The organism is Paraburkholderia sp. AV2 (assembly GCF_054968425.1).
Window position 1 is genome coordinate 1 of sequence record NZ_JBANLK010000052.1, and the last position, 41,116, is coordinate 41,116.

A 41,116-nucleotide genomic window follows, 5' to 3' on the forward strand; every position below is an offset into this window, starting at 1 on the left:
CGCTGGCCGCCTGATCATGCCGTCCCGCCCGTACACCACTATTGACGATTGCTCCACAATTGCTGGACGATCGCGGAATCTATGCGGCGATGAGTCGAGGCGATAACCCATATGGCAATGGGGACGCGTGCGATCGAATTGCGCACGTGCTGAATGGTTGGTTGGGTGCTGCGGTTCGAGCGGCATGACGACATCAGGAAATAAGGCTAGATCATCATGAACTTTGAAACCATTTCGGTTGTTGGTTTGGGTTATATAGGATTGCCGACGGCAGCGGCTTTTGCCGCACGTCGAAAGAAAGTGATTGGCGTTGATGTCAATCAGTACGCGGTCGATACCATAAATCGTGGCGCAATTCATATTGTCGAGCCGGAACTCGACATGTTGGTGCACGCCGCTGTTTCGCAGGGTTATTTGCGGGCGACAACCAACCCGGAACCTGCCGATGCATTTCTTATCGCCGTACCCACGCCGTTTACAGACGGGCATAAGCCGGATCTCTCGTATATCGAAGCAGCAAGCCGCGCGGTTGCGCCGGTTTTGAAGAAAGGTGATCTTGTCGTACTCGAATCGACCTCGCCCGTCGGCGCGACCGCCCAAATGGCCGAGTGGATGGCGGAAATGCGGCCAGACCTCACATTTCCGCAGCAGGTGGGCGACATGTCGGACGTGCGTGTCGCGCATTGTCCGGAACGCGTGTTGCCAGGACATGTGATCCGCGAACTGGTCGAAAACGACAGGGTAATCGGCGGCATGACACGACGCTGCAGTGAAGCGGCACGCGAACTATACCAGGTCTTCGTACGTGGCGAATGCATCGTCACAGACGCACGAACTGCGGAAATGTGCAAGCTCACCGAAAATTCATTCCGCGATGTGAATATCGCTTTCGCCAACGAGCTTTCGCTGATCTGCGACCGGTTGGATATCAACGTGTGGGAATTGATCAAACTGGCAAACCGGCATCCTCGTGTCGACATCCTGCAGCCGGGGCCGGGCGTGGGTGGCCATTGTATTGCTGTCGATCCGTGGTTCATTGTCGATTCGGCGCCGGAGCAGGCGCGACTCATTCGCGCGGCACGCACGGTGAATGACGATAAGCCCCATTGGGTGGTTGAGCGCGTAGAGAGGGCGGCAAAGCGGTTTCGGGAACCGCAGATTGCATGTCTTGGCCTTGCGTTCAAAGCGAATATCGACGACCTGCGCGAGAGCCCCGCAGTGGAGATAGCCAAAGAGCTGGCGAACAGGTTCCCAGGACAAGTCGTCGCTGTCGAGCCAAACATTCGTAACCTGCCCGATGCACTCGAGGGTCGTCTCAGGCTTGGTGATTTGCGCACGGTGATGGCCGAAGCAGACGTCATTGTCATTCTGGTCGACCACGCGCAGTTCAAGCAGGTCGATCCGATTCGCCTGCAGGCCAAGGTCGTGATTGATACGCGTGGGGTGTTGGCTCGCTCCTGATCCTTGGGTCAATGGAGGGTGCTCCGCGCGAGCACCTCGCCCAGGAAATGGTGGATTACGTTACTACAGGTAGGGGGCGTTTGTTGTGCGGAGCCGGTCTGAGAACAGCGGGCGTGTCGGGCGAAATGTGTTTTTGATGGTCATGTCCTTGGCCGGCAACTACATCGCGTCGTTTGCCACGTTTCCCTACTTGACCCGTGTGCTGGGCCCAGAACACTTCGGGCTCCTTGCGTACGCGATGTCAATCGCCGCGTATGGTGCATTGCTCTCCGAGTGGGGATTCAGTCTAAGTGGACCGCGAGCTGTTGTTGCATGTCGTTCTAATCGAGAAGCGACAAATCACCTGATCTGGTCCGTGATTGGTGGGAAAGCTCTGATTTGTGCTATATGCACGGCTTTTTTATTGGGTTATATAGCTCTGGGCACCGGAACCAGGGACTCGCAGATTGTGCTTTTGGTGTCATGGAGTGGTGTTGCGGCAAATGTTTGCACTGTGTACTGGTTATTTCAAGGGCTGGAGAAATTCAATTTAATTTCTGCTTTGGTGTTTTCCAATCGCTTGGTCACAGTGCCTTTGACATTTTTCCTGGTCAAAAAACCGGATGATATCTGCATCGCGGCTGCAATTCAGGCAACGGGACCAATCGTCGCCGCATTTATTTCGCTTCTGATCGCTTACAAAGAGGGTTATATAGGGAGGCCCGTTCTAAAAATTTCCTCGATCATGAAGCAACTGCGGGATGGAACGGATATGTTTGTTGCGACAGCTTCTGTGACATTGTTCGGATCCGCTAATTCAGTTATTTTGATGCATTTTTCCGGCGCTTATGCTGCTGGGATATATGCAGGTGCGGACAAAATCCGGGTTGTGGCGAATCTTGTTCCTGCACAAATAAGTGCGGTTGTGTACCCACGGATTGAGCGTTTGCTCCGATCCGATCGAAGAGTAGCAGCGAAACTTATCGTCTATGGGGTATCTGCAACAGCGATTATATCTGCCGCGACTGTGTCTGTTATCGCAATCAATTCAGACCTCATTGTTCGAATCGTTCTTGGAGCCGCATTTCAAGGTGCTGGGAACGTTCTTTTCGTGCTCTGCTTTTCCGCTATCTTCGGAAATCTTGCCTATTTTATAGGTTTGCAGATATTGGTGCCCTCAGGTGCGAGCAGAAAGAGATCGGTGTCAATATTCGTTGCTGGGCTGATAAATATAACACTCTCGCTGGCTATGGTACCCAAGCTCGGAGCGAAGGGCGCCGCCGAAGCATTTGTCATTTCTGAAGCGATCATATTTATGATCTACGTGGCGTTGATTTTTTGGAATGAAAGATCAAGAAGAATTCTTTCTCTTTTTTCATTTAAATGATTCTGATGTAAAGGTCAGCTTTGGTGTCCGGGTTCAGCGAAATTATATTGGATAGCGTGAAAATGAAGAGTTCCAGGTCCACAAAGACGATTCAGGTCCTTCACGTTGGCCCCGGAAGAGGACAGCGAGGTGGAATTGCGTCGGTTATGGACGAGTTGGCACGGGAGCAGGAAAATTTTCGTGTCCGGGGAATCGAGATATCATCATTTGAAACTGGCGGATTCGGGAATAAGAGGGGGCAATTGAAATTCCTGTTTTTTGATATCCCCCAGTTCGTATGGAAAATGATGCGCTTTCCCGATATTGTTCATTTCCATGTTTCGGTAAAGGGCTCGTTCGTTCGGAAATTTATTTTTTTCATTTTGGCGAAATTGCTCAAAAGGAAAACGATATTTCATTTGCATGCCGGGAATTTTACCGATTTCTGGGCCCAAAGCAGTAAGTGTATCAAGTTTGCTATCGAATACTTTGTCGCTAAAGCTTGCGCAACGGTAGCTGTTTCCAATGCAGTAGGTTTCGAGCTCGTAAACATTGGGGCCGACGCTGGGCGATTACACATCATTGGCAATTCTGCCCGGTTTATAGAGGAAGCTGCCGGTCGAAATGACGGGCAGACAGACCAACAGGGTGCGACCAATTACGTGGCCTTTGCCGGCCGTCTTACCGAAGAAAAAGGCGTCAGGGACTTATTGGCGGCTGTGAGCCTCTTGAAGTATGAGGGCGTGCGCGTTGATGTTCGGTTGGCTGGAACCGGGGACACGAAGAAGTGGGCGCGGTATGCCGAATCTTCTGGGATTGACGATCAGGTGTTTTTTTGGGGCTGGTTAGACGGGGACGAGAAGATAAATTTCCTTCGTAACGCCAGGCTGTTCTGCATGCCGAGCCATTACGAAGCATTCGGCATTGCAACGCTGGAAGCCATGTTTTGTAGTCTGCCCGTTGTTGGCGTAAATATCGGTGGATTCCCCGATCTTGTCGAAAATCAGGTGTCTGGATTTCTCGTCGAAAAATCGAACAAGGGCGCATTAGCACGGTGTATCCGGATGCTTATCGAGGACCGCTTCCTGGCGGAAAGAATGGGTAAAGCCGGAGCCCGACGCGCGATCGATCTATATTCGACGGCTCGTGTAATTGAGAAATACACAGAATGTTACGAAGATATGATGGCGAGGGCTTGATGAAAGAAAAGCGAACCGGCCCGGTTGCGACTCTGCCGGGATTTTTCTTTGTTCGCTGTCTGATGGTTTTCTTCCTTACGACGGGGTGCGTCTTCGCGAGCGCGGCTATCGCGAATAGCAACGGCAGGCCTCAGCCTACGTTGCTATTTAGCGCTGATTGGGCCAAAGGGATTTCGAAAGCATTTGGTGTCCAGGCAAACGCAGGCGATCTCGAAGTGATTCCCGATCCAACTGGAAAATTCGAAAGAGTACTCCGGGTGACACTAAACCGGAGCGAAGATTTCGCACACGTTGAAAACGGTGTTCCACGTGGAGAGCTTTTGTTTCCAGCACCTGTTCGCTTTGAGCAGGGTAAAGAATATATAGTGAAATGGTCAACTTTGCTTCCGTCGGATTTTGAATTCGATGCTAAACAGCTGGTAATCATTACTCAGATTAATCAGGGTCACTGGCTGGGTGGCCCGACTGTAGCGCTCGCCCTTGAGGGAGCGAAGTACGCCATTTCCCAGCATGGTGGCGTACATCACGAGCAAGTCTCGGCTGGAGAGTGGCTTTGCTGTGCGGACAAAGACAAGGGGCGATGGGTGAACTGGAAGTTGGACTACGTTTCCGACGAAACGGGGAACGTCGCAAGTACCAGGCTGTTCAAGGACGATCTGCTCGTCTTTGATTCCGAGGGACACCCTAACGCGTACCCGGGAGTCGAGGATTCTTATTTTAAGATTGGGCTCTATAAGCCGGATTGGAATAAAAAACCTACCGACATTAACAGAATTTCTATTTTTTATGGCCCGGTCTCGATATACGTAGTAGCAAGGTGACAGACAAATGCCAAGCAGAAGTCAATGGAATCACATCAATTTATTCGGTTGTACTATGGATGCAGTAACCATGGACGACTCAGTTAGCTGGATAACCGAAAGAATCGAGGCTGGACGGTTCACTCAGCACGTTGTCGTAAACGTCGCAAAAATTGTGAACATGCAGTCCGATGAAAATCTCGCCAATTCAGTTCGCGCATGCGATATCGTCAATATTGACGGTATGGGTGTGGTCTGGGGGGCACGGTTTCTTGGTCTTCGCGTTCCGGAGCGTGTCGCGGGAGTCGATCTCTTTGAGCGCCTTCTTCAGATGGCGGAGACGCATGAATTCCCCGTCTTCTTTCTAGGGGCAACTTCCGAAGTCGTCGAGGAGGCCGCAAGACAATGTTGCCATCGCTACCGGAATTTAAAGCTGGCAGGATTGCACCACGGATATTTCGGAAACGATGAGGCGCAGGTTGTCGAGAAGATAAGAAAATCAGGGGCTCGGCTGTTATTCGTTGCCATTAGCTCACCGAAGAAGGAAGTGTTTATTAATCGATGGAAAGATAAACTGGGAGTCGACTTCGTGATGGGAGTCGGTGGTACGTTTGACGTCGTAGCTGGAAGGGTTAGTCGCGCACCGATTTGGATGCAAAAAGCAGGCCTTGAATGGCTGTATCGCGTTTTCCAGGAGCCAGGTCGGATGTGGCGTCGATATCTCGTTACAAATAGCCGTTTCGCGATAATGCTTGCACATGCGTACATAAGAAGATATTGGGCCTAGGCGATTATTATGAAGACTAGTGATCTGGATGATGCAAGGCGAGCCCCCAAAGGGGAAGCCAATATATTCCGTCGAGCCAATCCATTTGCGATCTTTGTAGCTGCCTATGCGGGTTATAACGTTCTTGGTTTAGTGGATGCTCCGTGGATCATCAAGGGGACATACGATAAAACACTGTGCTGGGAATTATTTGCGATTGGCATGGCGGGGCTTTTCATAGGGTATTTTTCGGCGCCGCGCTTGAAAATCCGGCAACCGGTAGCTCTAAAAAAATTCAGAAAATCGAAGCAACTGACAATCCTGTTTTTCCTGATTTTTGCTTTCTGTATTTCTGCGGCTATTGTACTTAATCATGGCCTTCCGTTGCTGCAAGGGGAGGCGAGATTCCAGAATTCGGCGTTGCTTTCAAATCTGGCTCCGCTGTATGGTTTCTGGATATTGACAAGGATGATATCGGATTTAGAGAGAAAAAAACGCCCCGGGATATTTCAGCCAATTGTTTACATAGTTGGGATTTTGATTCTGGGCTATAGATCGCCCGTGCTCGCTTTTGTCCTGACATATTATTGCTATTGGGTGGTTTTTAGGCTTTCGGGTTCGCGTGCTATTTGGTTAAGCGTATTTGTTGGCGGCGCACTTGGCCTGTTTGCGGCTTGCCTTTCACTCTTCAGAATTTCACAGAACTACGACGTTGCGCGCTTTTTTGAAAATGTCGATTTCAATTTTGTGCTGGCCCATAAATATATTTTGCCGTTGGTGCCCGCATTGTCGATGTTCGATTTCAGCCAAAGCACGATCGCAAAAATAGGCATCGCGCTGAAGGAGCCTATGTATGGCGGCCTGATGATGAGCAACTTTGAGACTCTTCTTCCGGGCAAGCATTGGGGGGCGAGAAACGTTATAGGTGATTTGACTGGGGCGCGTTGGGTTGCAGGGCGCCCGATGAGCATTACACCGACGCTGCAAGGGGCTTTATATACGGATTTTGGGTATGTTGGGGTATTTGTCGGCTTGTTTTTGATTGCCTGGTTTATTCGCTGGTATCGGAATTACGCATTTTCGCATGGCGTGGATTCCAGATTTTGCTTTTGCTATTTCTTTTCATTAAGCTTGATGTCGATTCACGCTGGATATTGGGACGTGAATTTTATATTTGTTGGATTCTTTGTAGTTTTGATAAAGATATTCGACGCAATGAAAAATAATTTGGGCGGACAAGGGTGAATTTTTTTGGAGGGATTGATCTTGATTTATATATATAGGGTATCGAGATTTTTTTTCAATTGCGGCGTGCCATTTATCCCGTGGATTCTGAAAATTATCAACAGGATAGTGTTTAGTGTATCCCTTCCACCCTCGGTGGTAGTGGGTAAGAATGTAGTATTTGGCTACCAAGGTTTGGGAATCGTTGTGCATCGACATGCCAGGTTGGGAAATAATATAATTATTTCTCCCAACGTGGTTATTGGTGGACGCGGAAAACCAGGGGCACCGGTTATACTGGACGATGTCTTGATTGGCGCTGGAGCCTGCATTCTCGGGCCGGTTGTGGTCGGTAAGGGCGCTAAAATAGGCGCTAATTCCGTAGTGTTGCAGGATGTTCCTGCGTATTCGACGGTAGTTGGGGTGCCTGCAAAGATCGTTCTGGACAAAATTGCGGATAGGCAACTCTAACTCACATCCCCGGCACCATCTCCGGCGGATGTTGCTTGAGTGCCTTCCTCGCTTCCCGAAACTCCGGAAAAATCGACTCCACGGTCCGCCAGAACCTCGGGCTATGATTCATCTCCCTGAGGTGCGCGAGTTCATGCGCCACGACGTAGTCCACAACGGACAGCGGAAAATGAATCAACCGCCAGTTGAGCCGGATCCGCCCTTCGCTCGAGCAACTACCCCAGCGAGTGGCCGCAGAGGAAAGCGCATAAGACCGGAACGCAACCCCAAGCTTCGCGGCATAGACCCCAAGCCGTTCGCCAAAAACCCGTGTCGCTTCGCCTTGCAGCCATCCAGTCACGCGATCCTTGATCTGCTGCGAATCGGCATGTGGCGGCAATGGCAAAGCGAGCACGCGCGTTGCCTCATCGAAGTCGAGAACGGAAGCCCCAAGCCGCAGCCGTATCGGCTTGCCGAGATAGGGCAGCTCCGCCCCATTCTCCCATTCCACGCGCGGCAGCGCGCGCTGCTCCACACGCGTTTGCCATTCGGCCAGTTTCGCGAAAATCCACCGCTGTTTTTCGGCAATAGCCGTTTCGATGTCGGCAAGTGTGACCCACCGCGGTGCCGTGATGGAAAGCCCGGTACCGTCGATGACAAAGCCGATCGATTTACGCGACGATCGTTTGAGCCGGTAATGCAGTGTGCGGGCACCCAGGGCGAGACTGCGCAGCCGCGTGCCGTCCGGAGCGAGCGGCGCTTTGCCCGGGTGCTGTGAGGGTGTCGGTGTAGGCGAGGGCGAACCCGGCAGCACGTCCGGCGCCGCTTCCCTAAAAAGCGGCAAGTCGAGCTGCCGGTTATCGAGCGCCGCAGCAGGCCGCGGCGTGTTGGACTTCTGCATCGTCAGGTCGGGTGCGATTGAGCGTGTGCTGCGTGCGCGATGCTCGCGTCGCTCAGTTGCGGCCCGCGCACATCAGATGCGTGCCGTATTGGCCGACGCGCCATCGGTCTCGCGATACGCCGCCGGATCGATGCGTCGCATTTCGGCTTCGATCCACTTTTCCACGCGCGTATTCACGGCGTCGGGCGAGAGTCCGGTCGTCTCGATCGGCTTGCCGATCGACACCGTGACTATACCCGGATATTTGATGAACGAGTTGCGGGGCCAGACGCGGCCCGCACTGTGCGCGATCGGCACGACCGGTGCGCCGGTTTCGATGGCGAAGCGTGCTCCACCGGTCTTGTACTTGCCCTGTTTGCCCGTGGGCGTGCGCGTGCCTTCCGGGAACATGATGACCCACGCGCCTTCCGCCATGCGCTGTTTGCCCTGGCGCGTCACCGAACCGAAAGCATGCTTGCCTTCCTTGCGGTTGATATGGACCATCTTCAGCATGCCGAGCGCCCAGCCGAAGAACGGCACGTAGAGCAGTTCGCGCTTGAACACATAGCACAGCGGACGCGGCATCAGCGCGGGAAAGGCAAGCGTCTCCCAGGCCGACTGGTGCTTCGAGAGGATCACCGCCGGCCCGTCGGGCAGATTCTCCATGCCTTCTATCCGGTAGCGAATGCCGTTGAGCCAGCGCGTGACGAACAGCGTCGTGCGGCACCAGCCCACCGCCATCCAGTAGCGCCGGTCGGCGTTCATGAACGGGAACGCGATGAAGCACGCCGTCGCGTACGGCATCGTGAACACGATGAAGTAGATGAACAGCAGCAGGGAGCGGAGAAAGCGCATCGGTCGGGCCGGGAGGATTGAGCGGGTGGCGCCGTTGTGCGCGCCTCACCCGGTCGGGTTAGCGTCGCATGAGTTCAGGCGGACTCGTTGGCGAGGAAGTCGAGTGCGAACGCGCGCAGGTCGTCATGGATCTGCGTGCCTTCGGGCAGGCCGCCCGCAGCGAGGGTCTTTTCGCCTTTGCCGGTGCGCACGAGATGCGTGGGAAAGCCGAGCGCGGCGCCCGCCTGCAGGTCGCGCAGCGAATCACCGACCACCGCGGTTTCCTCCGGCGCCACTTCGAAGCGTTCCGAGATCATCTTCAGCATGCCGGGCTTCGGCTTGCGGCAGTCGCAGTGGTCCTGCGCCGTGTGCGGGCAGAAGAACACCGCGTCGATGCGTCCGCCCACGGCGGCCGCGAGGCGGTGCATCTTGATGTGCATGGCGTTGAGTGCGGCCGTGTCGAACAGTCCGCGGCCGATGCCCGACTGGTTCGTCGCCACCGCGACGCGGTAGCCCGCCTGGTTCAGGCGGGCGATCGCTTCGAGGCTGCCGGGGATCGCGATCCATTCGTCGGGCGACTTGATGTACGCGTCGGAGTCGACGTTGATCACGCCGTCGCGGTCGAGGATCACGAGTTTTCTGCTGGAGCTGGTCGGCATGGCGTCGCGCTCAATAGTGGGCCAGTGGCATCACGCGGCCAGCCGCGAGATGTCGGCGACGCTGTTCATCTGCCGGTGCAGCGCCTTGAGCAGTGCGAGGCGGTTGGCTCGCAGCGCCGGGTCTTCGGCGTTCACCATGACGTCGTTGAAGAACGTGTCGACCGTTTCGCGCAGCGCCGCGAGCGCCGTGAGCGCGCCCGTGTACTCGCGCGAAGCGAGCTGCGATTCCACGCGCGGCGCGACCTGTTCGAGCTGCGCATGCAGCGCCTTTTCCGCGGCTTCGACGAAGAGCGCGATCTGCACGCCGGCATCGTCGGCCATCTCGGACTTCTTGAGGATGTTCGAGATGCGCTTGTTCGCGGCGGCAAGCGAAGCCGCTTCGGCGAGCGCTGCAAACTCGCGCACGGCGTCGAGGCGCGCGACGATGTCGTCGAGCCGCGTCGGGTTCAGTGCGAGCACTGCGTCGATTTCGGCGGCGGCGTAGCCGCGCTCGCGCAGCACGCCACGCAGGCGGTCCATGCAGAATTCGTAGATCGCGGCCGTCGAGTCGGTCACGGCGGGCACGTTGGCGAACTGCGCCTGTGCGGCGCGCAGCAGAACGACCAGGTCGAGCGGCAGTTGCTTCTCGACGAGAATGCGCAGCACGCCCAGTGCATGACGGCGCAGCGCGAACGGATCCTTTTCGCCGGTGGGCGCGAGGCCGATGCCCCAGATGCCCACGAGCGTTTCCAGCTTGTCCGCGAGTGCGACGACCGTGCCCGTGGTCGTGGTCGGCAGCGCGTCGCCGGAAAAGCGCGGCTGGTAGTGTTCCGAGCACGCGATGGCCACTTCCTCGGCCTCGCCGTCGTGGCGCGCGTAGTACGTTCCCATCGTGCCTTGCAGCTCGGGGAATTCGCCCACCATGTCGGTCAGCAGGTCGGCCTTCGCGAGGCGCGCACCGCGCTTCGCGAGCTCGACGTTTGCGCCGCACTGCTGCGCGATCTCGCCCGCGAGCGCTTCGAGGCGCTCCACGCGCTGCAACTGCGAGCCGAGCTTGTTGTGATACACGACGTTCGCGAGCAGCGGCACGCGGTCGGCCAGCGGCTTCTTCTTGTCCTGCTCGAAGAAGAACTTGGCGTCGGCCAGACGCGGCCTTACGACGCGCTCGTTGCCTTCGACGATCTCGTCCGGCGTATCGGTCGCGATGTTCGAGACGATCAGAAAGCGCGAGCGCAGGCGGCCCTGGTCGTCCGTGAGCGCGAAGTACTTCTGGTTCGTCTGCATGGTGAGGATCAGGCACTCCTGCGGCACCTGCAGGAATTCGTCCTCGAACTTGCATGCGTACACGACCGGCCATTCGACGAGCGAGTTCACTTCGTCGAGCAGCGTTTCGGGCATCACGACCTTGTCGTCGCCGGCCGCGGCGATCAGTTGCGAACGGATCGATTCGCGGCGGTCTGCGTAGTTCGCGATCACGTAGCCCTTGTGCTGGAGCGTGTGCGCGTAGTCGTCGGCGCGCGTGATGGCGATCGGGCCTTCGGAGAGGAAGCGGTGGCCGCGCGTGGTATCGCCGGCGTCCACGCCGAATGCGCTCACCGGCACGATCTGGTCGCCGTGCAGGGCGGTCAGGCGATGCACGGGACGCACGAACTGCACGTTGCTGCCGTCCGGGCGCTGGTAGGTCATGACCTTCGGGATCGGCAGCTTCGTGAGCGCTTCGTCGAGCACGGCCTGCAGGCCGTCGGCGAGCGTCGCGCCGGGCGCCGCGTAGCGCAGGAAGAACGCTTCGTTCTTGCCGTCCGAGGCGCGTTCGAGGTCGCTCACGGGGAAGTCGGGGAAGCCCAGCGCCGCGAGTTTCTTCGCGAGCGGTGCGGTGGGCTGGCCGTTGGCGTCGAGCGCGACCGAAACGGGCAGCACCTTTTCGCGCACCTGCTTTTCGGGTGCGACGCTGCGCACGTTCTTGATCGTCACCGCGAGGCGGCGCGGCGTGGCGTAGCGTTCGAACGAGAGATCGCCTTCGATCAGGTCGCGCGCGGCGAGGCGCTGCGCGATGCCTTCGGCGAAGGCGTCGCCAAGGCGCGCGAGGGCCTTCGGCGGCAGTTCCTCGGTGAGCAGTTCGACGAGGAGAGTGGCGTGATGGGCTTGGGTCATTGTTCTGGTGATCCGGTCATTCCTCGTCGAACTTGCGTTCGACCTTCAGCGGCGGCGCCCACGCGGGCATCGCGGCTTCCTGTTCGTCGGTCGTGAGGCCGGGCACGCCGTGCACCGGATTGCCGAGCATCGGGAAGCCGAGCTTTTCGCGCGACTCGTAGTACGACTGCGCCACGCTGCGCGAGAGCGCGCGAATGCGGCCGATGTAGGCGGCGCGCTCGGTCACGGAGATCGCGCCGCGCGCGTCGAGCAGGTTGAACGTGTGCGCGGCCTTGAGCACGAGCTCGTAGGCGGGCAGCGCGAGCTGCTGCTCCATCATGCGCTTCGCTTCGCCCTCGTACGCGTTGAAGAACGTGAACAGCAAGTCGACGTTCGCGTGCTCGAAGTTGTACGTGGATTGCTCGACTTCGTTCTGGTGGTACACGTCGCCATAGGTGAGGCGGCGCAGCTCGGGGCCGTTCGGACCTTGCTCTTCCCACTCGGTCCAGACGAGGTCGTACACGTTCTCGACCTTCTGCAGATACATCGCGAGACGTTCGAGACCGTAGGTGATTTCGCCGAGCACCGGCTTGCAGTCGAGGCCGCCCACCTGCTGGAAGTAGGTGAACTGCGTGACTTCCATGCCGTTCAGCCACACTTCCCAGCCGAGCCCCCAGGCGCCGAGCGTGGGGTTCTCCCAGTCGTCCTCGACGAAGCGCACGTCGTTCTGCTTGAGGTCGAAGCCGAGGGCTTCGAGCGAGCCGAGGTACAGGTCGAGGATGTTTTCCGGCGCGGGCTTGAGCACCACCTGGTACTGGTAGTAATGCTGCAGACGGTTCGGGTTTTCGCCGTAGCGGCCGTCCTTCGGGCGGCGCGACGGCTGCACGTACGCGGCGCGCCACGGCTCGGGGCCGATCGCGCGCAGGAAGGTGTGGACGTGCGAGGTGCCGGCGCCGACTTCCATGTCGATCGGCTGGAGCAGCGCGCAGCCCTGCTTGTCCCAGTAGGACTGGAGCGTCAGGATGATTTGCTGAAACGTGAGCATGAAATGCCTGCAGTTTGCTTTTTTGGGGCAGGAAACCACGGCCCCGGCGGCGCGCACGGGCGAGGTGCCCGGCAGCCCTGGCCGGGCGACGGCCTGGTGCTAAAACGTTGAATTTTACCGGATTGGCGCGGTATTGAGACCTGGGCGGCGATTGTGAGGTTAGTGCGGGGTCTTGCCGCGCCCCGGCCGTCCCGGCCCGAAGGCGAAGCCGAACGCCAGCATCAGGAGCGAAATCGCGACCACGGTATTGTTGCCGCTCGTCACGTAAGGCGTGAATCCCGCTGTGCTTTCGATGCGCACGTCGAGCGAACCCGCCGTGAAGGTGGGCAGGCGCGCGATCACGCGGCCGTGGGCGTCGATGGCGGCGGTGGTGCCGGTATTGGTGGCGCGCAGCATGGGCCGGCCGGTTTCGAGCGAACGCATGCGCGCGATCTGCAGATGCTGGTCGAGCGCGATCGTGTCGCCGAACCAGGCGAGATTCGTCGAGTTGATGAGGATGCCGGGCGAGGCCGGATTTTCGCGCACGGTGCGGGCGATCTCTTCGCCGAAGATGTCTTCGTAGCAGATATCGACGGCCACCGGCTGGCCGTGCACGAGGAACGGCGCTTGCACGGGCAGGCCTCGGGCCATGTCGCCGAGCGGGATATTCAGCATGGCCACGAACCAGTGGAAGCCCAGGGGCACGAATTCGCCGAAAGGCACGAGGTGGTGCTTGTCGTAGCGATAGAGCCCGGGCTTGCCCGGCGTGATGCCGAAGAGGCTGTTCGTGAAGTCGACGATACGGCCGTCCGGCGTGATCGTGCCGCCGATCGCGCCGAACAGGATGGCCGTGCCGGTGGAGTCGGCGAAACGCCGGACCGCGAGGGCGAAGGGCTGGGGCATGTCTTGCAGCAGCACGGGGATCGCGGTTTCGGGCGTGACGACGAGGTCGGCAGGTTTTTCGGTGATGAGCTGCTGGAATTCGCCGAGCGCGGCCATCGTGCCGGCATCGGAGAACTTCATTTCCTGCTTGATGTTGCCTTGCAGAAGGCGCACGTCGAGCGGTGCGCCGGTAGGCTCGGTCCACGGCACGAGCGGCAGCAGCAGTCCGGCGACGATCGCGGCCACCGCGACCCCCGCCGGCATCGCGACGGCGGCGCGCGGCGCACTGCGGCGTTGGGCCGGCGCCGCGGGCTCGTCGCCGGAGGGACGGCCTTTCAGCGCCCACGCGCGGACCAGCGCCTGCGCGACCAGCGCCGCGACGAGGGCAAGCACCCAGCCCACGCCATACACGCCGGCGATCGGGGCGTAGCCGGCGAGCGGGCCGTCCACCTGTGCGTAGCCGCTCGCGAGCCACGGGAAGCCGGTAAAGACATAACCGCGCGCCCATTCGCCGAGCGCCCATGCGCTCGCGAAGGCAAACGCGCCGTGCCAGGTGGGCGAGAACGGAATGTCGTCCGCAAGGCCGTTGCGGGCATGTCCCGCGCAGAACGACCAGACCGCCGCTGCCAGCGCGGGATAGAGCCCCAGATAGAGCGAGAACAGGACGAGCGCGGTGCCCGCGAGCGGCGCGGGCATGCCGCCGTAGTCGTGCATGCTCACGTACAGCCACCAGACGCCGCTCACGAAGTTGCCGAAGCCGAAGGCCCAGCCCGTGAAGAGCGCGCTCTTCCAGCCGGTCGTGCGCGTGAGCCAGAAGTAGAAGCCCGCGAAGATGGCGATTTCGAGCCAGCCGCCGTGCGGCGTGGGCGCGAAGGAAAGGGTGTTGAGCGCGCCCAGCGCGGCGGTGGCGAGATAGTGCCAGACGGGCAGCGCCCGGCGCGCGGCGCCGGTGGCGTCCTGCGGTGCCTCGGTCGGCGCTTCGATGGGTGCGCCGGTGCGCGTGCGGGAGTCGATCGGTTCGGACATGGAATCGGGTTGCGCTGGGCTTGCGCGGTTGTGTGGCCTGAGTTGCGGCGGTGCGCGAGGTGAGACGGACGCGCAGGCGGGCAGCGAGCGCAACGATAGCATTTTCGCGAGTCGGTTTTCGATCCCGGCCGACGCATGGGGAGGCCGGGCGAAGCGGCCTTTCGAAAAGCAAACGCCGGCCCGCAGGCCGGCGCTGTGTCGCCGCGCGGCAGAAGCGCCGCCGGCGGGCGGTTCAGGTTCCCGGCGGCTGCAGCTCGCTTTCGCGCAGGCCGGCCATCGGGTCGCGGCGCACGAGCAGCATGTGGACCTGGCGGGCGTCGGCGCGCAGCACCTCGAAGATCAGGTCGCCGATGCGCACTTTCTCGCCGCGGTGCGGCACGTGGCCGAAGTGGTGCGTGACGAAGCCGCCGATCGTGTCGACTTCCTCGTCGGGGTAATGGGTGCCGAACGCCTCGTTGAATTGTTCGAGCTCGGTGAGCGCCCGCACGCGGTGGCGCCCGTCCGGCGCCGCGATGATGTTGCCGCTTTCCTCGTCGAAGTCGTACTCGTCCTCGATGTCGCCGACGATCTGCTCCAGCACGTCCTCGATCGTGATGAGGCCCGCGACGCCGCCGTATTCGTCGACGACGATCGCAATGTGGTTCCGGTTCACGCGGAAGTCGTGCAGCAGCACGTTCAGCCGCTTCGATTCGGGGATGAACACGGCCGGGCGCAGCATGCCGCGCACGTCGAATTCTTCTTCGGCGTAGTAGCGCAGCAGATCCTTCGCGAGCAGCACGCCGATGACGTTGTCGCGGTTGCCCTCGTACACGGGATAACGGGAGTGCGCCTTTTCCAGCACGAAGGGGATGAAATCGTCCGGACGGTCGGCGATGTTGATCGCGTCCATCTGGGCGCGCGGGATCATGATGTCGCGCGCGCACAGTTCGGAGACCTGGAACACGCCTTCGATCATCGACAGCGAGTCGGCGTCGATGAGATTGCGGGCGTGCGCGTCCTGGAGGATTTCGAGAAGCTCGCTACGCGAGTCGGGCTCGGGCGAGATGAAGTCGGTCAGTCGCTCGAGCAGCGAGCGCTTTTCCTGCGGTTTGTCGGTATGTCGTCGACTGGGATAGGAGTCGTTCATGGTGGTGCGCCTTGATAGCCTGTTGATGGCCGGGCGCGCTGTTGCGGAGCGTTAAGGATACATCATGCCCGTGGCGCGCCTGTGTAACCCAGGTGCGCCGGCCACCCAATCCTAACGCAGATGCTGCGCGGGCGCGTGGTCAATCAATATGGGTTGGGCAAGGCGGGGCGCACGACGGGCGCCGGGGATTGCCGCGCGCGTCAGGCGCAGCGCGCGAGCAGCCGCTCCAGGGCGCGGTCCGGCATGCCGGTCTCGCGCAGCGCGTCCGCGGTGCGCCGCACGTAGTCGAGCGTCGTGCCGTAGCGCCCGCACGCGCAGCCAAGCACCGTGCGCAGGGTGTCGTCGGTGAGCTTGCCGGTGTAGGTGGGCACGTCGCGGCGCATGACGAAGGCGAGGGCTGAAACGCGTCGCCCGTCTTCGAGCGCGCAGGGCAGCCATGCGGGCCGGTAAGAGCCCATCGGCATTTCGCGGTGCCAGAGCGCTTCGAGGTGGGGCATCACGCCCTCGGCGGCGAGGCGGAACGCCACGCCTGCGCACGAGCCCCCGCGATCGAGCGCGAGCACGAGCCCAGGCTGCTCGGGCGTGCCGCGGTTCACGCGGGACCACAAGTAAAGCCCGCGGTGAAACCCGTGCACGCGCGAGCGCACGTTTTCGACGGTGGGAAGTCCCGGGTTCCAGATCAGCGAGCCATAGCCGAAGAGCCACAGGTCGCTCGTGCGGTCCCAGTCCGCAAGCGTGCCGTCGAGCGAGGCGCGCAGTTCGGCTTCGGTGAGCAGGCGCGGTTCGCCCAGCGCCGGCGGGTAGCCGGGGCACGGTGCGGGCGCGGTGCCGCCCGAGGGCGGTTCGGGAATCGGATCGGGGGTCTTCGCGCTCATCTCGTGCAGGCCGGGCAGGGACGCCGGGGCTTATTGGTACGGATCGGGAAAGCCCAGCGAGGTCAGAATTTCGGTCTCGATGCCTTCCATTTCCTCGGCCTCGGCCTCTTCCTCGTGATCGTATCCCTGCGCGTGGAGCGTGCCGTGCACGAGCAGGTGCGCATAGTGCGCGGCCAGCGGCTTGCCCTGCTCGGCGGCTTCCTTTTCGACCACGGGGCAGCAGAGGATCAGGTCGCCGGTGACGGGATCGTCCTCGCTCTCCGCATAGGCGAAGGTCAGCACGTTGGTCGAGTAGTCCTTGCCGCGATAGGTGCGGTTGAGCGTGCGGCCTTCCTCGGCATCGACAAAGCGCACCGTCAGCTCGGCGTCCGCGAAGAGCGCGGACTTCACCCACGCCGCCACGGTCGCGCGCGGCAGCGCCGCCTTGTGCTGCGGGAACGCCTTCGCGGCGGGGAACTGCACGGTCAGTTTGAGTTTCGGTGTGCGGGCCATAAAAGCTCGGGCAGCGCTTGCGGTCACGCGGGCATTCAGCGAGCGTCGCCGTTGCCTTCGTCCTTTTTCGAGTGAGCGTCGTACGCCTCGACAATACGCGCGACGAGCGGATGGCGCACGACGTCGGCACTCGTGAAGCGCGTGAGCGCGATGCCGCGCACGTTCGCGAGCACCTGCTGCGCCTCGATGAGGCCGCTCTTGTGGCCGCGCGGCAGGTCCACCTGGGTGGTGTCGCCGGTCACGACGGCCTTCGAGCCGAAGCCGATACGTGTGAGGAACATCTTCATCTGCTCGGGCGTGGTGTTCTGCGCCTCGTCGAGGATGATGAACGCGTGATTGAGCGTGCGGCCGCGCATGTAGGCGAGCGGCGCGATCTCGATCATCTGCCGTTCGAACATCTTCGCGGTCTTGTCGAAGCCGAGCAGGTCGTAGAGCGCGTCGTACAACGGACGCAGATACGGATCGACCTTCTGCGCGAGGTCGCCCGGCAGGAAGCCGAGACGCTCGCCCGCTTCCACGGCCGGGCGCGTCAGCACGATGCGCTTGACCTGGTCGCGTTCGAGCGCGTCCACGGCGCAGGCCACGGCGAGATAGGTCTTGCCGGTGCCGGCCGGCCCGATGCCGAACGTCACGTCGTGCGAGATGATCTGCTTCAGATACTCGCGCTGCGCGGGCGTGCGGCCGCGCAGGTCGGCGCGGCGCGTGTAGAGCTTCGGGCCGAGTTCTTCGGCGTCCAGGCCATCGCCCGCCGGTTCGTCGAACGGATGATCGGGGTCGCCGCGAAAGCGCGGGTCGATCTCGCCAGCGCCGCCATTGCTGCCATTGCCGCCGTTAGCGCTATTGCGCGCGTCGTTCGCCGGGTTGCCGCGGTGGCGCGTTTCCACCAGCGCGAGCTGGATATCGTCGACGGAAAGCGGGTTGCGCGCCTGGTTGTAGAAGTTCTCGAGAGCGGCGAGCGCGAGCTTCGCGCCGCGGCCGCGAATCGCGATCCGGTGGCCGCGGCGCGAGAGCGTGACGTCGAGCGCCTGTTCGATCTGCCGCAGATTTTCGTCGAGCGGGCCGCAGAGGTTGGCGAGCCGCGCGTTGTCGTCGCGCGGCGCGTTGAATTCGAGTTGCTGTTGCTGATTCTTCAAGGTAGCAGTGAACTCCGGTTCAGGGCTCGCGCCGTTCAGTGCGCAAGCGCCGACGTGTCTTCGTGCGCGAGCACCAGCTCGCCGCGCAGCGAATGCGGATACGCGTGATTGATCTTCACGTCGATCATCTGGCCGATCAGGCGTGCGTGCGAGGCAAGCGGCGCCGGGAAGTTGACGACGCGGTTGTTCTCCGTGCGGCCCGAAAGCTCGCTGGGATCCTTGCGTGACGGACCTTCCACGAGGATGCGCTCGACGCGGCCCACCATCGACTGGCTGATGCGCTGCACGTTCTCTTCGATCGTGGCCTGCAGGTGCTGCAGGCGCTTGAGCTTGACTTCGCGCGGCGTGTCGTCGTGCAGGTTCGCGGCCGGCGTGCCGGGACGCGGGCTGTAGATGAACGAGAAGCTCGTGTCGTAGCTCATCTCTTCGACGAGCGCCATGGTCTTCTGGAAGTCCTCTTCGGTCTCGCCCGGGAAGCCGATGATGATGTCGGTCGAAAGCGAGAGGTCGGGGCGGATTGCGCGCAGCTTGCGGATCACCGACTTGTACTCGAGCACCGTGTAGCCACGCTTCATCGCCATCAGCACGCGGTCGGAGCCGTGCTGCACGGGCAGGTGCAGGTGGCTCACGAGCTTGGGCACCTTGGCGTAGGTGTCGATGAGGCGCTGCGTGAATTCCTTCGGGTGCGAGGTCGTGTAGCGGATGCGCTCGATGCCGGGAATGTCGGCGACGTATTCGATCAGCGCGGCGAAATCGGCGATGTCGGTCGAGCCGACGGTGAGCGCACCCCGGTAAGCGTTCACGTTCTGGCCGAGCAGCGTGACTTCGCGCACGCCCTGGTCGGCGAGGCCGGCGATTTCGGTGAGCACGTCGTCGAGCGGCCGCGACACTTCCTCGCCGCGCGTGTACGGCACGACGCAATAGCTGCAGTACTTGCTGCAGCCTTCCATGATCGAGACGAACGCACTCGGGCCTTCCACGCGCGCGGGCGGCAGATGGTCGAACTTCTCGATCTCGGGGAACGTGATGTCGACCTGCGCGCGGCCGCTCGCGCGGCGCGCGTCGATCATCTGCGGCAGGCGGTGCAGCGTCTGCGGGCCGAACACGAGGTCGACGTACGGCGCGCGCGCAACGATCGCCGCGCCTTCCTGGCTCGCTACGCAGCCGCCCACGCCGATCAGCAGGTTCGGGTTCGCTTCCTTGAGTTCGCGCACGCGGCCGAGGTCGGAGAACACTTTTTCCTGGGCCTTCTCGCGTACCGAGCAGGTGTTGAACAGGATCACGTCCGCGTCTTCGGGCGTGTCGGTTTTCACTAAACCTTCGGCAGCGCCGAGCACGTCGACCATCTTGTCGGAGTCGTACTCGTTCATCTGGCAGCCAAAGGTCTTTACATAAACTTTCTTGGTCATCGGGATTCGCCGTTCGCAGTGGTTGACCTGGGGGCGTCGTCCGGGTGCTGCGGGTCTGGACTACGGTGAAAAAGGGGGCTGAATCGCGCGGCTTGTTTCGGGTTTGCTTCGGCTTCGTGGCGCTTTTGTTTACACGTTCTTTTGGTACGCGTTTTTCGAAGCCGAACCGCGATTCGGTAATCCAACATTATAGCCTTTTGCGCCGTCCGCCCTCGGGCGCCGAAACGGGAGCGCACGGCACGAGCGCATCCAGTTCGTCGGCTACCTGCGCGAAGCGCGCGGTGAGGAAATCGAGTACGACACGCACGCGTGGCGCGACGAAGCGGTTGCGGTGGTAGAGCGCGTGCAGCGGCGCGTCCGGATAGCGCCAGTCGGGCATGAGGATCTTGAGGCGCCCGGCGCGCAGGTCGTCGGCGACGTCCCAAATCGATTTCACCGCGAGGCCATAGCCGCGTAGCGCCCACTGGCGCGCGACGGCGCCGTCGTTGGTCTCGAGCGCCGTTTCCAGCGACACCGTGTGCTGCTGGATGACGTCGCCGCGCGCGAAGCGCCATTCGTTCACGGGACCCGCCGCCGAGCCGATCACGATGCAGTCGTGCTCCACCAGATCGCGCGGCTCGCGCGGTTCGCCGCGCCGCGCGAGGTAGGCGGGCGAGGCGCACAGCACGCGTCGGTTCGGCGCGAGCGGCCGCGCGACCAGCGAGCTGTCCTGCGGCGTGCCGAACCGGATCGCGAGGTCGATGTCCTCCTGCACGAGATTCGCGAGCGAGTCGGTGAGCATCAGCGCGAAACGCACTTCGGGGTATTGCTGGCGGAATTCGTCGAGCCACTGCATCAGCAGATTGCGGCCGAAGTCGGAAGTCGCCGAAATCCTCACCTTCCCGCGCACGACGTTCTGGCCCTCCTGAAGCGCGGCCTTGGCGTCGTCGAGCGAGCGCAGCGCCTGCTCGCTGCAGTTCAGGTAAAGACGGCCTTCGTCGGTGAGGCGCAACTGGCGCGTGGTGCGGTCGAAGAGGCGCGCGTGCAGGCCGGCTTCGAGGCGCGCAAGTCGCGCGCTCGCCGCCGCGGGCGTGAGGCCCAGCTTGCGCCCCGCCGCCGAAAGGCTGCCGAGCCGCGCCGCTTCGACGAAAAGCCGGATGTCGCCCAGATTGTCCATCGCCGCGATTTTCAGATTACGTTTGAAAATGATTCAAATGCTACGCCAATTATCAAATTGATGCGGCGCAGCGACAATGCCTGAACGTTTCTGGAGTCTGCGATGCCCATTCCCCTGCTTGCGCTGGCGATCAGCGCTTTTGCCATCGGCACCACCGAGTTTCTGATCATGGGCCTGTTGCCCGAGGTCGCGCACGACCTTGCGGTGTCGATTCCCGCTGCCGGTCTCCTCGTGACCGGTTATGCGCTCGGCGTCGCCGCGGGCGCGCCGCTGCTCGCCGTGCTGACGAGCCGTATGCCGCGCAAGCTCGCCCTGCAACTGCTGATGGGCATCTTCATTGTCGGCAACGTGCTGTGCGCGGTGGCCACGAACTATCCGCTGCTGATGGTCGCGCGCGTCGTCACCTCGTTTGCGCACGGGTCGTTCTTCGGCATCGGCGCCGTGGTGGCCGCCTCGCTCGTGAGCGCCGAAAAGCGCGCAAGCGCGATCGCGCTGATGTTCACGGGCCTCACGCTGGCGACCGTGCTGGGCGTGCCGTTCGGCACGGCCATCGGCCAGCAGTTCGGCTGGCGCGTGGCTTTCTGGATCGTCAGTGCGCTCGGCGTGATTTCGCTCGCGGGCGTGAGCGCGCTCGTGCCGAACCATCACGACAGCGCACCGGCCGGGCTCGGCCATGAAGTGCGCGTGCTGCGCGATCCGCAGGTCTGGATGGCGCTCGGCATGACGGTGCTCGGCTTCGGCGGCGTGTTCGTGGTGTTCACCTATATCGCGCCGATCCTCGAGCAGGTGAGCGGCTTCTCGCCGCGCGGCGTCACGCTGATGCTCGTGCTGTTCGGCCTCGGACTCACGCTCGGCAATACGCTGGGAGGCAAACTTGCCGACCGCGCGCTGATGCCCTCGCTGATGGGCATCCTCGTGCTGCTGGTCCTCGTCATGGCCGTGTTCACGAAGACGAGCCACGCGAGCCTGCCCGCCGCCATCACCGTGTTCGTCTGGGGTGTTGCCGCGTTCGCGACCGTGCCGCCGCTGCAGATGCGCGTGGTGGCGAAGGCCGCGGCGGCGCCGAATCTCGCCTCGACGCTCAACATCGGCGCCTTCAACGTCGGCAATGCGATGGGCGCGTGGCTTGGCGGGCTGGCGATCGCGCACGGCGTCGCGCTCGATTCGCTGCCGTGGGTGGCCGCCGCGGTGTCGGTGGCTGCGTTGCTGCTGACGGGATGCGCGGCGCGGCTCGACGGCCGCGCCGCGGCGGTGCGCAACGCGCGTGTCGCGGTGGGGCAGGATGCCTGCTGAGCGGCGGTGCACCGGTGCGGCCGGACTGCGCCGGTACCGCCGCTCGCGCGGCTAGGACTGCACGTCGCCGAATTCCCCGCGCACGCCTGCTTCGACGAGCGCGGGCAGCTCTTCCATCCGTTCGATGATCCGGTTGATGCCCATTTCCCGCAGCACGTCCGCATAGCCCGCGGGAATGTGGCTCGCGCCGACGAACGCGATCGTTTTCATGCCGGCGGCTCGCGCTGCGTTCAGGCCTGAGATGCTGTCCTCGACGACGACGCAGCGCGCCGGCTCGACGCCGAGCGCCTGGGCGGCATGCAGATAGACGTCCGGATAAGGCTTGGGCCGCGCGACCTGTTCGGCGCTGAACACGCGTTCGCCGAAGATCGCATCGAGCGCCGCGCGGTGCACCGACGCCCTCACGCGCGCGAGGCGGCTGTTCGACACCACGGCGGCCGGCAGCGCGATCTGGCGCAGGGCATCGCGCACGCCGTTGATCGGGCACAGCGATTCGGCGAGCGCGATCTCGATGTTGTGGTCGATGGTATCGAGGAAGTCGCCGGGCATCGTGAGCTGAAAGCGCGCCGCGACATCGTCGAGAAAGCGCGACGTCTGCTGGCCGAAAGCCGACTTCACGACGGGGTGGAAATCGACGCCGGGAAAGGTGCGGCTCAGCGTTTCGAACAGCACGCGATCGGCAATGACTTCGCTGTCGACGAGCACGCCGTCGCAGTCGCAAATAAGGTGGTCGATCATGCGTCAGAGAGCGGGCAAAACGGCGGACTGCCGGCAACGCGGCGGGTCCGGGTGGGCGGAGGGCTGAAAGCATCATGATACGTGTTTTTATGTCCATCGCCCGAACGGCCAGGAGGCCGGGCAGCGCGCGCGATGCGACAATAGGCCAATCGAGCGTGACAGACGAGTCGTTCAACCGAAGAGAGGAGAAGACATGCGTGGACTGGCGATGATCGGCGCGGCGGCATTGCTGGCGGGATGTGCAAGCACGCCGGCGCCCCAGGGCGGCGGATTTGGCGGACCGTCCTTCGCCGCCTTGCAGCAGATGTGCGGCGGCCAGCCGGTCGACTTCGGCGCCGACACTCAGGCGGTCTACGCCGCGACCTTCGACGCCTATGTCGCCAACCGCCGCGGCAAGCTTTCACAGGAGCAGTACTGCGGCTTCCAGGCGGCGCTCGCGCAGCATTACAACGCGCTTGGCACGAGCCACGATCCCGATGCGCGCAATCAGTGGGTGGCGTATCTCAACCAGCAGCGGGCCGCGGCCATTAGCTGGCGCGCAGCGGTGGACCCCACCTTGCGCGCGGGCTGAAGGCCGGGCAACGTGTCGGGCAGAGCTATCGGGGGTACTACCGCGGAACGCCCCGGGCAACGCGGCTGGAAAAAGTGGTCACGCGGGCATGAAGCGCGCGGGTCCGCGTGACCATGCACTGCAGGCGCGTTCGTCTGAAGCCGTGCGCCTGCATCGGGGATGGATTCGACGAAGCGGTTCTGCGGATGCTTCCCGCGCTCCGCCCCAGCCGAAAACTTTGACAGGTCAGTGGGAGAGCGCCTTGTACGCGGCGCCCGCTCGCCTAGGAACACCGTTTGATGGCTCGCAGCGCGGTGTCGCCGCTTTCGGTGAGTCGCCATTGCTGGCGGCCCGAGGCCAGTCGTTCCAGTTGAACCAGTTGTCGCTCGAGCAAGGCGTCCAGCTCTTCTCGTTCCATGTCGATCTGATTAGGCGCGTCCTTCACTAGAAGCAGGGTGGCGAATTCATGCGGACTCAGCATCGTTCTCTCCGTGTTACCGCATTAGAGGTCGCCGCGGTGAGCCACTAGGGCGGTCTGGCGACAGAATGCGGTGGGTGTGAGCGAAAGCCTGCAACCGCGCGGATCGTTTGCTGGACACATCAGCCAGCGTCTGTGGCCAAAACGGCGCCCAGAGCGGTAGCCAAACGGCATCCAGCCCGGGATCGGCGGCGGGGAACTGGAGTGTAGTCAAAGGGGCTGCGTTGTACAAACCACGCCCCGAAAATTTTCCGTTTGACATTCACCCCGTCGAGCAGCGGGTTGTGCGAGCGGGCAAATCCTTGATTTCACTTCAAGTTTACGTCGCGGTGCCACAATGCGCGGCGGATCGAGCGTTTGCGCGAACCCTGGGCCGATGCCCGGAATTTCCCGGCGTCGGGCCGGATCCGTGCGCCGGGTTCGCTTAATGCGTCCCGCAGGGCAAAGTGCCTGCCCGTCACTGCCGACCGGCGGCTCCGGTGGGGACCGTTCAAGGCGTCTTTTTCCGGAACTGGACCTGCCGGGAGCGGTCTGTGCTCTTTGACTGCAACCTGGCGAAACAACAGCTAAGATGGATCACAGATGGCTGGTACCTTCCACCGCGCAGGAAGGCCGGTGCAGGTCGCACGCTGCGCCGCGCGCTGCGCGGATACGGATACCGCTTTGGGAGTACAAGACAATGCATAACGACATTGAGCTTCGCCACGTGATGCCCTGGCGCATCGAAGACATTGACCTTACACGCATTGATCGTCAGCGCGCTGCGGTCAACGAAGACCTGATGTTGCTGCTGTGTGCCTCGTCGTTCATCGAGAGCGGCTCGGACCTGTACACCAGCAATCTGAGCGTGTTCTTCAATGGCGACCCAGAGGTCTCGGAATGGCTCAACACCGAGTGGGAGCCCGAGGAGCTTCAGCACGGCCGCGCGCTGAAGACCTACATCCAGTACGTGTGGCCCGAGTTCGACTGGGATACCGCGTTTCACAACTTCTTTACGGAATATTCGAAGACCTGCTCGTTCGAGGAGTTCGAGAAGACGCGCGGGCTCGAAATGGTGGCGCGCTGCGTGGTCGAAACGGGGACGGCCACGCTATACCGTGCGATCGGCGAATGCTCGGACGAGCCGGTGCTCAAGGAGATCACCGACAACATTCGTTCCGACGAAGTGCGCCACTACAAGCACTTCTTCCGCTACTTCAAGAAGTACAACCAGATTGAAGGCCAGGGCCGGCTGGCGGTGCTCGGCGCGTTGCTGCGCCGGGTGATGGAGATCAAGAACGAGGATTCGGAGATCGCGCTGCGTCACGTGTTCGCAATACGTTATCCGGATCGCGTGAACGACCCCGCTTACAACCGCGAACTGACTGCGCGCGTGAACCGGCTGGTGCGGCACAATCTTTCTGCAGACATGTGCGTGAAGATGTTGCTCAAGCCGCTCGATATTCCTGCGCGGATTCAGCCCAGCGTGCACTATCCGCTCGCCAAGATCACGCAGCACGTGTTCTTCCGCTAGGCAGGCGCGCTGCGCGTCGCAGGCAAAAGGCCCGCCGGATGTTCGGCGGGCCTTTCTGTTATGCGAAGACTTTCTCGCGCAGTCTGTAAAACGAAGTCGACGACGGTCGGCCGGGGCCTGGCCAACCGTCGCGTAACGCGTAACGGATCAACGGTCGTGGGTGCCGCGGCCGTTGCGGCGCGCGTCGCCGCCGGGCCGGCCGCTCAGCAGCGCGCCGGGATTCGACTGCGCCTTGCGTTGCGGGCGAGCTGCGGCGCCTTCATGTGATGCACCGCGCGTGCGGTCGTGGTCACGTGCGCCTTCGCGGCGCGTGTGTTCCGCACGCGACGCACCCGCGCCTTGCCCCTTTACAGGCCGTGCGCCACCCGCGGGCTTCGATGCACGCTGCTGTGCACCGTTGCCGTTGCCGTCGGCGTTCCGGTTGCCGCCAGGCTGACCGTTGCGATTACCGCCGCGATTGCCCGAGCCATTGCCGCCGTTGCGAGACTCGCCCCGCCCATCGTCGCGCGCCTGGGCGGGCTTGGCCTTGCTGCCGCCCGCGTTGCCGCGTGCCTGACCCTGACCCGAACCTTGCGCCTGGCGCGGCGCGCGTGCGCCGCCGCCCTGGCTGCGCCGCTGGATCGGCTCGGGCCGGGCGTTCGGGTCCGGCTCGAAGCCGGGAATCACTTCCTGCGGGACGGCGCGCTTGATGAGCTTCTCGATGTCCTTGAGCAACTGGTGCTCGTCGACGCATACGAGCGATACGGCTTCGCCCGTCGCTCCTGCGCGTCCCGTGCGGCCGATGCGGTGCACGTAGTCCTCGGGCACGTTCGGCAGGTCGAAGTTGACGACGTGCGGCAACTGGTCGATGTCGATGCCGCGCGCCGCGATGTCGGTTGCGACCAGCACCTGCAGCGTGCCGTCCTTGAACTCGGCAAGCGCGCGCGTGCGTGCGGACTGGCTCTTGTTGCCGTGAATCGCGAGCGCACTGATATCGTCCTTCGTGAGCTGCTCGGCGAGACGGTTCGCACCATGCTTCGTGCGCGTGAACACGAGTACCTGGAACCAGTTGTGCTGGCGGATCAGGTGCGTGAGCAGTTCGCGCTTGCGGTCGCGATCGACGGGATAAACCTTCTGCGCCACGGTCTCCGCCGTGGTGTTGCGCCGCGCGACTTCGATGAGCGCGGGCGAATCGAGCAGGCTGTCGGCGAGCGCCTTGATCTCGTCGGCGAAGGTGGCCGAGAAGAGCAGGTTCTGGCGCTTCGGCGGCAGCTTGGCGAGCACGCGCTTGATATCGTGGATGAAGCCCATGTCGAGCATGCGGTCGGCTTCGTCCAGCACGAGGATTTCGAGCTGGGAGAGGTCGATCGTCTTCTGCTGCATGTGATCGAGCAGGCGCCCCGGCGTGGCGACAACGATGTCCACGCCGCGCTTCAAGGCGTCGATCTGCGGATTGATGCCGACGCCGCCGAACATCACCGTGGAGCGCAGCTTCAGGTACTTGCCGTAGGCACGCACGCTTTCTTCCACCTGCGCGGCGAGTTCGCGCGTGGGCGTGAGGATCAGTGCGCGGACCACGCGCCTGGCCGTTGCCGCAGGCGGCATTTCCGAGAGGCGCTGGAGGATCGGCAGCGTGAAGCCGGCGGTCTTGCCGGTGCCCGTCTGGGCGCCGGCAAGCAGGTCGCCGCCGTTCAGCACGGCGGGGATGGCTTGCAGCTGGATGGGCGTGGGCGTCGTATAGCCCAGTTCGTTGACAGCGCGGACTAGCGGTTCGGACAAGCCGAGAGAATCAAAGGACATAAACACTCTTTCTTGTTGCGATGGCGCGAACGGCGCAGCGCGGCGCGCTTGCGCGCGGCTGCGAGGAGCCCTTGGGGCTCCGGCCTTTTCACGTTACGAAAACGGTGCGCCAGTGCGCGCGCCGTCTGGACGGCGGGTTATCGAGACCCGCCGGCTGGCGTTAAGTTGCATCGTGTGGCCGCGGACACTGCGGCGGCCATGCGATGGCTTCGCTAATGATGCGTCACGCGACGTAGCGCGCGACGCTGACGAATTGACAGACGCTCCCGGCCAGTACGAACAGATGCCAGATACCGTGTCCGTGCCGGATGCGTTCGTCGTTGACGAAAAAATAAATGCCGACGCTATAGATGATGCCGCCGGCCAGGAGCCAGGCCGTGCCCGCAGCCGCCAAGGCTTCGAGCAACGGGCGCACCGCGACTACCGCGAGCCAGCCCATGACCACATACAGGATCATCGAAACGAGGCGCGTGCGCCGGCCGAGCGTGAGTTCCTGCACGATGCCCAGAACGGCCAGTCCCCAGCTCACGCCGAACAGCGACCAGCCCCACGGCCCGCGCAACGTCACGAGCGTGAACGGAGTATAGCTGCCCGCGATCAGCAGGTAGATGGCGGAATGATCGCATTTCTGCAGAAATGCCTTCAGACGCGGACCGCGCACGCCATGATACAGCGTTGAAATCGTGTACAAGGCGCAAAGCATGGCGCCATAAACGCTGAAGCTCACGACCTTGTACGCGTCGTGATGGAGCGCCCCTATCGTCACGAGCGACACGAGGCCCGCCACCGACAACATTGCGCCCACGAGGTGAGTAATGCTGTTAAGACGCTCACCGGCGTGCATACCAACTCCTTCTTCTTCTACCTGCCCCGGCACCGCGCGCGACGCGCCGCGGGCCGGGCCCGCGAGCCTGCTGCAACCTTCCGGATCCCAATAGCGAAGGGCGCAGCCTGCGATGTTCAGCAGGCTGCGCCCCCTCAGGCAGACGCAACTATAGCAGTAACGGCTTGCGCGCGACCGCAGGCGGCGCCTAGTCGAGCGGCGCGGAGCGCAGATCGGCCACCTGTTGCGGCGACACCGGCTTGCCCTTGTTGCCCCAGGACATGCGGATGAAGGTCACGACGGCCGCGACTTCCTGGTTCGATAGCGCCTGGGCAAACGGCGGCATGCCGTAGGGCCGCGGATTGCGCTCGGTGCTCGGCGGATAGCCGCCATTGAGCACCATGCGGATCGGGTTCACGGCCGAAATCATCTGGATCGACTGGTTGTTCGCGAGCGGCGGGAAGTTCGGCGGCATGCCGAGGCCATTCTCCGCGTGACACTTTGCGCAATTGTCGTGATAGATCTTCTGGCCCTGCTGCTGCAGCTCGCCGCCGAAAGCCTCCGACGTCTCCATCTGCATCGTCTCGGGCGCTTCCTTCTTCTGCGGGATGGTCTTGAGGTACGTGGCCATCGCCTTGATGTCGTCGTCCGAGAGGTACTGCAGGCTGTTGTGGATCACGTCGGCCATCGGGCCGAACACGGCGCCGCGCTGCGAGACGCCCGTCTTCAGGAGGCTCGAGATCTCCGTGATGTCCCAGTTGCCGAGGCCGCCTTCGCTCGACGTCAGCGACGGCGCGTACCAGTTCTGCAGCGGGATCAGGCCGCCCGCGAAGGCCGCCGAGTTGACCGGCCCGCCCACCGCGTTGATCGAGGTGTGGCACATGCTGCAGTGGCCGAGGCCTTCCACCAGATAAGCGCCGCGGTTCCATTCGACCGATTGGCTCGGGTCGGGCTTGTACTCGCCCTCATGGAAGAACAGCGTGCGCCAGCCGATCAGCAGGTTGCGATTGTTGAACGGGAACTTCAGCTCGTGCGGGCGGCTTGCCACGTGCACGGGCGCCACCGAGCGCAGATAGGCGTAGATCGCGTCCGCATCGGCGCGCGTGACCTTCGTGTAGCTCGCGAACGGGAACGCCGGATAGAGCAGGCTGCCGTCTTTCGAGCGGCCCGTGTGCATGGCGCGGTAGAAGTCGTCGGCGCTCCACTTGCCGATGCCGTACTGGTCGTCGGGCGTGATGTTGGGCGTGTAGAGCGTGCCGAACGGCGTGGCCATCGGCAGGCCGCCCGCGAAGAGCTTGCCGCCGCGCACCGTGTGGCAGGCGACGCAGTCGCCGGCGCGCGCCAGGTACTCGCCGCGCTTGATGAGATCGGCATCTCCGGTCTGGTCGGCGGGCGTTGCCGCGAGGGCCGCGCCGTCGTGCAGATAGCGGCTGCCGGACCACAGCGCCGGCACGAGCACCGCGGCGGCGGCCGCGATCACGGCGGAGAGTGCGAACAGGGACTTGCGGTTCATATGGCTGTCTCCCCCGGCGCCTTATTGCGGTTCGCTGCCGCAGGCAAGCGGCGTTTTCAACGAGTTCGCCGGTGCCGGCACGGGATTCTGCGGAGCGGGCTGGGTCGAGAGCCAGCCCGCGACCGCGTTCACGTCGTCGTCGCTGAGTCGCGTGGCGATCTCGTGCATGCAGTCCGGCGTTTTGGCGTGGCGCGAACCCGAGCGCCAGGCGCCGATCTGCGCGCTGATGTAGTCCGCATGCAAGCCGACGAGCCCGGGGATCGCCGGCTCCATCCCGGTCAGTTTCGCGCCGTGGCAGGCCACGCAGGCCGGGACTTCCTTTGCCGGGTCGCCGTGCAGGACGATGTCACGTCCGCGCGCGAGCGTGCTGCTTCCCATCGTCGGCTGCGAGGGCGGCGGATAAGGCGGCCGCTGCTGCGAGAAGTACGTGGCGATCTCGTGCAGATAGTCGTCGGAGAGATAGGTGACGAGGTAGTTCATCGGAGGGTACTTGCGGCGCCCCTCGCGAAAGTTCATCAACTGGTTGTACAGGTACTCGGCCGGTTTGCCGGCGAGACGGGGGAAGTAGTCGTTGTCGGTGCCCTGGCCGTGCGTGCCGTGGCAGGCAGTGCAGCCCTGCACGCGCGCTGCGATCGTGTCGGGGGCTTTGGGCTGCGGGGTCGCCTGCGCGTGCGCGGCGGTCAGGAAGCCGGTCGTCCCGATGAGCAGTACGGCTCCCAGCGGCGCAACGAGCGGAATGAGCGGTCGGAGGATACGTCTTGGGGACACGCGTAACTCCATCTTTTATCGTGAACCTGAACCAGGCTTCGAGGAGCCCGGGTTTTAGGCTGCGCGCGATGAAAAACAGAAGACCGTGCGCGCTGCGGTGACGCAGCGATTCTATCATTGCGACCTGATAGCGACTATTTGACGCACCCGCCAGTCGGCCCTGCGACGAGGCTTCCCGATGTGTTCGCGGCAAATCGACACGCTTTCGTCGGTATCATTCTGCACCCAATGACCGATCCGTGGTGCGGGTTTGTTCACACTGCGCTTGAGGGGACCTGTCGCTGGCGGTCAGGTTCGCCTTCTCGCGACCGTCGCTGCATGCCGAGGTCTCGTCCCCGATTGAACCGATTGGCGCGGTATCTATCGAATGAGGCCCGCCTCTCGGATAGCGCCTGCGAGAGGGTCACGCCACGGCCTGACGGTTTCGCGCAGTTTTGTTTTCATGTTGTTTCCCTGCCACTGCTCTCGATGACTCTAATTGCTCTTTCCTTTTCGATGCGGCATGCCCGCAAGGCCATCGTTTCCTTGCCCGCTTCCTGCGCGGTGCGCCGGGAGGAGCGGGTCCGATGAAAGCTGACTGGCTCTGGATCGGGCAGGTCGCGATGGCCGCCCTCGTCAACGTCTCGTATGCGTTCGCGCTCGGCTCGGCGCTCTATGGCGCGTGGCTCGGCAAGGACGGCAGCAGTCCCGTCTCGCCCGCCCGCGCGGCATGGCTGCGCGCGCAACGCTCGCAGCGCGTGTCGGCTCTCGTGCTCGTGATCGCGCTTCTCATGTGGCTGCTTTACGAAAGCGCGTCGATCAGCGGCGAACCGTTGCCTTCGGCCTTCGGCGTGGTCTCGACGGTGCTCACGCAGACGCACGTGGGGCAGGCGTGGAGCGTTGCGTTCGGCGGCGCTCTGCTGCTCTTCGTGACCGTGTTCGCTGCGGGCGGTGCCCTGCGCGACGGCGTGCTATGGATTGTGCTCATCGTGATCGCGGGTGGCCGCGCCGCGCTTGGCCATGCCGCCGACGCCGGCTTTGCCTCGGCCGCGCTCGGCTTGCACACGTTGCACGTGTTGAGCGCAAGCGCGTGGAGCGGCGTGGTCATGGCCGGTGGACTCGCGGTGCTGCCGGCGCTCGGCGCCTCGACGGCGCGCGGCATGTTGATCCGCACGTCGGCGCAGGTGTCGAACGTGGCGCTCTTCGCTGTCGGGATCGTGTTGGCGACGGGCGTGTTCAACGCCCTGCGCGGCACGGGCGGTTCGTTTGCCGCGCTCACCGGAAGCTCGTGGGGCCACGTGCTGCTGCTCAAGCTGAGCCTCGTGACACTCGCGCTCGTGCTGGGCGGCTACAACCGGATCGTCGCCATGCCGGAGTTGCGCCGCTCGGCATCGACTGCCGCCGCGCACCGCTTCGTGAACGTGATCCACCTGGAAGCGATCGTCATGATCGGCGTGCTCGTGGCCGCGGCCGTGCTGGCGCGCAGCGTGCCGGGCTATGTGTTGCAGGGCTGATACGCGTGCCGGCAGACCCGGTGCGCCGCGGCCTCACTCGTAGCCGAGCCGGTGGCTGAGGATGGGCGCGAAGAAGAGGGCGATGGCGCAGCCGATAGCCTTGCCTTCGAGCCCGGCGAGAGCGAGCTCCGAAGACGGATGCGCGAGCAGGTCGAAGAGTTGCGGTGCGCACCACAGTACCGCGAAGCCGATGAAGGCGTGCTCGACCGAGAGGATGCGCCAGCCGCGCGTGCAGGCCATGGCCGCCGCGATCACGCGCAGGATCCCGAAGGCGACCAGCGCGCCGACGGCGGCCTGTTCGCGAATCAGATAGTCGGGGAGCATCGCTTCCATGGGTATCCCTGCGATTTGTAGTGGGTCTCGCAGGAGATTCAGCAAGGAGCAGGCCAGTCGTGCGGCGGACCTGTCGCGCGATGCGGCGCGGTGTGGCACGCAGGGGTAGCGGGCCTTGTGTGGCGGGCGTTTGCATGGCCCTGGCCGCGTTCTGCTTATGTGCGTAAACGACATTCGCCGCATGCGCCCGGGGGCGTCATGCGGCGAATCGTGTTCGATGCGGCCTCAAACGTTACGGCGGTGAAACGCGCCGCGTGAGTTGCGTCACGTAACGTGCATAGTGCGGCACGCGAGCCCCGGGTAGCGACTGCGTTCCCACAATGATCCGACGCTTACCACTCGGCGACGCTGCCGTCTGCGTGGCGCCACACAGGATTGCGCCAGCGGTGGCCGGTCTTTGCCATCTCGCGCACCTTCTCCTCGTTCACCTCGATGCCGAGGCCCGGTCCTTGCGGAATCGACACGAAGCCGTCTTCGTACTCGAAGACCTCGGGATTGCGGATGTAGTCGAGCAGATCGTTGCCCTTGTTGTAGTGGATGCCGAGGCTCTGCTCCTGGATGAACGCGTTGTAGCTCACGGCGTCGATCTGCAGACAGGTGGCGAGTGCGATCGGGCCGAGCGGGCAGTGCAGCGCGAGCGCGACATCGTAGGCCTCGGCCATCGCGGCGATCTTGCGGCATTCGGTGATGCCGCCGGCATGCGAGGCGTCCGGCTGGATGATATCCACGTAACCGCCCGCGAGAATGTGCTTGAAATCCCAGCGCGAGTAGAGCCGCTCGCCGAGCGCGATGGGCGTGCTCGTCTGGTTGACGATGTCGCGCAGCGCCTCCACGTTCTCCGAAAGCACGGGCTCTTCGATGAACATCAGCTTGTACGGATCGAGTTCCTTCGCGAGCACCTTGGCCATCGGCTTGTGCACGCGGCCATGGAAGTCCACGCCAATGCCCACGTTCGGGCCCACGGCCTCGCGCACGGCCGCGACATTGTCGATGACGCCTTGAACCTTGTCGAAGGTGTCGATGATCTGCAGCTCCTCCGAGCCGTTCATCTTGATCGCCTTGAAGCCGCGCTCGACCACGGCGCGCGCGTTGTTCGCGACGTCGCTCGGACGGTCGCCGCCGATCCACGAGTAGACCTTGATCTTGTCGCGCACCTGGCCGCCCAGCAGCGCGTGCACGGGCACGCCATGATGCTTGCCCTTGATGTCCCATAACGCCTGATCGACGCCCGCGATGGCGCTCATCGAAATCGGGCCGCCGCGATAGAAGCCGGCGCGGTACATGACCTGCCAGTGGTCTTCGATGAGCAGCGGATCCTTGCCGATCAGATAGTCGGCGAGCTCATGCACGGCGGCTTCGACCGTATGCGCGCGGCCTTCGACGATGGGTTCGCCCCAGCCGACGATGCCTTCATCCGTCTCGATCTTGAGAAAGAGCCAGCGGGGCGGGACGACGAAGGTTTCGAGCCTGGTGATTTTCATGGCGGGGTCTCCGGAATAGGGTGGCGGCGCGCGGAGCGGCACGTCCTGAGGAGCACATGCTAATGGATAAATCGCCTTTTAGTGCTATTAATAGTATTATTTACGAGGGCTTCCCACTATCTGGAGAACGGCGATTCAGCGCGACCTGCATGGCACGGTGGCTTTCGAACTCGGCAGTGCGATCCTGCGCGGCGATTACGTGCCGGGTGAGGTGCTGCCGCGCGAAGCCGAACTCATGGAGACCTTCGACGTCAGCCGTACCGTGCTGCGCGAGGCGCTGCGCACGCTCACCTCGAAGGGGTTCGTGGAATCGCGCCCACGCGTCGGTACGCGGGTGCGCACGCGCGATGCCTGGAACCTCCTCGATGCGGACGTGCTCGACTGGTACGCGCGCGTTGCGCCGCCGCTCGCGTTCGCGCTCAAGCTGCAGGAGATGCGCGAGATGATCGAGCCTTACGCGGCGGGGCTTGCCGCGAGCGCGCACGAGGCGGATACGCTGGCCGCGATCGGCGATGCGCATGCTGCGATGGCGAGCGCGCGCAACATGGACGAGTGGGTGCGTGCCGATCTGCGGTTTCATCTCGCGGTGCTGGCGGCGTGCCGCAACGAACTGCTGGTGCCGCTCGGCGCGTTGATTGCGCGCACGCTGGAAGGCCAGTTGCGCGTGAACGCAAAACGCGCCGATGTGTTTAATGCGGCGCTGCCTGAGCACACGACCGTGTTCGAAGCCATTGCGCGGCGTGATGGGGCTACCGCGACATCTGCGATGGCGGGGCTTTTGCGCATGACGCGGGAGCGTATCGAACGTTGACGGACGGTGGTGTGCATCGATTCTGATGCGTGCGGCGTTGCTGGTCGACTAGGTCGTTCGAAGTGCGAAGCAAGCCGGACTGAGATGTGAACGAGGCGGGTTCCGGCGGCTGAGGCGCTTGTCTGGTAAGCGTGCGCAGCGACCGCCAGACTTCCTTTTTGCCAGCGATGGCGGCGAGGTGAGGCAGCAGGACGATGCGGAAATGGAAGACACCGTAGGACGTGCGGCGCAGCCGCGACGGCAGGTGTAAAGGCATGGTGGCGAACTCACGGTGGAGACGCGTCCTGGAGACGTTTTTCACCCGCCAGAATGGGAAAACCCCTGATTTCACGAGGAAAATCAGGGGTTTCTTTGATGCTGGTGGCGAATCAGGGATACGCAGGGTGCGATCGTAAATCCTTGATCCAGCTCGCTTTTATATCGGATGGTAAATCGTGTCGCAGGTTGGAGATGCGCCAGCGGTACCACCTCACGATAAGGCTGAGGCGGAGGTTACCACGGTTTCAGGGGCCGAAACGTGTAACATCGCGGATTCCAGCCTTTCGGCCTACCGGAGACCGTTTTTGACTACAAAAGCAGAAATCGACAGGGACGCCTTCAACCCCAATCCTGATCTGCCGTTCTCGCTTCGAATCAGCGACTTTGAGCACGCGATGCAGGACATCTATGATTTTTTCTACGATGTGAACACGCTGCTGTCCGCAAAGGGGCTGCATCGGTTGGACGACATGATGCGACCGGCGGCGATGTCGGGTTTGATCTCCGACATGATCACCGCATCCTTGGCGAAGTTTTCACGTTCCCTGGTCGAAAACAAGCATTTCAACGGACATCCAGATTTGATCCTCCGGGCGCGCTACGCAAACGATGCAGTTGCGTCGGGCACTGAGGGGGTTGAGATCAAGAGCACGCGGAAGGCGGGAGGGGCCGTAGATACCCACGGTGCACGCGCGCAGTGGATGTGTGTGTTTGTCTACGAGGTGGATTCCACCACCGAGCCTGCGTCTGAGCGGCGGCCGATGCGTTTCACAGAGGTCTATCTGGCCCAGGTGGTCGAGTCTGATTTCCGTAGCAACTCGCGCGGGGCATTGGGCACCAGAACCGCGACACTGGACAAGCACGGTGTCCAGAAGTTGCGGGCCGGGTGGGTCTACAAAGTAGCGCAGTAGACGGCTAGAACAGGTCCGGCTGCGCGTTCTTTGCGGGAAGTGCTGCGAGTTTCGGTACAGCTTCGGTCGCTAGGTCGAAGAACTGTTGATCCAGTTCGACACCGCAACTGTCGTAGCCGACCGCGTTGGCGGCAGCCAGCGTTGATCCGGCCCCCATAAATGGATCCAGAACAGTGCCCTCACCGAGCGGCAGCACTGCGCGGACCACCTGGCGCATGAACGCTTGCGGTTTCAGTGAAGGGTGCGGCGCGATTTTTTTCTCGCTGGCAGGCGTTGGATGTGACTTTATCAAGTCACCAAAAGGCCGTTCTGCTGTCGGGCGGCGGAATCCTCCTGTCCCCCATTGGCGGAGATTGTCCTGGACGCGGCCGTCAAGGGGCGCGCGCAGTACCACCCAAGGCTCCCATTGCGACCGGGGCATGACAGAGACGCTGTCGAACTCGACGTGCGCGTTCTTGGGGCGATCGCCGCCTCGCATGGTCATCACTTGGCGGGCGATGTAGCCGCGTAGCTCCAGCCCGGCCTGCCCCATCGCTTCGGCCACAATGTGGGCGAGCAACGGGTTCGACGCGATGACGACATTGGCCCCAGGCACCACGACCTTTGCGATCAGGGTGCCAAAACGCTTGAAGAAGGCGTGAAGCGCTTGCCTGTCTGCTTCGTTCAATACCGTGAAGCGGGGGAGAGGCGCGCGCTGGTGGCCATCAAACGACGGAGGAATACGCCAGATTCCCCCCTTGTTGCCGGCTCGTAGTTTTGCAGTTTCTTTGGCCGTGTATTCAACCAAGCCATAGGGGGGGTCTGTTACGACCGCCTGAATGGACCGGGGTTTTTGGCTTGCGAGCCAGTCAAAGCAGTCGTCCTGGTAGAGCTTCGCCTTACCGATGGTCAGGGCCTTCCCTTCGGCTTTGGTGTGGTGTTCAAGGAGTGTTGAGCTCTGCAAGCGGTAACGTCCACGACCTACACGCTCAAACGTCTCGGGCGTATTGAGGCTGAGGTATGACCTGACCGATGAGGTCGGCACGGTTCCAACCGTTCTGGTTACCGCCGCAATAATCTCGCTTGTTGATGCGTCCCCCCCGACCATTGCGAGGTAGTCAACGATGGAATCACGGATTACGCCTGGTGCCAACGACATGAGATTTTGGTGGTGTGCGGTGTATGGCCGAGGAGCGTAGCATTTTGACGTCTAGACGTCAAACGAAGTGAGCACCTTACCCGCAGTTGGATGGCGAGGCGAAACAGCCCGCAGGGCTGCGTCTCTGGAGGAAGGGATTCCCGGTCGGCATGGCAGGCTCTGGCGGTAGGTGATGCTTTCAACCTGCAACGCCAGGGGCTGCCGTCAAATCCCGGCCTGACGGCAGTGGTGCATCGGCTATTCTGCGCCGTCCTGGAGGATCGCCGCCAGTTCGGTAGCGGTCCGTACCACCAGCGCCCGCTGCCGAACCGGCAGGCGCGCGATGGCGGCGGTCAGACTGGCGGCCTGGTCCTGCGGTCGGTCGGACACGTCGCGCAGCAGGTCCAGCAACGACACGTCCAGGGCTTCCGCCAACGTGGACAGTCGCCCCAGCGATGGCGACACGAACCCGGTTTCTAGCCGGGACACGCTTTCCTTTTCGATCCCAAGCCGTTCGGCCAGTTGGTCTTGGGTGAGGCGCAGGGCCTTCCGTCGAGCGGCCAGACGTGCGCCGACCTGCCGCGCCAGTTCCCGGTCTCGCTGCTTGGCCTGATCTTCCACCATGACACCCCACATCATTCGATGACACGAAGTGTTGTTGTCTTTCCGTCCCTATTGAATGATCCAACTTGCAACTATTGATTTATAGTGAAACTTTCAACGTGGTTTTACATCTGGGAGATCGTGAAGATGGCGCAGGCTTTGTATGACGTCGAGCAGATCGACAATGGAGCGAAACGGTTCACGGTGCGGCCGTTGCCGCTCAACGGGGCATGGGAAAAGATCCAGTTGGCCATCGCGGCCGTCATCTTGGCCGGTCTGTTCATCGGCCTGGCGAGCGCGAACGTCGTGCTGGCCGTGGTGCTGGTCGGCGGTACCGCGTTGCTTTGCGTCTCGCTGCGCAGCATGAAACTGAAAGGGGCGAATCGCGGCCGACGCCTGACGCAGTTCACGGCAGGCCCGGCGGGGATCACGCTGGACAACGGCACTGCCCTGGCGCGCGCGGACCTCGAACGCATCTATATCACGGCCCCTGCTGCCGGTGAGACCGTGGTTTATTCCGGGATCGGCTCGGGCGGCACTTACACGGGCGTCAGCAGCACCGGCGGTGTCGGGAAGGGCATCGCGGCCCGGTCGTGGCAGGTCGTAGTGCAGGCGCGGGGCGTCGAGCATTGGCTCGGCGGTGGCCTGACCCAGCCTATGGCCAGTTCCTTGTCGGTACAAGTGGAACGCGCACTGAACGGCCAGTGAGCGGTCCCGCTCATCAAGACCAACAAGCCGTATAACAAACAAGGTGTTGCCATGAACAACAAAAAACGAATTTTGATGCTCGGGACGCTGGCCGCCGCTGCCGCAGTGCTCGCCGGATGCAGCAGCGGGCCGTCGAAAGGGGACCTGAAAGACGGACTGGCGCAGTTCTTCAAGGACAAACCACAGACGGTCTGCTGGAACATCGAGAACAGCGCGGCGGTGCAGTGGCCGATCCAGATCCCGTCGGAGGGCATGACGAAAGAACAGGTCGGCATCCTGGACGGGCTGAACCGTGAGGGCATTGCGACCGTACAACTCGGACTGGTCCAGCAAGGCTTCATGAACGTCTCGGCGTTCACCATCAACCTCACGGACAAAGGGCGATCCGCTGGCGCATGGGACCCGCAGAAGGGCTTCTGCGTCGGGACGAAGACCGTCGATGAGGTGACCGAGTTCACGGTCCCGAACAAGGACAACGCCGGCATGTCCGATGTGAAGTTCACCTGGAAGATCGACGACGTACCGTCCTGGGTCGAGCGCGACAAGTTCCCGAAGTTGCCGGGGATGACCGCATCCGTGAACGATGAAGCGATGATGGCAAAAACGAACAACGGCTGGCGCGTGCAGTGATGAACCTGACCCGCCGCCGGTCGGCATGGGTGGGCAGCGCTCTGGCTCTGCCCACCCATGTCCGAGCGTGCGGGGCCGGTTCAGCGCGTCAAGGACAGGCCCCTGCGGGGTCGCTGCGCGCTCCTTGACCCGCTGCCCCGTCCGGGCGGGGTCTACCGCTTCCAGGGCAGTTTTGGCCCGCGTGGTGGCGTCAGCCCGGGCGTTGGGAGCCGGCGCGCTAGCGCTCCGAGGTTTGGAACCCGCGGGGCGGTCGCCTGGGCGGCCGTCGCGCGGGCAGCCTCGCGCACGTCGGCCTTCTGCTGGAACGTAACGGGCACGCTCCGCACCGCGCGCTCCGCCCGCGCCCCGAAGCGGCGACCGCCACGGGCGTGCGCAGCGCGCCCGTAACTCATGAGGCTGCGCGTGCTCGTGTGCCCCATGAACGTTGCCGCTCCGGCTGCCGTCTCCGGCTTGCGGATGGCTTCCCGTTTCAGTTCGCTGGCGACCGCGTGGCGAAACGAGTAGATCGACAGGCCCGAGGGCTTCAGCGCGCGGTTCAGGCTCCGGTGATCGGCGTCGGTCATCGACACCATAGCCTTGCCGCCGCGCTCACGAACGACCGCCGCAAGCCCGTTTGCGGCGGTGTTATCGACCGGTACCACCAGCGTGCGCCAGGCTTGGCCGCGTTCGGCGTTGACCTTCACGCCCTTGACCCGCGCGGCGAGGAACGGGCGGCCGCTCTGCGGATCGGCCGCCAGGGACAGTTCGATGCCGCGCTTCAGTTCGGCGGGCCGGACGCCGAACAGCGCCAGCACGGCGACCCGCTCGGCGTGGCGCTCAGCAACCTTCACGCCGTGATGCCCTGCCGTCAGCAGGGCCGCGACCGCCAGCGACGGGGCCGGGGCGATCGTGTCGCGCTTCGACTTCGACACGATCGGATCCCCGGCTTTTCGCATGGCGTCCGCCTTGTCCTTCCACGTTTTCCGGTCCGGCTGGCGAAACTGTACGTCCATCTCCACCGCCAGTTTCCAGGCTTCCAGCGTCAGGCGTTGCGCCTGTTCCAGGTGGCCGGCGCGGCGCGCGCGCTCCGATGCAGCCCGGAGCGCGCGCACGTCGGTTTCCATGCAGTAGTGCGACGCGGTCCGCAGCAGGTCGTAGTGCTGTCGTGTCCGCGCTCTGTCCAGTGCGGTGATGCCTTCGGCGCGCAGCCGTTCGTATTCGCGGCGATACTTCGCTGCGGTGGTCGATGAGACCTTGCGCTGTTCCTCGTCGCGCAGTATGTTGCGCGTCTGCTGGTCGGCGTGCAGGGTCCAGGGCTTCGTATCGCGTTCTGCAGCTTGTCGTGCGCTGGCTTCTCGATCACGCAGAACGTGCGTGATCGAGTGTCCCCAGATGGTCGCTTGGGCGTCAATCCGGGGACCGCACAGCCGGCTCTCGCCGTCTGTGCTCGGATCGCTGCTCTCGCATCGATCCGGCGCGTGTTTGCTCCCGCAACCACGCGCGCGGTCTTCGCTGACGCTACGACCTGTGAAACCGGGAAGCTTCCTTCCCGATTTCACCTCATTGTTGGACGGTTCAAACCCGTCCAACAATGAGAACGGCGTGGGTTTTGCGCTGCGGGGCATGTTTCGGGCCTGCTGATCGGCGTGGCTACCTCTCCAGGATGGCAGGTCCGCGCGATTCCACAACCCGGCCCCGTTCCGGGGCCGCCCGTGGCGGGCTGGTCGGTGGGCTGGTTTTACGGCGCGTGCGTTACTGATTGACCGTCAACCCCCATCGCTCGATGGCGACCCGTACCGCCTGGTCCGCGATCATTCCGGCCGAGATTGGCTCGACCCGGTGCAAGGCGGCAATGTAGGCCCGAAACCATAGGTCCAGAAGATCCGGGAAGGTGGTACCGCTGGGCGCGTCGGTGGTCGGCATGGCTGGCTCCGGTGGTGGTCCAGCCATCCAAGCAGTCGGCAAAGAAAAAGCAAGGCCCCCTGTTTGACAGGGGGCCGTGGTCTGCTACCGTGGGGCTGCGGTTCCGCGATGTTGGAAGCATCGGGAACTGGATTGAGTAGTGACAGCGACGAAACTACGCACCCAAACTTCGGCCCCGCAGCACCATCCTAGCGAACCCGAAGCCCAGGTCAAGTTCTGCCACTCAACCATCCAGCCCCGACCGCCCGACAGCGCAGAACCGCCGGAGATCGTGCAAGGACGCCGGGTAACCAATCCCGGGCTTGTCGAGTGGTACCGGCCTCGCCCATCATTGGATCAGCGACACCCGGAGACTGGCATCTTGAACCGCACATCATGCGTGCGATCCGGCCCAGCAATGCTTCGTCCCACTGGGGCGCGGGGAGTGCTCAATCTGGCCCCGCTCGTGTGTCCCTGACGGCTCGGCGTTGCAACGGGTAAGGCGTGATGAGCGGGGAAGTGCCCGGCGACGGCCGGGCCACGGTGCACAACGCCAACAGAGAGGCGCCACCTTCGCGGTGGTGG

At 62.8% G+C, this 41,116-nt stretch carries 39 protein-coding genes; 15 read left to right on the forward strand and 24 right to left on the reverse strand.

The features are described from left to right. The first annotated feature begins 216 nt into the window (after positions 1-216). The 7 genes from wecC (at position 217) to V8683_RS26205 (ending at position 7,266) form a co-directional block, all read left to right on the forward strand. Positions 217-1,461: a UDP-N-acetyl-D-mannosamine dehydrogenase gene (wecC, locus tag V8683_RS26175; protein ID WP_411188518.1), complete on the forward strand. Its 1,245-nt coding sequence runs from the start codon at positions 217-219 to the stop codon at positions 1,459-1,461. Between the two features lie 127 nt (positions 1,462-1,588). Beyond that, positions 1,589-2,827: an oligosaccharide flippase family protein gene (locus V8683_RS26180; protein WP_411188519.1), complete on the forward strand. Its 1,239-nt coding sequence runs from the start codon at positions 1,589-1,591 to the stop codon at positions 2,825-2,827. 146 nt (positions 2,828-2,973) lie between these two features. Next, a complete protein-coding gene (locus tag V8683_RS26185; protein WP_411188520.1) occupies positions 2,974-4,005 on the forward strand; it encodes a glycosyltransferase family 4 protein in 1,032 nt (343 codons plus the stop codon). Further along, positions 4,005-4,826, forward strand: coding sequence for a heparin lyase I family protein (locus V8683_RS26190; protein ID WP_411190496.1), 822 nt, complete (start codon positions 4,005-4,007; stop codon positions 4,824-4,826). The genes V8683_RS26185 and V8683_RS26190 overlap by 1 nt, the downstream gene beginning before the upstream one ends. A 70-nt stretch (positions 4,827-4,896) precedes the next feature. After that, on the forward strand, positions 4,897-5,592 hold the full coding sequence (locus tag V8683_RS26195) for a WecB/TagA/CpsF family glycosyltransferase (RefSeq protein WP_411188521.1): 696 nt from the start codon (positions 4,897-4,899) through the stop codon (positions 5,590-5,592). Between the two features lie 9 nt (positions 5,593-5,601). Further along, positions 5,602-6,816: an oligosaccharide repeat unit polymerase gene (locus tag V8683_RS26200; protein WP_411188522.1), complete on the forward strand. Its 1,215-nt coding sequence runs from the start codon at positions 5,602-5,604 to the stop codon at positions 6,814-6,816. A 234-nt stretch (positions 6,817-7,050) separates the two neighbouring features. Next, positions 7,051-7,266, forward strand: a complete 216-nt coding sequence (locus V8683_RS26205; protein WP_411190497.1) for a serine O-acetyltransferase — start codon at positions 7,051-7,053, stop codon at positions 7,264-7,266. A 1-nt stretch (position 7,267) separates the two neighbouring features. On the opposite strand, the gene V8683_RS26210 is transcribed toward V8683_RS26205, so the two are convergent. From V8683_RS26210 to V8683_RS26265, 12 genes are all read right to left on the reverse strand, one after another. Then, entirely contained in the window at positions 7,268-8,146 is an 879-nt protein-coding gene (locus V8683_RS26210; RefSeq protein WP_411188523.1) for a M48 family metallopeptidase, read from the reverse strand. Between the two features lie 72 nt (positions 8,147-8,218). Next, complete coding sequence (locus V8683_RS26215) at positions 8,219-8,980, reverse strand: lysophospholipid acyltransferase family protein (RefSeq protein WP_411188524.1); 762 nt, start codon at positions 8,978-8,980, stop codon at positions 8,219-8,221. Positions 8,981-9,054: 74 nt separating this feature from the next. After that, on the reverse strand, positions 9,055-9,618 hold the full coding sequence (gene gmhB / locus V8683_RS26220) for a D-glycero-beta-D-manno-heptose 1,7-bisphosphate 7-phosphatase (RefSeq protein WP_411188525.1): 564 nt from the start codon (positions 9,616-9,618) through the stop codon (positions 9,055-9,057). Positions 9,619-9,648: 30 nt separating this feature from the next. Next, the gene (gene glyS, locus V8683_RS26225; protein ID WP_411188526.1) at positions 9,649-11,748 is read right to left on the reverse strand and encodes a glycine--tRNA ligase subunit beta; all 2,100 of its coding nucleotides are present in this window, start codon (positions 11,746-11,748) and stop codon (positions 9,649-9,651) included. Between the two features lie 16 nt (positions 11,749-11,764). Next, positions 11,765-12,772 carry a glycine--tRNA ligase subunit alpha gene (gene glyQ / locus V8683_RS26230; RefSeq protein ID WP_411188527.1) on the reverse strand — a complete coding sequence of 336 codons (1,008 nt, stop codon included), beginning with the start codon at positions 12,770-12,772 and terminating at the stop codon, positions 11,765-11,767. Positions 12,773-12,931: 159 nt separating this feature from the next. After that, the gene (lnt, locus tag V8683_RS26235) at positions 12,932-14,659 is read right to left on the reverse strand and encodes an apolipoprotein N-acyltransferase (RefSeq protein WP_411188528.1); all 1,728 of its coding nucleotides are present in this window, start codon (positions 14,657-14,659) and stop codon (positions 12,932-12,934) included. 232 nt (positions 14,660-14,891) lie between these two features. Next, positions 14,892-15,785: an HlyC/CorC family transporter gene (locus tag V8683_RS26240; RefSeq protein WP_411188529.1), complete on the reverse strand. Its 894-nt coding sequence runs from the start codon at positions 15,783-15,785 to the stop codon at positions 14,892-14,894. A 200-nt stretch (positions 15,786-15,985) separates the two neighbouring features. Continuing rightward, the gene (locus tag V8683_RS26245) at positions 15,986-16,660 is read right to left on the reverse strand and encodes a gamma-glutamylcyclotransferase (RefSeq protein WP_411188530.1); all 675 of its coding nucleotides are present in this window, start codon (positions 16,658-16,660) and stop codon (positions 15,986-15,988) included. A 30-nt stretch (positions 16,661-16,690) separates the two neighbouring features. Next, positions 16,691-17,152: an rRNA maturation RNase YbeY gene (gene ybeY / locus V8683_RS26250; protein WP_411188531.1), complete on the reverse strand. Its 462-nt coding sequence runs from the start codon at positions 17,150-17,152 to the stop codon at positions 16,691-16,693. A 35-nt stretch (positions 17,153-17,187) separates the two neighbouring features. Continuing rightward, entirely contained in the window at positions 17,188-18,285 is a 1,098-nt protein-coding gene (locus V8683_RS26255; protein WP_411188532.1) for a PhoH family protein, read from the reverse strand. A 35-nt stretch (positions 18,286-18,320) separates the two neighbouring features. Further along, entirely contained in the window at positions 18,321-19,694 is a 1,374-nt protein-coding gene (gene miaB / locus V8683_RS26260; RefSeq protein WP_411188533.1) for a tRNA (N6-isopentenyl adenosine(37)-C2)-methylthiotransferase MiaB, read from the reverse strand. A gap of 187 nt (positions 19,695-19,881) precedes the next feature. Next, positions 19,882-20,850 carry a LysR family transcriptional regulator gene (locus V8683_RS26265; protein ID WP_411188534.1) on the reverse strand — a complete coding sequence of 323 codons (969 nt, stop codon included), beginning with the start codon at positions 20,848-20,850 and terminating at the stop codon, positions 19,882-19,884. 102 nt (positions 20,851-20,952) lie between these two features. Here V8683_RS26265 and V8683_RS26270 point away from each other — a divergent pair, with 102 nt between their 5' ends. After that, on the forward strand, positions 20,953-22,143 hold the full coding sequence (locus tag V8683_RS26270; protein ID WP_411188535.1) for an MFS transporter: 1,191 nt from the start codon (positions 20,953-20,955) through the stop codon (positions 22,141-22,143). 51 nt (positions 22,144-22,194) lie between these two features. Here the strand turns inward: V8683_RS26270 and V8683_RS26275 are convergent, their stop codons facing one another. Beyond that, positions 22,195-22,881 (reverse strand): HAD family hydrolase, encoded by a 687-nt coding sequence (locus tag V8683_RS26275; protein WP_411188536.1) that lies wholly within the window; start codon positions 22,879-22,881, stop codon positions 22,195-22,197. A 193-nt stretch (positions 22,882-23,074) separates the two neighbouring features. Here V8683_RS26275 and V8683_RS26280 point away from each other — a divergent pair, with 193 nt between their 5' ends. Continuing rightward, the gene (locus V8683_RS26280) at positions 23,075-23,452 is read left to right on the forward strand and encodes a hypothetical protein (protein WP_411188537.1); all 378 of its coding nucleotides are present in this window, start codon (positions 23,075-23,077) and stop codon (positions 23,450-23,452) included. Positions 23,453-23,714: 262 nt separating this feature from the next. On the opposite strand, the gene V8683_RS26285 is transcribed toward V8683_RS26280, so the two are convergent. Next, entirely contained in the window at positions 23,715-23,912 is a 198-nt protein-coding gene (locus tag V8683_RS26285) for a hypothetical protein (protein ID WP_027794297.1), read from the reverse strand. Between the two features lie 676 nt (positions 23,913-24,588). On the opposite strand from V8683_RS26285, the gene V8683_RS26290 reads away from it, so the two are divergent. Beyond that, on the forward strand, positions 24,589-25,422 hold the full coding sequence (locus V8683_RS26290; RefSeq protein WP_411188538.1) for a ferritin-like domain-containing protein: 834 nt from the start codon (positions 24,589-24,591) through the stop codon (positions 25,420-25,422). Between the two features lie 147 nt (positions 25,423-25,569). Here the strand turns inward: V8683_RS26290 and V8683_RS26295 are convergent, their stop codons facing one another. The 4 genes from V8683_RS26295 to V8683_RS26310 form a co-directional block, all read right to left on the reverse strand. After that, positions 25,570-27,201: a DEAD/DEAH box helicase gene (locus V8683_RS26295; protein ID WP_411188539.1), complete on the reverse strand. Its 1,632-nt coding sequence runs from the start codon at positions 27,199-27,201 to the stop codon at positions 25,570-25,572. Between the two features lie 223 nt (positions 27,202-27,424). After that, positions 27,425-28,045 (reverse strand): PAQR family membrane homeostasis protein TrhA, encoded by a 621-nt coding sequence (trhA, locus tag V8683_RS26300; protein WP_411188540.1) that lies wholly within the window; start codon positions 28,043-28,045, stop codon positions 27,425-27,427. Between the two features lie 187 nt (positions 28,046-28,232). Next, positions 28,233-29,537, reverse strand: a complete 1,305-nt coding sequence (locus tag V8683_RS26305) for a c-type cytochrome (RefSeq protein ID WP_411188541.1) — start codon at positions 29,535-29,537, stop codon at positions 28,233-28,235. Positions 29,538-29,558: 21 nt separating this feature from the next. After that, positions 29,559-30,317 carry a c-type cytochrome gene (locus V8683_RS26310; protein ID WP_411188542.1) on the reverse strand — a complete coding sequence of 253 codons (759 nt, stop codon included), beginning with the start codon at positions 30,315-30,317 and terminating at the stop codon, positions 29,559-29,561. Positions 30,318-30,871: 554 nt separating this feature from the next. Between V8683_RS26310 and V8683_RS26315 the strand changes: the two genes are divergently transcribed. Continuing rightward, positions 30,872-31,798 carry a CopD family protein gene (locus tag V8683_RS26315; RefSeq protein ID WP_411188543.1) on the forward strand — a complete coding sequence of 309 codons (927 nt, stop codon included), beginning with the start codon at positions 30,872-30,874 and terminating at the stop codon, positions 31,796-31,798. 33 nt (positions 31,799-31,831) lie between these two features. Here the strand turns inward: V8683_RS26315 and V8683_RS26320 are convergent, their stop codons facing one another. Beyond that, positions 31,832-32,131 (reverse strand): hypothetical protein, encoded by a 300-nt coding sequence (locus tag V8683_RS26320; protein WP_411188544.1) that lies wholly within the window; start codon positions 32,129-32,131, stop codon positions 31,832-31,834. 332 nt (positions 32,132-32,463) lie between these two features. Then, positions 32,464-33,612 (reverse strand): galactonate dehydratase, encoded by a 1,149-nt coding sequence (gene dgoD / locus V8683_RS26325; protein WP_411188545.1) that lies wholly within the window; start codon positions 33,610-33,612, stop codon positions 32,464-32,466. Between the two features lie 118 nt (positions 33,613-33,730). Between dgoD and V8683_RS26330 the strand changes: the two genes are divergently transcribed. Further along, on the forward strand, positions 33,731-34,423 hold the full coding sequence (locus V8683_RS26330) for a FadR/GntR family transcriptional regulator (protein ID WP_411190498.1): 693 nt from the start codon (positions 33,731-33,733) through the stop codon (positions 34,421-34,423). 563 nt (positions 34,424-34,986) lie between these two features. Beyond that, complete coding sequence (locus tag V8683_RS26335; protein WP_039571081.1) at positions 34,987-35,592, forward strand: hypothetical protein; 606 nt, start codon at positions 34,987-34,989, stop codon at positions 35,590-35,592. 4 nt (positions 35,593-35,596) lie between these two features. On the opposite strand, the gene V8683_RS26340 is transcribed toward V8683_RS26335, so the two are convergent. Then, the gene (locus tag V8683_RS26340) at positions 35,597-36,730 is read right to left on the reverse strand and encodes a DNA-methyltransferase (protein WP_175926769.1); all 1,134 of its coding nucleotides are present in this window, start codon (positions 36,728-36,730) and stop codon (positions 35,597-35,599) included. Between the two features lie 237 nt (positions 36,731-36,967). After that, on the reverse strand, positions 36,968-37,333 hold the full coding sequence (locus V8683_RS26345; RefSeq protein ID WP_039571161.1) for a helix-turn-helix domain-containing protein: 366 nt from the start codon (positions 37,331-37,333) through the stop codon (positions 36,968-36,970). Positions 37,334-37,417: 84 nt separating this feature from the next. Between V8683_RS26345 and V8683_RS26350 the strand changes: the two genes are divergently transcribed. Continuing rightward, positions 37,418-38,020, forward strand: a complete 603-nt coding sequence (locus tag V8683_RS26350) for a hypothetical protein (RefSeq protein WP_111442062.1) — start codon at positions 37,418-37,420, stop codon at positions 38,018-38,020. A gap of 51 nt (positions 38,021-38,071) precedes the next feature. Beyond that, complete coding sequence (locus V8683_RS26355) at positions 38,072-38,650, forward strand: hypothetical protein (protein WP_111966237.1); 579 nt, start codon at positions 38,072-38,074, stop codon at positions 38,648-38,650. A gap of 152 nt (positions 38,651-38,802) precedes the next feature. On the opposite strand, the gene V8683_RS26360 is transcribed toward V8683_RS26355, so the two are convergent. Next, a complete protein-coding gene (locus V8683_RS26360; RefSeq protein WP_134163158.1) occupies positions 38,803-40,254 on the reverse strand; it encodes a hypothetical protein in 1,452 nt (483 codons plus the stop codon). Between the two features lie 127 nt (positions 40,255-40,381). Continuing rightward, positions 40,382-40,552 (reverse strand): hypothetical protein, encoded by a 171-nt coding sequence (locus V8683_RS26365; RefSeq protein WP_166677920.1) that lies wholly within the window; start codon positions 40,550-40,552, stop codon positions 40,382-40,384. Between the last annotated feature and the right edge of the window lie 564 nt (positions 40,553-41,116).

Bases quoted from the DNA above. Each gene is read 5' to 3' on its own strand.
- wecC (WP_411188518.1), top strand. From the start codon at position 217: ATGAACTTTGAAACCATTTCGGTTGTTGGTTTGGGTTATATAGGATTG.
- V8683_RS26185 (WP_411188520.1), top strand. From the start codon at position 2,974: ATGGACGAGTTGGCACGGGAGCAGGAAAATTTTCGTGTCCGGGGAATC.
- V8683_RS26190 (WP_411190496.1), top strand. From the start codon at position 4,005: ATGAAAGAAAAGCGAACCGGCCCGGTTGCGACTCTGCCGGGATTTTTC.
- V8683_RS26195 (WP_411188521.1), top strand. From the start codon at position 4,897: ATGGACGACTCAGTTAGCTGGATAACCGAAAGAATCGAGGCTGGACGG.
- V8683_RS26200 (WP_411188522.1), top strand. From the start codon at position 5,602: ATGAAGACTAGTGATCTGGATGATGCAAGGCGAGCCCCCAAAGGGGAA.
- V8683_RS26210 (WP_411188523.1), bottom strand. From the start codon at position 8,146: ATGCAGAAGTCCAACACGCCGCGGCCTGCTGCGGCGCTCGATAACCGG.
- V8683_RS26215 (WP_411188524.1), bottom strand. From the start codon at position 8,980: ATGCGCTTTCTCCGCTCCCTGCTGCTGTTCATCTACTTCATCGTGTTC.
- gmhB (WP_411188525.1), bottom strand. From the start codon at position 9,618: ATGCCGACCAGCTCCAGCAGAAAACTCGTGATCCTCGACCGCGACGGC.
- glyS (WP_411188526.1), bottom strand. From the start codon at position 11,748: ATGACCCAAGCCCATCACGCCACTCTCCTCGTCGAACTGCTCACCGAG.
- glyQ (WP_411188527.1), bottom strand. From the start codon at position 12,772: ATGCTCACGTTTCAGCAAATCATCCTGACGCTCCAGTCCTACTGGGAC.
- lnt (WP_411188528.1), bottom strand. From the start codon at position 14,659: ATGTCCGAACCGATCGACTCCCGCACGCGCACCGGCGCACCCATCGAA.
- V8683_RS26240 (WP_411188529.1), bottom strand. From the start codon at position 15,785: ATGAACGACTCCTATCCCAGTCGACGACATACCGACAAACCGCAGGAA.
- V8683_RS26245 (WP_411188530.1), bottom strand. From the start codon at position 16,660: ATGAGCGCGAAGACCCCCGATCCGATTCCCGAACCGCCCTCGGGCGGC.
- ybeY (WP_411188531.1), bottom strand. From the start codon at position 17,152: ATGGCCCGCACACCGAAACTCAAACTGACCGTGCAGTTCCCCGCCGCG.
- miaB (WP_411188533.1), bottom strand. From the start codon at position 19,694: ATGACCAAGAAAGTTTATGTAAAGACCTTTGGCTGCCAGATGAACGAG.
- V8683_RS26265 (WP_411188534.1), bottom strand. From the start codon at position 20,850: ATGGACAATCTGGGCGACATCCGGCTTTTCGTCGAAGCGGCGCGGCTC.
- V8683_RS26270 (WP_411188535.1), top strand. From the start codon at position 20,953: ATGCCCATTCCCCTGCTTGCGCTGGCGATCAGCGCTTTTGCCATCGGC.
- V8683_RS26275 (WP_411188536.1), bottom strand. From the start codon at position 22,881: ATGATCGACCACCTTATTTGCGACTGCGACGGCGTGCTCGTCGACAGC.
- V8683_RS26280 (WP_411188537.1), top strand. From the start codon at position 23,075: ATGCGTGGACTGGCGATGATCGGCGCGGCGGCATTGCTGGCGGGATGT.
- V8683_RS26285 (WP_027794297.1), bottom strand. From the start codon at position 23,912: ATGCTGAGTCCGCATGAATTCGCCACCCTGCTTCTAGTGAAGGACGCG.
- V8683_RS26290 (WP_411188538.1), top strand. From the start codon at position 24,589: ATGCATAACGACATTGAGCTTCGCCACGTGATGCCCTGGCGCATCGAA.
- V8683_RS26295 (WP_411188539.1), bottom strand. From the start codon at position 27,201: ATGTCCTTTGATTCTCTCGGCTTGTCCGAACCGCTAGTCCGCGCTGTC.
- trhA (WP_411188540.1), bottom strand. From the start codon at position 28,045: ATGCACGCCGGTGAGCGTCTTAACAGCATTACTCACCTCGTGGGCGCA.
- V8683_RS26305 (WP_411188541.1), bottom strand. From the start codon at position 29,537: ATGAACCGCAAGTCCCTGTTCGCACTCTCCGCCGTGATCGCGGCCGCC.
- V8683_RS26310 (WP_411188542.1), bottom strand. From the start codon at position 30,317: ATGGAGTTACGCGTGTCCCCAAGACGTATCCTCCGACCGCTCATTCCG.
- V8683_RS26315 (WP_411188543.1), top strand. From the start codon at position 30,872: ATGAAAGCTGACTGGCTCTGGATCGGGCAGGTCGCGATGGCCGCCCTC.
- V8683_RS26320 (WP_411188544.1), bottom strand. From the start codon at position 32,131: ATGGAAGCGATGCTCCCCGACTATCTGATTCGCGAACAGGCCGCCGTC.
- dgoD (WP_411188545.1), bottom strand. From the start codon at position 33,612: ATGAAAATCACCAGGCTCGAAACCTTCGTCGTCCCGCCCCGCTGGCTC.
- V8683_RS26340 (WP_175926769.1), bottom strand. From the start codon at position 36,730: ATGTCGTTGGCACCAGGCGTAATCCGTGATTCCATCGTTGACTACCTC.
- V8683_RS26345 (WP_039571161.1), bottom strand. From the start codon at position 37,333: ATGGTGGAAGATCAGGCCAAGCAGCGAGACCGGGAACTGGCGCGGCAG.
- V8683_RS26355 (WP_111966237.1), top strand. From the start codon at position 38,072: ATGAACAACAAAAAACGAATTTTGATGCTCGGGACGCTGGCCGCCGCT.
- V8683_RS26360 (WP_134163158.1), bottom strand. From the start codon at position 40,254: ATGCCCCGCAGCGCAAAACCCACGCCGTTCTCATTGTTGGACGGGTTT.
- V8683_RS26365 (WP_166677920.1), bottom strand. From the start codon at position 40,552: ATGCCGACCACCGACGCGCCCAGCGGTACCACCTTCCCGGATCTTCTG.